Source organism: Caballeronia sp. LZ001, from assembly GCF_031450875.1.
GTDB lineage: Bacteria > Pseudomonadota > Gammaproteobacteria > Burkholderiales > Burkholderiaceae > Caballeronia.
The window spans coordinates 3528000-3583919 of the sequence record NZ_JARTVX010000004.1 but is presented as its reverse complement, the minus strand read 5'-3'; the positions used below and the strand labels follow the sequence as shown (position 1 = coordinate 3583919).

Annotated in this window: 53 protein-coding genes, 6 tRNA genes, 3 rRNA genes and 1 pseudogene (1 of these 63 cut by a window edge); 22 read left to right on the top strand and 41 right to left on the bottom strand. The window is 60.3% G+C overall.

Features of this window, described 5'->3' with window-relative positions; translation table 11 throughout:
* Positions 1-140: 140 nt before the first annotated feature.
* The 17 genes from rplL to P9292_RS27625 form a co-directional block, all read right to left on the bottom strand.
* Positions 141-515: a 50S ribosomal protein L7/L12 gene (gene rplL, locus P9292_RS27705; protein WP_244826440.1), complete on the bottom strand. Its 375-nt coding sequence runs from the start codon at positions 513-515 to the stop codon at positions 141-143.
* Positions 516-598: 83 nt separating this feature from the next.
* Positions 599-1096, bottom strand: coding sequence for a 50S ribosomal protein L10 (gene rplJ / locus P9292_RS27700; RefSeq protein WP_250465884.1), 498 nt, complete (start codon positions 1094-1096; stop codon positions 599-601).
* Positions 1097-1397: 301 nt separating this feature from the next.
* Positions 1398-2096: a 50S ribosomal protein L1 gene (gene rplA, locus P9292_RS27695; protein ID WP_244826442.1), complete on the bottom strand. Its 699-nt coding sequence runs from the start codon at positions 2094-2096 to the stop codon at positions 1398-1400.
* Positions 2097-2528, bottom strand: coding sequence for a 50S ribosomal protein L11 (gene rplK / locus P9292_RS27690; RefSeq protein WP_244826443.1), 432 nt, complete (start codon positions 2526-2528; stop codon positions 2097-2099). It abuts the gene before it with no gap.
* Positions 2529-2676: 148 nt separating this feature from the next.
* Positions 2677-3234 (bottom strand): transcription termination/antitermination protein NusG, encoded by a 558-nt coding sequence (gene nusG / locus P9292_RS27685; RefSeq protein WP_309962262.1) that lies wholly within the window; start codon positions 3232-3234, stop codon positions 2677-2679.
* Between the two features lies 1 nt (position 3235).
* Complete coding sequence (gene secE / locus P9292_RS27680) at positions 3236-3616, bottom strand: preprotein translocase subunit SecE (RefSeq protein WP_244826445.1); 381 nt, start codon at positions 3614-3616, stop codon at positions 3236-3238.
* A gap of 34 nt (positions 3617-3650) precedes the next feature.
* Positions 3651-3726, bottom strand: a tRNA-Trp gene (locus tag P9292_RS27675).
* A 66-nt stretch (positions 3727-3792) separates the two neighbouring features.
* Complete coding sequence (gene tuf / locus P9292_RS27670; protein WP_090541958.1) at positions 3793-4983, bottom strand: elongation factor Tu; 1191 nt, start codon at positions 4981-4983, stop codon at positions 3793-3795.
* Between the two features lie 62 nt (positions 4984-5045).
* Positions 5046-5120 (bottom strand) — tRNA-Thr (locus P9292_RS27665).
* 15 nt (positions 5121-5135) lie between these two features.
* Positions 5136-5209, bottom strand: a tRNA-Gly gene (locus tag P9292_RS27660).
* A gap of 29 nt (positions 5210-5238) precedes the next feature.
* Positions 5239-5324, bottom strand: a tRNA-Tyr gene (locus tag P9292_RS27655).
* Positions 5325-5471: 147 nt separating this feature from the next.
* Positions 5472-5585, bottom strand: a 5S ribosomal RNA gene (gene rrf / locus P9292_RS27650).
* Positions 5586-5702: 117 nt separating this feature from the next.
* Positions 5703-8583 (bottom strand): 23S ribosomal RNA (locus P9292_RS27645).
* Between the two features lie 305 nt (positions 8584-8888).
* Positions 8889-8964 (bottom strand) — tRNA-Ala (locus tag P9292_RS27640).
* A 56-nt stretch (positions 8965-9020) separates the two neighbouring features.
* Positions 9021-9097: transfer RNA gene (locus P9292_RS27635), tRNA-Ile, on the bottom strand.
* 64 nt (positions 9098-9161) lie between these two features.
* A 16S ribosomal RNA gene (locus P9292_RS27630) occupies positions 9162-10694 on the bottom strand.
* The 16S, 23S and 5S rRNA genes sit together here with 5 tRNA genes alongside, the layout of an rRNA operon.
* A 469-nt stretch (positions 10695-11163) precedes the next feature.
* Entirely contained in the window at positions 11164-12459 is a 1296-nt protein-coding gene (locus P9292_RS27625) for an SGNH/GDSL hydrolase family protein (protein ID WP_309962260.1), read from the bottom strand.
* A 179-nt stretch (positions 12460-12638) separates the two neighbouring features.
* On the opposite strand from P9292_RS27625, the gene P9292_RS27620 reads away from it, so the two are divergent.
* The gene (locus P9292_RS27620; RefSeq protein ID WP_309962258.1) at positions 12639-13817 is read left to right on the top strand and encodes a class I SAM-dependent methyltransferase; all 1179 of its coding nucleotides are present in this window, start codon (positions 12639-12641) and stop codon (positions 13815-13817) included.
* A gap of 7 nt (positions 13818-13824) precedes the next feature.
* Here P9292_RS27620 and P9292_RS27615 read toward each other — a convergent pair whose 3' ends face one another.
* Positions 13825-15087 carry a TIGR03862 family flavoprotein gene (locus tag P9292_RS27615; RefSeq protein ID WP_309962256.1) on the bottom strand — a complete coding sequence of 421 codons (1263 nt, stop codon included), beginning with the start codon at positions 15085-15087 and terminating at the stop codon, positions 13825-13827.
* Between the two features lie 181 nt (positions 15088-15268).
* Here P9292_RS27615 and P9292_RS27610 point away from each other — a divergent pair, with 181 nt between their 5' ends.
* The 4 genes from P9292_RS27610 to P9292_RS27595 all read left to right on the top strand — a co-directional run bounded on the left by P9292_RS27610 (position 15269) and on the right by P9292_RS27595 (position 19207).
* A complete protein-coding gene (locus tag P9292_RS27610; protein ID WP_309962254.1) occupies positions 15269-16738 on the top strand; it encodes an MFS transporter in 1470 nt (489 codons plus the stop codon).
* 166 nt (positions 16739-16904) lie between these two features.
* Positions 16905-17705 (top strand): DUF1835 domain-containing protein, encoded by an 801-nt coding sequence (locus P9292_RS27605; RefSeq protein WP_309962251.1) that lies wholly within the window; start codon positions 16905-16907, stop codon positions 17703-17705.
* Between the two features lie 28 nt (positions 17706-17733).
* A complete protein-coding gene (locus P9292_RS27600; RefSeq protein WP_250509599.1) occupies positions 17734-18339 on the top strand; it encodes a TetR/AcrR family transcriptional regulator in 606 nt (201 codons plus the stop codon).
* Positions 18340-18619: 280 nt separating this feature from the next.
* Entirely contained in the window at positions 18620-19207 is a 588-nt protein-coding gene (locus P9292_RS27595) for a GNAT family N-acetyltransferase (RefSeq protein WP_309964212.1), read from the top strand.
* A 57-nt stretch (positions 19208-19264) separates the two neighbouring features.
* Here the strand turns inward: P9292_RS27595 and P9292_RS27590 are convergent, their stop codons facing one another.
* Positions 19265-19768: an Lrp/AsnC family transcriptional regulator gene (locus tag P9292_RS27590; RefSeq protein ID WP_244826453.1), complete on the bottom strand. Its 504-nt coding sequence runs from the start codon at positions 19766-19768 to the stop codon at positions 19265-19267.
* Positions 19769-19903: 135 nt separating this feature from the next.
* Between P9292_RS27590 and hppD the strand changes: the two genes are divergently transcribed.
* Positions 19904-21007 (top strand): 4-hydroxyphenylpyruvate dioxygenase, encoded by a 1104-nt coding sequence (gene hppD, locus P9292_RS27585; protein WP_244826454.1) that lies wholly within the window; start codon positions 19904-19906, stop codon positions 21005-21007.
* A 113-nt stretch (positions 21008-21120) separates the two neighbouring features.
* Here hppD and P9292_RS27580 read toward each other — a convergent pair whose 3' ends face one another.
* A complete protein-coding gene (locus P9292_RS27580) occupies positions 21121-21324 on the bottom strand; it encodes a hypothetical protein (RefSeq protein ID WP_244826455.1) in 204 nt (67 codons plus the stop codon).
* A 347-nt stretch (positions 21325-21671) separates the two neighbouring features.
* Between P9292_RS27580 and P9292_RS27575 the strand changes: the two are divergent.
* Positions 21672-25260, top strand: a pseudogene (locus tag P9292_RS27575) (indolepyruvate ferredoxin oxidoreductase family protein).
* A gap of 113 nt (positions 25261-25373) precedes the next feature.
* Here the strand turns inward: P9292_RS27575 and P9292_RS27570 are convergent.
* Positions 25374-27653 (bottom strand): NADP-dependent malic enzyme, encoded by a 2280-nt coding sequence (locus tag P9292_RS27570; protein ID WP_244826457.1) that lies wholly within the window; start codon positions 27651-27653, stop codon positions 25374-25376.
* Between the two features lie 243 nt (positions 27654-27896).
* Complete coding sequence (locus P9292_RS27565; RefSeq protein ID WP_309962249.1) at positions 27897-29123, bottom strand: MFS transporter; 1227 nt, start codon at positions 29121-29123, stop codon at positions 27897-27899.
* A gap of 255 nt (positions 29124-29378) precedes the next feature.
* Between P9292_RS27565 and P9292_RS27560 the strand changes: the two genes are divergently transcribed.
* Positions 29379-30065 carry an orotate phosphoribosyltransferase gene (locus tag P9292_RS27560; protein ID WP_244826459.1) on the top strand — a complete coding sequence of 229 codons (687 nt, stop codon included), beginning with the start codon at positions 29379-29381 and terminating at the stop codon, positions 30063-30065.
* Between the two features lie 99 nt (positions 30066-30164).
* Here the strand turns inward: P9292_RS27560 and P9292_RS27555 are convergent, their stop codons facing one another.
* Complete coding sequence (locus P9292_RS27555) at positions 30165-30872, bottom strand: response regulator (RefSeq protein ID WP_244826460.1); 708 nt, start codon at positions 30870-30872, stop codon at positions 30165-30167.
* A 369-nt stretch (positions 30873-31241) separates the two neighbouring features.
* Here P9292_RS27555 and P9292_RS27550 point away from each other — a divergent pair, with 369 nt between their 5' ends.
* Positions 31242-31748 carry a YbhB/YbcL family Raf kinase inhibitor-like protein gene (locus P9292_RS27550; protein WP_309962247.1) on the top strand — a complete coding sequence of 169 codons (507 nt, stop codon included), beginning with the start codon at positions 31242-31244 and terminating at the stop codon, positions 31746-31748.
* 61 nt (positions 31749-31809) lie between these two features.
* Here P9292_RS27550 and P9292_RS27545 read toward each other — a convergent pair whose 3' ends face one another.
* Positions 31810-31935 (bottom strand): hypothetical protein, encoded by a 126-nt coding sequence (locus P9292_RS27545; RefSeq protein WP_309962244.1) that lies wholly within the window; start codon positions 31933-31935, stop codon positions 31810-31812.
* Between P9292_RS27545 and P9292_RS27540 the strand changes: the two genes are divergently transcribed.
* Both P9292_RS27540 and argC read left to right on the top strand, forming a co-directional pair.
* Positions 31934-32500 (top strand): flavodoxin family protein, encoded by a 567-nt coding sequence (locus tag P9292_RS27540; protein ID WP_309844694.1) that lies wholly within the window; start codon positions 31934-31936, stop codon positions 32498-32500. The two genes, P9292_RS27545 and P9292_RS27540, sit on opposite strands and share 2 nt — an antisense overlap.
* A gap of 162 nt (positions 32501-32662) precedes the next feature.
* Entirely contained in the window at positions 32663-33616 is a 954-nt protein-coding gene (argC, locus tag P9292_RS27535; protein WP_309962241.1) for an N-acetyl-gamma-glutamyl-phosphate reductase, read from the top strand.
* A 214-nt stretch (positions 33617-33830) separates the two neighbouring features.
* Here argC and P9292_RS27530 read toward each other — a convergent pair whose 3' ends face one another.
* From P9292_RS27530 to P9292_RS27520, 3 genes are all read right to left on the bottom strand, one after another.
* Positions 33831-34196 (bottom strand): response regulator, encoded by a 366-nt coding sequence (locus P9292_RS27530; RefSeq protein ID WP_309844700.1) that lies wholly within the window; start codon positions 34194-34196, stop codon positions 33831-33833.
* 7 nt (positions 34197-34203) lie between these two features.
* Positions 34204-34629, bottom strand: coding sequence for a hypothetical protein (locus P9292_RS27525; protein WP_244826465.1), 426 nt, complete (start codon positions 34627-34629; stop codon positions 34204-34206).
* Positions 34630-34718: 89 nt separating this feature from the next.
* Positions 34719-35591 carry an NAD(P)-dependent oxidoreductase gene (locus tag P9292_RS27520; protein ID WP_309962239.1) on the bottom strand — a complete coding sequence of 291 codons (873 nt, stop codon included), beginning with the start codon at positions 35589-35591 and terminating at the stop codon, positions 34719-34721.
* Positions 35592-35681: 90 nt separating this feature from the next.
* Here P9292_RS27520 and P9292_RS27515 point away from each other — a divergent pair, with 90 nt between their 5' ends.
* Positions 35682-36440, top strand: coding sequence for a Mut7-C RNAse domain-containing protein (locus P9292_RS27515; protein WP_309962237.1), 759 nt, complete (start codon positions 35682-35684; stop codon positions 36438-36440).
* A gap of 54 nt (positions 36441-36494) precedes the next feature.
* Entirely contained in the window at positions 36495-36764 is a 270-nt protein-coding gene (locus P9292_RS27510) for a hypothetical protein (RefSeq protein ID WP_244826468.1), read from the top strand.
* A gap of 24 nt (positions 36765-36788) precedes the next feature.
* Here the strand turns inward: P9292_RS27510 and P9292_RS27505 are convergent, their stop codons facing one another.
* The 4 genes from P9292_RS27505 to P9292_RS27490 all read right to left on the bottom strand — a co-directional run bounded on the left by P9292_RS27505 (position 36789) and on the right by P9292_RS27490 (position 41011).
* Positions 36789-38078, bottom strand: a complete 1290-nt coding sequence (locus tag P9292_RS27505; protein WP_244826469.1) for an MFS transporter — start codon at positions 38076-38078, stop codon at positions 36789-36791.
* 229 nt (positions 38079-38307) lie between these two features.
* Positions 38308-38622 carry a high-potential iron-sulfur protein gene (locus P9292_RS27500; RefSeq protein WP_244826470.1) on the bottom strand — a complete coding sequence of 105 codons (315 nt, stop codon included), beginning with the start codon at positions 38620-38622 and terminating at the stop codon, positions 38308-38310.
* Between the two features lie 125 nt (positions 38623-38747).
* Positions 38748-39848 (bottom strand): NAD(P)/FAD-dependent oxidoreductase, encoded by a 1101-nt coding sequence (locus P9292_RS27495; RefSeq protein ID WP_250465923.1) that lies wholly within the window; start codon positions 39846-39848, stop codon positions 38748-38750.
* Between the two features lie 185 nt (positions 39849-40033).
* On the bottom strand, positions 40034-41011 hold the full coding sequence (locus tag P9292_RS27490) for an AAA family ATPase (protein WP_309962235.1): 978 nt from the start codon (positions 41009-41011) through the stop codon (positions 40034-40036).
* 383 nt (positions 41012-41394) lie between these two features.
* On the opposite strand from P9292_RS27490, the gene P9292_RS27485 reads away from it, so the two are divergent.
* Positions 41395-41934, top strand: a complete 540-nt coding sequence (locus tag P9292_RS27485; protein ID WP_409015201.1) for a hypothetical protein — start codon at positions 41395-41397, stop codon at positions 41932-41934.
* A 50-nt stretch (positions 41935-41984) separates the two neighbouring features.
* Positions 41985-42794, top strand: a complete 810-nt coding sequence (locus P9292_RS27480; RefSeq protein ID WP_250465929.1) for an endonuclease/exonuclease/phosphatase family protein — start codon at positions 41985-41987, stop codon at positions 42792-42794.
* 7 nt (positions 42795-42801) lie between these two features.
* Here P9292_RS27480 and P9292_RS27475 read toward each other — a convergent pair whose 3' ends face one another.
* Complete coding sequence (locus tag P9292_RS27475) at positions 42802-43191, bottom strand: response regulator (protein WP_244826475.1); 390 nt, start codon at positions 43189-43191, stop codon at positions 42802-42804.
* Positions 43192-43322: 131 nt separating this feature from the next.
* On the opposite strand from P9292_RS27475, the gene P9292_RS27470 reads away from it, so the two are divergent.
* Positions 43323-43919: an alpha-ketoglutarate-dependent dioxygenase AlkB gene (locus P9292_RS27470; protein WP_244826476.1), complete on the top strand. Its 597-nt coding sequence runs from the start codon at positions 43323-43325 to the stop codon at positions 43917-43919.
* A gap of 3 nt (positions 43920-43922) precedes the next feature.
* Here P9292_RS27470 and P9292_RS27465 read toward each other — a convergent pair whose 3' ends face one another.
* Positions 43923-44297 (bottom strand): RidA family protein, encoded by a 375-nt coding sequence (locus P9292_RS27465; protein ID WP_284503230.1) that lies wholly within the window; start codon positions 44295-44297, stop codon positions 43923-43925.
* A 131-nt stretch (positions 44298-44428) separates the two neighbouring features.
* Here P9292_RS27465 and P9292_RS27460 point away from each other — a divergent pair, with 131 nt between their 5' ends.
* The gene (locus P9292_RS27460) at positions 44429-44923 is read left to right on the top strand and encodes an MgtC/SapB family protein (RefSeq protein ID WP_409015420.1); all 495 of its coding nucleotides are present in this window, start codon (positions 44429-44431) and stop codon (positions 44921-44923) included.
* Positions 44924-45029: 106 nt separating this feature from the next.
* Here P9292_RS27460 and P9292_RS27455 read toward each other — a convergent pair whose 3' ends face one another.
* The gene (locus tag P9292_RS27455; protein WP_309962231.1) at positions 45030-45302 is read right to left on the bottom strand and encodes a hypothetical protein; all 273 of its coding nucleotides are present in this window, start codon (positions 45300-45302) and stop codon (positions 45030-45032) included.
* Between the two features lie 109 nt (positions 45303-45411).
* The gene (arsC, locus tag P9292_RS27450; RefSeq protein ID WP_250509720.1) at positions 45412-45834 is read right to left on the bottom strand and encodes an arsenate reductase (glutaredoxin); all 423 of its coding nucleotides are present in this window, start codon (positions 45832-45834) and stop codon (positions 45412-45414) included.
* A gap of 418 nt (positions 45835-46252) precedes the next feature.
* Between arsC and P9292_RS27445 the strand changes: the two genes are divergently transcribed.
* From P9292_RS27445 to P9292_RS27435, 3 genes are all read left to right on the top strand, one after another.
* On the top strand, positions 46253-46549 hold the full coding sequence (locus P9292_RS27445) for a hypothetical protein (protein ID WP_309962229.1): 297 nt from the start codon (positions 46253-46255) through the stop codon (positions 46547-46549).
* Between the two features lie 106 nt (positions 46550-46655).
* Positions 46656-46922 (top strand): cupin, encoded by a 267-nt coding sequence (locus P9292_RS27440; RefSeq protein ID WP_309962227.1) that lies wholly within the window; start codon positions 46656-46658, stop codon positions 46920-46922.
* 36 nt (positions 46923-46958) lie between these two features.
* The gene (locus tag P9292_RS27435; RefSeq protein ID WP_309962225.1) at positions 46959-47777 is read left to right on the top strand and encodes a DUF72 domain-containing protein; all 819 of its coding nucleotides are present in this window, start codon (positions 46959-46961) and stop codon (positions 47775-47777) included.
* Positions 47778-48057: 280 nt separating this feature from the next.
* On the opposite strand, the gene gudD is transcribed toward P9292_RS27435, so the two are convergent.
* The 3 genes from gudD to garL form a co-directional block, all read right to left on the bottom strand.
* The gene (gene gudD, locus P9292_RS27430) at positions 48058-49407 is read right to left on the bottom strand and encodes a glucarate dehydratase (RefSeq protein ID WP_309962223.1); all 1350 of its coding nucleotides are present in this window, start codon (positions 49405-49407) and stop codon (positions 48058-48060) included.
* A gap of 487 nt (positions 49408-49894) precedes the next feature.
* Positions 49895-50788: a 2-hydroxy-3-oxopropionate reductase gene (locus tag P9292_RS27425; RefSeq protein ID WP_309962221.1), complete on the bottom strand. Its 894-nt coding sequence runs from the start codon at positions 50786-50788 to the stop codon at positions 49895-49897.
* Between the two features lie 70 nt (positions 50789-50858).
* Positions 50859-51644, bottom strand: coding sequence for a 2-dehydro-3-deoxyglucarate aldolase (garL, locus tag P9292_RS27420; protein WP_309844724.1), 786 nt, complete (start codon positions 51642-51644; stop codon positions 50859-50861).
* Positions 51645-51977: 333 nt separating this feature from the next.
* Here garL and P9292_RS27415 point away from each other — a divergent pair, with 333 nt between their 5' ends.
* On the top strand, positions 51978-52682 hold the full coding sequence (locus P9292_RS27415; protein WP_250509615.1) for a FadR/GntR family transcriptional regulator: 705 nt from the start codon (positions 51978-51980) through the stop codon (positions 52680-52682).
* 360 nt (positions 52683-53042) lie between these two features.
* Here the strand turns inward: P9292_RS27415 and P9292_RS27410 are convergent, their stop codons facing one another.
* Positions 53043-53444 carry a HipA domain-containing protein gene (locus P9292_RS27410; RefSeq protein WP_309962219.1) on the bottom strand — a complete coding sequence of 134 codons (402 nt, stop codon included), beginning with the start codon at positions 53442-53444 and terminating at the stop codon, positions 53043-53045.
* Positions 53445-53592: 148 nt separating this feature from the next.
* On the opposite strand from P9292_RS27410, the gene P9292_RS27405 reads away from it, so the two are divergent.
* Positions 53593-53802: a hypothetical protein gene (locus tag P9292_RS27405; RefSeq protein WP_309844733.1), complete on the top strand. Its 210-nt coding sequence runs from the start codon at positions 53593-53595 to the stop codon at positions 53800-53802.
* A 297-nt stretch (positions 53803-54099) separates the two neighbouring features.
* On the opposite strand, the gene istB is transcribed toward P9292_RS27405, so the two are convergent.
* Both istB and istA read right to left on the bottom strand, forming a co-directional pair.
* Positions 54100-54888: an IS21-like element helper ATPase IstB gene (istB, locus tag P9292_RS27400; protein ID WP_309962218.1), complete on the bottom strand. Its 789-nt coding sequence runs from the start codon at positions 54886-54888 to the stop codon at positions 54100-54102.
* Between the two features lie 2 nt (positions 54889-54890).
* On the bottom strand, positions 54891-55920 hold the 3' portion of the coding sequence (istA, locus tag P9292_RS27395) for an IS21 family transposase (RefSeq protein ID WP_309957873.1). 497 nt of this gene lie beyond the right edge of the window; only the last 1030 of its 1527 coding nucleotides appear in the window; the start codon falls outside the window, past its right edge; the stop codon is at positions 54891-54893.

The following is a 55920-nucleotide window of genomic DNA, read 5'->3' as shown; positions in this document are numbered from 1 at the left end:
AAATTCATGCTGACCCGACTGTTCTCTTTGGCCTCTGCGAGGACATTTATGCTTGATTACACGCATAAAAACTCTGCCCTCACAAAGCACAAAAAGGCCGGCGGTGGAAAACCGCCAGCCTCAACACAGCGCAATGAAACTTACTTGATTTCAGCTTTCGCGCCTGCGTCTTCCAACTTCTTCTTTGCTTCGTCAGCAGCAGCCTTCGGCACCGCTTCCTTGATGGGCTTCGGTGCACCGTCGACCAGGTCCTTCGCTTCCTTCAGGCCAAGACCCGTCAGTTCACGAACGGCCTTAATCACGGAAACCTTGTTCGCACCAACTTCGAGCAGGTTCACGGTGAACTCGGTTTGCTCTTCAACAGCAGCAGCAGCGCCGCCGCCTGCGGGGCCAGCGACTGCAACAGCAGCTGCCGACACGCCAAACTTCTCTTCGAACGCCTTGACCAGCTCGTTCAGTTCGAGAACCGACATCGAGCCAACGGCTTCGAGGATGTCTTCTTTTGCGATTGCCATTTGAAATACTCCTAGATTGAATTCGGATCGAGCTAGCGATCTAGCTAATACCTAACTGAGCGACTGGCGCCCAAGCGTGTGCGTTATGCAGCTTCGCCTTGTTTCTTTTCTGCCAGCGCGGCCAAAGCGCGCGCAAAGCCGGAAACAGGTGCTTGCATGACGAACAACAACTTGGAGAGCAGTTCTTCGCGGCTCGGGATGTTGGCCAGCGCTTGCACGCCTGCCTTGTCCATCACCTTGCCTTCGTAGGAACCAGCCTTGATGATCAACTTGTCATTGCTCTTGCCGAAGTCATTGACGACCTTGGCAGCGGCAATGGCATCTTCCGAGATGCCGTAGATCAGAGGACCGGTCATCTGCTCAGCCAGCGAAGCGAACGGGGTACCTTCGACGGCGCGACGCGCCAACGTGTTCTTCAACACGCGCAGATACACCTGTTGCTCACGCGCTTTCGCGCGCAGCTTGGTCAGATCGCCAACCGTGATCCCACGATACTCAGCGAGCACCATCGTCTGAGCCTTCGCGACTTGCGCGGCGACTTCAGCGACGACTGCCTGCTTACTTTCTTTGTTCAGTGGCACGGTTAAACCTCCAGATTCGATGCACTCGGGTTACCAACCCTCATGCACCACGTTCGACAACGGCGTCCGACTGTTAGGAGTATCTCGATCGATTGGTGTTCGCATCACAGCGCACGACAACCGACTTCAACCACTGCAAAACCGTTTCGGGTTCGCCATCTGCGTTGGCTTGAATTAAGGCAGTGCCCAACCGCGACGCCACCACCAACGGTCTTTGACAACCGGTTGCTCGATTCAGACTGCAACCTCGCAACCGCCCAAAGCCCTTTACAGCGCGGCCTCAAGACCGCGCCCAAATTCTTTACTGCTGCGCGAGCGTGGCTTGATCCACGCGTACGCCGACACCCATCGTGCTCGACAGAGCGATCTTGCGCAGGTACACGCCCTTACTCGTGGCCGGCTTGGCCTTTTGCAGCGCGTCGACCAGTGCCGCCAGGTTTTGACGCAGCGAAGCCGGTTCGAACGATGCGCGACCGATCGTGCCATGAATGATACCGGCCTTGTCGACGCGGAACTGGACTTGACCAGCCTTCGCGTTACGCACAGCTTGCGCGACGTCCGGAGTGACCGTACCGACCTTCGGGTTCGGCATCAGGCCGCGGGGGCCGAGGATCTGGCCCAACGTACCAACGACGCGCATCGTGTCCGGCGAGGCGATCACGACGTCGAAATTCAGGTTACCAGCCTTGACTTGCTCGGCCAGGTCTTCCATACCCACGATGTCTGCGCCCGCTGCACGTGCTTGCTCGGCCTTTTCGCCTTGCGCGAACACAGCAACACGAACCGACTTGCCCGTGCCTGCCGGCAGAACGACCGAACCGCGAACCACTTGGTCCGACTTCTTCGCGTCGATGCCGAGTTGGACTGCGACGTCGATCGACTCGTCGAACTTGGCGCTCGCGCATTCCTTCACGAGAGCCAATGCGTCGTCGATCGGGTACAGCTTCTGGCGATCAACCTTGCTTGCGAATGCCTGAAGGCGCTTAGAAAGCTTAGCCATTTACACGCCCTCCACAGTGATGCCCATCGAACGGGCGCTGCCGGCGATCGTGCGCACGGCGGCGTCAAGATCAGCTGCCGTAAGATCCGGCATCTTGGTCTTCGCGATTTCTTCCGCTTGAGCGCGGGTGATGTTGCCGACCTTATCGGTGTGCGGCTTTGCCGAACCCTTGTCGACTTTGGCTGCCTTCTTGATCAGAACGGTAGCGGGCGGCGTCTTCATGATGAACGTGAAGCTCTTGTCCGCGAATGCCGTGATTACGACCGGCACCGGCAGACCCGGCTCCATGCCCTGAGTCTGCGCGTTAAACGCCTTGCAGAACTCCATGATGTTCAGGCCACGCTGGCCCAGTGCCGGACCGACCGGCGGCGACGGGTTGGCTTTACCTGCAGGAATCTGCAGTTTGATAAAGCCGATGATTTTCTTTGCCATTTTGAAAACCTCTGCTGAACGCCGAAACGTTCGATGAGTGATAGCGCGCGTTCAACAACGATGCCTACTGACGCTCCTCAACAGCCATTACGCGGACTGTAAGCGCAAAATCGCGCGAGAACCCAAAGGCCTCACGCGATAAAACTTTTTAAACCTTTTCGACCTGACCGAACTCGAGTTCGACCGGCGTCGAGCGCCCAAAAATCGTGACAGACACACGGACTCGGGACTTTTCGTAGTTCACTTCTTCGACGTTGCCGTTGAAGTCGGTGAAAGGACCTTCCTTCACTCGAACCATCTCGCCAACTTCGAACAACGTCTTGGGCCGCGGCTTTTCGACGCCTTCCTGCATCTGCGACATGATCTTTTCGACTTCACGCGGCGAGATGGGACTCGGACGATTGCGCGCTCCACCAACAAAGCCGGTGACCTTCGCAGTGTTCTTCACCAGGTGCCAGGTTTCGTCCGTCATCTCCATTTCCACCAGGACATAGCCAGGGAAGAAACGACGCTCAGTAACCGACTTGTGACCGCCCTTGACCTCAACCACCTCTTCGGTCGGAACGAGAATTTGACCGAAATGATCTTGCATGCCTGCTCGGTCGATACGCTCCTGAAGCGCACGTTGCACGCTCTTCTCCATTCCGGAGTAGGCGTGCACCACATACCAACGTTTTCCGCTCGGGGATGCCGGAGTATCGCTCATATCATTTCCAACCCAGAATCGCCGAGAAAATCACCCATTCGATCGACTTATCGCTAAGCCAAAGGAAGATGGCCATGATTAAAACAAACGCGAAGACCACGAGGGTCGTTTGCGTTGCTTCCTTGCGGGTGGGCCAGACAACCTTGCGGACTTCCTTATAGGAGTCTTTCGCGAAGGCGATGAAGCCCTTGCCCGGCGTCGAGAGGAGGCCGACTGCGACACCCGCGATGACACCAACAGCCAGCGCTGCGCCGCGGACGTACCACTCTTGGCCTGACAGCCAGAAGAAACCCACGAACCCGGCCAAGACCAACAATACGCCCGCCACCAACATCAACTTGTCGCCGGAAGTATTTACAGTTTCGACGGAAGGATTCGCCATAGCACCTTAAGCAGCGCCACTTGGCGCAATAATTTGGCAGGGGCAGAGGGAATCGAACCCCCAACCTTCGGTTTTGGAGACCGACGCTCTGCCAGTTGAGCTATACCCCTAAACCATTTGGGGTCGACGGTTTCGCCGACCCCGAAAACTACAGACTACCGAGAGATTTCTGGCTCTTACTCGATAATCTTGGCAACCACACCTGCGCCGACGGTACGACCGCCTTCGCGGATAGCGAAGCGCAGACCTTCTTCCATGGCGATCGGTGCAATCAGCTTCACCGTGATCGACACGTTGTCGCCCGGCATCACCATTTCCTTGTCCTTCGGCAGCTCGATCGAGCCCGTCACGTCCGTCGTACGGAAGTAGAACTGCGGACGGTAGTTGTTGAAGAACGGCGTGTGGCGGCCGCCTTCGTCCTTGCTCAGCACGTACACTTCAGCCGTGAAGTGCGTGTGCGGCGTGATCGAACCCGGCTTGGCCAGAACCTGACCACGCTCCACGTCTTCACGCTTCGTGCCGCGCAGCAGGATACCGACGTTGTCGCCCGCTTGACCTTGGTCCAGCAGCTTGCGGAACATTTCCACGCCCGTGCAAGTCGTCTTCACCGTCGGCTTGATACCGACAATTTCGATTTCCTCACCAACCTTCACCACGCCGCGCTCCACGCGACCCGTCACCACCGTGCCGCGACCCGAGATCGAGAACACGTCTTCCACCGGCATCAGGAAGGCGCCGTCCACTGCGCGCTCCGGCGTCGGGATGTACGTGTCCAGCGCGTCGGCCAGATTCATGATCGCCACTTCGCCCAGCTCGCCCGTGTCGCCTTCCAGCGCCAGCTTGGCCGAACCCTTGATGATCGGCGTGTCGTCGCCCGGGAAGTCGTACTTCGACAGAAGCTCGCGCACTTCCATTTCGACGAGTTCGAGCAGCTCGGCGTCGTCCACCATGTCGCACTTGTTCAGGAACACGATGATGTAAGGCACACCAACCTGACGCGCCAACAGGATGTGCTCACGCGTTTGCGGCATCGGGCCGTCAGCGGCCGAGCACACCAGGATTGCGCCGTCCATCTGCGCTGCGCCCGTGATCATGTTCTTCACATAATCAGCGTGGCCCGGGCAATCGACGTGTGCGTAGTGGCGATTAGCCGTTTCGTACTCGACGTGCGCGGTGTTGATGGTGATACCGCGTGCCTTTTCTTCCGGCGCTGCATCGATCTGGTCGTATGCCTTCGCTTCGCCGCCGAACTTCTTGGTCAGCACCGTCGTGATCGCTGCCGTCAGCGTGGTCTTGCCGTGGTCAACGTGACCGATCGTGCCCACGTTCACGTGCGGCTTGGTCCGCTCGAATTTACCTTTGGCCATTTTCGACTCCTAACAGGATTTTCGCACCTTGCGCCACGCGCAACTTACTAGACTAATACTTCTGGTGCCCATGGGCAGGATCGAACTGCCGACCTCTCCCTTACCAAGGGAGTGCTCTACCACTGAGCCACATGGGCACTACAAACCGACACTGGAGCGGGTGAAGGGAATCGAACCCTCGTCATAAGCTTGGAAGGCTTCTGCTCTACCATTGAGCTACACCCGCTTGGGCTGGATTCCCTACCGCTTGAATTCTGGTGGAGGAGGTTGGATTCGAACCAACGTAGGCGTAAGCCAACAGATTTACAGTCTGCCCCCTTTAGCCACTCGGGCACCCCTCCGCAGAGAACTATCGATTATGGGGAAGAAACACGGTGTTGTCAAGCCTTCCGCGCGACCCGCATTAACTGAGGCTCTCACTTATAGTTGAAAGCAAAACGCAAAAACCCCACCTGTTTGGGGGTGGGGTTTTTGTTGCTGCATGAGGAGCCTGACGATTACCTACTTTCACACGGGAGATCCGCACTATCATCGGCGTGGAGTCGTTTCACGGTCCTGTTCGGGATGGGAAGGGGTGGTACCAACTCGCTGTGGTCATCAGGCATGACTTGTTGTCGTGCGCCGGGTGGGCACACAACCAATCCGGGAAGAAGCAGTAAATGTTGGGTGGCGATTGTCGCACACGCATAACTCGCCAGTGGTTCAAACACACTGGTTATAGGATCAAGCCTTACGGGCAATTAGTATCAGTTAGCTCAATGCATTACTGCACTTACACACCTGACCTATCAACGTCCTGGTCTAGAACGACCCTTCAAGGGGCTCGAAGCCCCGGGGATATCTCATCTTAAGGCGAGTTTCCCGCTTAGATGCTTTCAGCGGTTATCTCTTCCGAACATAGCTACCCGGCGATGCCACTGGCGTGACAACCGGTACACCAGAGGTTCGTCCACTCCGGTCCTCTCGTACTAGGAGCAGCCCCCTTCAAATATCCAACGCCCACGGCAGATAGGGACCAAACTGTCTCACGACGTTTTAAACCCAGCTCACGTACCTCTTTAAATGGCGAACAGCCATACCCTTGGGACCGGCTACAGCCCCAGGATGAGATGAGCCGACATCGAGGTGCCAAACACCGCCGTCGATATGAACTCTTGGGCGGTATCAGCCTGTTATCCCCAGAGTACCTTTTATCCGTTGAGCGATGGCCCTTCCATACAGAACCACCGGATCACTATGACCTGCTTTCGCACCTGCTCGACTTGTCGGTCTCGCAGTTAAGCACGCTTATGCCATTGCACTATCAGCACGATTTCCGACCGTACCTAGCGTACCTTCGTACTCCTCCGTTACACTTTGGGAGGAGACCGCCCCAGTCAAACTGCCTACCATGCACTGTCCCCGATCCAGATCATGGACCAAGGTTAGAACCTCAAACAAACCAGGGTGGTATTTCAAGGACGGCTCCACCGAAACTAGCGTTCCGGTTTCATAGCCTCCCACCTATCCTACACAGATCGGTTCAAAGTCCAATGCAAAGCTACAGTAAAGGTTCATGGGGTCTTTCCGTCTAGCCGCGGGGAGATTGCATCATCACAAACACTTCAACTTCGCTGAGTCTCGGGAGGAGACAGTGTGGCCATCGTTACGCCATTCGTGCAGGTCGGAACTTACCCGACAAGGAATTTCGCTACCTTAGGACCGTTATAGTTACGGCCGCCGTTTACCGGGACTTCAATCAAGAGCTTGCACCCCATCATTTAATCTTCCGGCACCGGGCAGGCGTCACACCCTATACGTCCACTTTCGTGTTTGCAGAGTGCTGTGTTTTTATTAAACAGTCGCAGCCACCAGTTTATTGCAACCTCTTCACCCTTCCAGCGCAGGCTGGTTAAGCTACAGAGGCGTACCTTATCCCGAAGTTACGGTACCAATTTGCCGAGTTCCTTCTCCCGAGTTCTCTCAAGCGCCTTAGAATACTCATCTCGCCCACCTGTGTCGGTTTGCGGTACGGTCACTATTAGACTGAAGCTTAGAGGCTTTTCTTGGAACCACTTCCAATTGCTTCGCTTCCGAGGAAGCTCGCGCCACACCCTTGAATCCTGTGCCCGGATTTGCCTGAGCACCTTCTCCAATGCAGCGACCGGGACGTCCAACACCCGGACAACCTTCCGCGATCCGTCCCCCCATCGCATCTAACAATGGTGCAGGAATATTGACCTGCTTCCCATCAGCTACGCATTTCTGCCTCGCCTTAGGGGCCGACTCACCCTACGCCGATGAACGTTGCGTAGGAAACCTTGGGCTTACGGCGAGGGGGCTTTTCACCCCCTTTATCGCTACTCATGTCAGCATTCGCACTTCCGATACCTCCAGCACGCTTTTCAACGCACCTTCGCAGGCTTACGGAACGCTCTCCTACCATGCATATAAATATGCATCCGCAGCTTCGGTGACTGGCTTGAGCCCCGTTACATCTTCCGCGCAGGACGACTCGATCAGTGAGCTATTACGCTTTCTTTAAAGGGTGGCTGCTTCTAAGCCAACCTCCTGACTGTTTTTGCCTTCCCACTTCGTTTCCCACTTAGCCAATCTTTGGGACCTTAGCTGGCGGTCTGGGTTGTTTCCCTCTTGACACCGGACGTTAGCACCCGATGTCTGTCTCCCGTGATTGCACTCTTCGGTATTCGGAGTTTGCTATGGCGTAGTAATCCGCAATGGACCCCACAACCATGACAGTGCTCTACCCCCGAAGGTGATACACGAGGCACTACCTAAATAGTTTTCGGAGAGAACCAGCTATTTCCAAGTTTGTTTAGCCTTTCACCCCTATCCACAGCTCATCCCCTAACTTTTCAACGTTAGTGGGTTCGGTCCTCCAGTACGTGTTACCGCACCTTCAACCTGGCCATGGATAGATCACTTGGTTTCGGGTCTACGCCCAGCAACTGATCGCCCTATTCGGACTCGCTTTCGCTACGCCTGCCTTAATCAGTTAAGCTCGCTACTGAACGTAAGTCGCTGACCCATTATACAAAAGGTACGCCGTCACCCCTTGCGAGGCTCCGACTGTTTGTATGCATGCGGTTTCAGGATCTATTTCACTCCCCTCCCGGGGTTCTTTTCGCCTTTCCCTCACGGTACTGGTTCACTATCGGTCGATCACGAGTATTTAGCCTTGGAGGATGGTCCCCCCATCTTCAGACAGGATTTCACGTGTCCCGCCCTACTTGTCGTACCCCTAGTTCTTCCACGCTGTTTTCGCTTACAGGGCTATCACCTGCTATGGCCGCACTTTCCAGAGCGTTCAGCTAACAACACAGATAAAGAGTACAGGCTGATCCCATTTCGCTCGCCACTACTCTGGGAATCTCGGTTGATTTCTTTTCCTGCGGTTACTTAGATGTTTCAGTTCACCGCGTTCGCTTCACTAAGCCTATGGATTCAGCTTAGGATGACCCATTCGGGCCGGGTTTCCCCATTCGGATATCGGTGGATCAAAGCTCGTTTGCCAGCTCCCCACCGCTTTTCGCAGGCTACCGCGTCCTTCATCGCCTGTGATCGCCAAGGCATCCACCACATGCACTTGTTCGCTTGACCCTATAACGAGTGTGTCTGCCAGCATTGCTGCCTTTAAGCCCACCGTCATAGGTTGAGTATTCGCGTTGTGCCGTATTCCAAAGCAATCTTTCGATCACCTTTTCATACTTGATACAATCACAACCCTGATTACCCTACTCACACCCATCTCTAAGTGCTTTCGAATAATCTCTTTACTACTTCTTCCAGATTGTTAAAGAACGACAGCCGATAGCGTGATCAAATTCAATCACCTACCCGTGCTGACTGGCTCAATCGCCAATGCGCAACGTTGAACCCCGCGTTCAGCGCTGTGCATTGAGGATTGGTGGAGGATGACGGGATCGAACCGACGACCCCCTGCTTGCAAAGCAGGTGCTCTCCCAGCTGAGCTAATCCCCCCGTGTGTGCCTGACTCAGTCTGCTCGCTTGGTCGTTTTAAGCACCGCTTGCCCGGGTGGTGGGTCTGGTTGGATTCGAACCAACGACCCCCGCCTTATCAAGACGGTGCTCTAACCGACTGAGCTACAGACCCTTAGCCTGTCTTTCTGACAGCCGATAAGCGTGAACACTTGAGTGGGCGAGCGTTTAAGCTCGAGAAAGGAGGTGATCCAGCCGCACCTTCCGATACGGCTACCTTGTTACGACTTCACCCCAGTCATGAATCCTACCGTGGTGACCGTCCTCCTTGCGGTTAGACTAGCCACTTCTGGTAAAACCCACTCCCATGGTGTGACGGGCGGTGTGTACAAGACCCGGGAACGTATTCACCGCGGCATGCTGATCCGCGATTACTAGCGATTCCAGCTTCACGCAGTCGAGTTGCAGACTGCGATCCGGACTACGATCGGTTTTCTGGGATTGGCTCCACCTCGCGGCTTGGCAACCCTCTGTTCCGACCATTGTATGACGTGTGAAGCCCTACCCATAAGGGCCATGAGGACTTGACGTCATCCCCACCTTCCTCCGGTTTGTCACCGGCAGTCTCCCTAGAGTGCTCTTGCGTAGCAACTAAGGACAAGGGTTGCGCTCGTTGCGGGACTTAACCCAACATCTCACGACACGAGCTGACGACAGCCATGCAGCACCTGTGCGACGATTCTCTTTCGAGCACCCCAAGCTCTCACCCGGGTTTCGTCCATGTCAAGGGTAGGTAAGGTTTTTCGCGTTGCATCGAATTAATCCACATCATCCACCGCTTGTGCGGGTCCCCGTCAATTCCTTTGAGTTTTAATCTTGCGACCGTACTCCCCAGGCGGTCAACTTCACGCGTTAGCTACGTTACTAAGGAAATGAATCCCCAACAACTAGTTGACATCGTTTAGGGCGTGGACTACCAGGGTATCTAATCCTGTTTGCTCCCCACGCTTTCGTGCATGAGCGTCAGTATTGGCCCAGGGGGCTGCCTTCGCCATCGGTATTCCTCCACATCTCTACGCATTTCACTGCTACACGTGGAATTCTACCCCCCTCTGCCATACTCTAGCCTGCCAGTCACCAATGCAGTTCCCAGGTTAAGCCCGGGGATTTCACATCGGTCTTAACAGACCGCCTGCGCACGCTTTACGCCCAGTAATTCCGATTAACGCTCGCACCCTACGTATTACCGCGGCTGCTGGCACGTAGTTAGCCGGTGCTTATTCTTCCGGTACCGTCATCCCCACCCGGTATTAACAGGCAGGTTTTCTTTCCGGACAAAAGTGCTTTACAACCCGAAGGCCTTCTTCACACACGCGGCATTGCTGGATCAGGGTTGCCCCCATTGTCCAAAATTCCCCACTGCTGCCTCCCGTAGGAGTCTGGGCCGTGTCTCAGTCCCAGTGTGGCTGGTCGTCCTCTCAGACCAGCTACAGATCGTCGCCTTGGTAGGCCTTTACCCCACCAACTAGCTAATCTGCCATCGGCCGCCCCTATAGCGCGAGGTCCCGAAGGATCCCCCGCTTTCTTCCGTAGATCGTATGCGGTATTAATCCGGCTTTCGCCGGGCTATCCCCCACTACAGGACACGTTCCGATGTATTACTCACCCGTTCGCCACTCGCCACCAGGGTTGCCCCCGTGCTGCCGTTCGACTTGCATGTGTAAGGCATGCCGCCAGCGTTCAATCTGAGCCAGGATCAAACTCTTCAGTTCAATGCCTGTTACTGTTTTCGGTTGTTTTACCAACCGGTCGCTCACTCAACGTACTGACGATGATCAATCCGTCTTTCGACAGATAAACCTTCCTCTAATACTGTGTGAGACTTGATAACTTTCGCTAAACGTCCCAACCCCGAAAGGTCAGAACCGCTCGCGCCATCAAGTGCCCACACTTATCGGCTGTTAGTTTTTAAAGAGCACATTCGCCAAGACTTCCCGCCAAGCGCACCAAGCATTTTGCTCAGCACCGCTTCGTCTTGCGTCGCTGCATCTGCAGCAGAGAAACGAGATTATGAGGAATCTTTTCCTCGTTGTCAACAGCTTATTTCCGCTTTCGCGTCAAAATCTGCCGACTTCGAGGCCGCCTGTTTCGCTGGCGGCTCCCGTCTTGCGACGAGGAGCGAAATATTAGGCGATGCGAACGCCGATGGCAAGACAGCGAGCCAACTTTTTTTGAAGCACCTCAATGCGCCGCTTTTGCCTGCCCAAACACCATGTCGAAGGGAACGGCTGCGGCCATCGCTGCGTAGCCGGCATCGCTTGGATGGATGTGGTCGCCGCTATCGAAACGCCGTTGCAGGACGTTCGGGCGCGCCGGATCGCGAAGCGCTTGATCGAAATCGATCACGCCATCGAACGCATGGCTCGAACGGATCGACGCGTTCACCGCCGTCCGGATGGCCTCGCGTTCCGGCGGCAGCGCTGCGGGCGTGAGCGTCGCGCCGTAGATCTTGATGCCGCGCTGATGCGCCTGCGCGATCAGCCGCTGGTATCCGCGCACCAGCGCGTCGGCGTTGACTTCCGTGTGCGGCGCGTCGCAGTCGAGTCCGGCGTGCGCGGGCATCGCCGCAAAGTTGATGTCGTTGATGCCGATCAACACGATGATCGCCCGCACGCCCGGCTGACGCAGTGCGTCGCGCTCGAAACGGCTGACGAGCGCCTCTCCATAGCACGGCGAATTGCTGAGGAGCCGATTGCCGCTGATGCCCGCGTTCACTATCGCCGCCTGACCGCCACTTTTCTGCGCGACCTGTCTGGCGAGCACATCCGGCCAGCTTCGGTTGGCGTTCAGCGTCGAGCGCATGCCGTCGGTGATTGAATCGCCGATTGCCACCACCGTCTGCGCGGACGGATGCTCGACCGACACATTCGTCAGCCACGCGTATTGGGTGAAGCGCGTGCGAAATGCATCGGCGGAAGCGTCGTTTGCGTGATTGCCGGGCGACGAAACGTAATTAACCTGACTCGAAACCCGATGCCACGCCACGAGTTTCTGGTCCTTACCCATGAATGTGCTCACAGCGAGTGGCTGGAACGCGGTGACATCGAACGCTATGGGATCGCTGGTCGCCTGGCCGCCCGGCGGAACGGTTACCGCGTTGTGTCCACCGAACGCCACTGGCTTTGCGCTACCCGCGCGGATGGCCGGACTGCTGCCGCTGACGGCATTCGAGACGCTCATCGATTCGATGACAAGCGGCTCCGTTCCATACAGATTGCTGACGCGCAGCCGAAGTCGTTTCCCGTCGAGTTGCGGATAGATCAACTGCCGAACCGTCCGCCCGCCCACTTCAGGTGCCCGGTACAGCGGCGGCAGATTGGCTAATTGGGGAATGGACTGCAAAACCGTGCCCCAGGCGCTGAACCAATGTTCATTGGCCGCGGCGTCGGCGGACTCGGCGGCGAGCGTCTGCGGCGCGAAGGCGAATTGCGCAGCAAGCGCGGCCGCGCACAGCGAGGCAATGATTCTGAATTTCATTCGGCGATGGCGTTCCGACGAGCGCTCGATTGTGACAAAACGTGGATTGTGCCTGATCGACCGCGCCCGATTCGCCTTCAAAACTCGAAAGGTGCGACCGGCGCGAGTGAAATGGCATCAAAATGCTGCCAGTTCACTTTGCGGCCGGCAGCCGCTGGCCCGCACATCAAAAGACAACAATGCAATCTAAAAGCACGCCTCACGCCGACACTCCGCCGATCCTGCACTGGGAAGAGGACGGCGAAGAACGCTCCGCCCGCTGGCGTTCGGAAAGTAGCAACCCGGCGCCAAAGCGCATTGTCATTGGCGACGACCAGATGACGGCCGACAACGCGTATCGCCTTGCTTGCGAAGGAACCGGCATTCTTTGGCGCGGAGATTATCAGAACGCGCGGCAGTTGCTTCAGGCGATGGCGCGCCGTATCGACAACAAGCCGCGCAAGCCGAAAAAGGCGGCGGCGGAAAGGGAAAAAGCGGCGGCTGCTTCGCCGGTCGATACCTTCAATCTGCATCGTCTGGCGCAGTCGCAACGTGCGCGAACGCTGGCGATGCTGCTTCTGCCGCTAGACGAGCAGTATGCGATTCCGCTGCGCCGCGCGCCGAATGTACAGGAGGCGTGCGAAGAAGCGTACGGCGCAGCTCGTGACGCGTCGGTGGTTTCGTTGCGGGAAGTGCTCGGGCTAGTCGGCGCGCACGAGTGGCGCAAGAAAGGCGTGGATGTCGCGGCGGTGGGCGGGAAAATTCATCCCTATTACGGCGTTTTCTCGCCTGTGCGCGGCGAATATATCAACCTCGTTGCCAATCAGCCGCTTCCGTCGACTTCGCTGGCCTTCGATATCGGCACCGGTACCGGCGTTTTGGCGGCGGTGCTTGCACGGCGCGGCGTCGAACGAATCGTCGCGACGGACCTTGATCCGCGTGCGTTGGCTTGTGCACGCGAGAACATCGGGCTGCTCGGGCTGAATCGCCAAGTGAATGTGGTCGAAGCGAATCTCTTTCCTGAAGGACGCGCGCCGCTCGTCGTGTGCAATCCGCCGTGGCTGCCCGCGCGGCCGAGTTCGGCGATCGAGCACGCGATCTACGATCCCGAAAGCCGGATGCTGCGCGGTTTTCTCGATGGCCTCGCCGCGCATCTCACGCCCGGCGGCGAAGGCTGGCTGATTCTGTCCGATTTCGCCGAGCATCTCGGGCTGCGCACGCGCGCGCAGCTGCAGGAGTGGATCGACGCGGCGAAATTGAAAGTGGATGGCCGCATCGATATTCGGCCGCAGCATCCGCGTGCATTCGATAAAACCGATCCGCTGTATGCGGCGCGCTCGAAGGAAGTGACTTCGTTGTGGCGCTTGGTGGCCGCCTGAGCGCGCCTCAGCCGCGCGACGCCAGCCACGCGAGCGCGCCTTCCCCAGCCACGAGCCCGCTCGCAAAACACGCCGTCAATAAATAACCGCCTGTCGGCGCTTCCCAGTCGAGCATTTCGCCCGCGCAGAAGACGCCGGGCAGCGCGGTAAGCATCGAGCGCTCGTCGAGCGCTTCGAACGCCACGCCGCCCGCGCTGCTGATCGCCTCGGCGATCGGACGCGGGCGTAAAACGCGCAACGGCAGCGCCTTAATGCGTGCGGCGAGCGTTTCGGGATCGCCGAAATCCGCGTTTGTCAGACATTCCCGCAGCAAGCCCGCTTTCACGCCGGTCAAATGCAGGCGGCTTTGCAAATGACTCGACAGCGAGCGCGCGCCACGTGGATGCAGCACCTCCGCACGCACCCGCTCGGCGGAAAGCTGCGGAACGAGATCGAGCAGAATCGTCGATGCTCCGCCGTCGCATTCGGCGAGCCGATCGCGGATTGACGCCGACAGCGCGTAAATCAGACTTCCTTCGATACCATTGTCTGTAATCAGCGCTTCGCCGGTGCGCCAGTCGAGCCGGCCGTCCGCGCGCGCCACACCGATCGCCACCGCCTTGAGCGGCTCGCCCGCGAAGCGGCTTTGGAAATGCGGCGACCAGTCGGTATCGAAGCCGCAATTGGACGGCACGAAAGGCCGCACCGGCACACCGCGCGCGGCGAGATGCGCAATTGCGCCGCCATCCGAGCCGAGTTGCGGCCAGCTCGCGCCTCCCGCTGCGAGGATCAGCGCGTCGTGACGAATGCACTTTTCCCCGTCGGGCGTCGCGAAGCGCGAGATCGAGGCGCCGTCGTCGGTGAAACCGAGCCATCGATGCCGCATGTGCAGCGTCACGCCGGACGCGCGCAGCCGATGCAGCCAGGCCCGCAGCATCGGCGCGGCCTTCATGTCGCGCGGAAAGACGCGGCCGGAACTGCCGACGAACGTTTCCACGCCAAGGCCGTGCACCCATTGGCGAAGCGCGTCGGCATCGAAGCGAGCAAGGAGCGGCGCGATTTCGGCGCTGCGCGCGCCGTAGCGGCCTAGAAACGCGTCGGCAGCTTCGGAGTGCGTCAGATTCATGCCGCCCTTGCCCGCCATCAGGAATTTGCGGCCGACCGATGGCATCGCGTCGAAGACATCCACGCGCGCGCCGCCCGCCGCGAGCGCCTCGGCGGCCATGAGCCCGGCCGGTCCGCCACCGACGACCGCGACGTTCACCGTTTCGATGTTTTCTGCAGGCGCCATGCTGAATGGAAAAAGAGAAAGAGCCGCGATTGTCGCATCCGCGCCGATGAAACTTGCAGCCTGAAAAGCCCGCCGGCGCGCGTAAGTCATTAAATAACAAAAAAGGATTTGGTCGCGGCAAGCCCTGCCAGTAGCATCGCGCGATTCGCTGCATCAACACTTTTTCACTTTCCGCCCGCTTATGTCCGTCTCACTCGCGTCCGAACGCGCTTCCGCTCCGGCCGCCGCCGATGTGCGCCCCGTCATCCGCAGCGCCGCCGATGTCTCCAGCCTCGTCAATCGTGGCGCCGCCATCGGCAGCGACGCGCGCGTGGTCGTCGCCATCGCGCTCGGCGGCATTTTCCTCGATGCCTACGATCTCGGCGCGCTCGCGTTCGGCATCAAGGACATCGCCCGTGAGTTCTCGCTGAGCCCGACCGGAACCGGTTTCGTCGCATCGGCAATCACGTTCGGCGCGATCATCGGCGCATTTCTCGGCGGCTATCTCACCGACAAGATCGGCCGATACCGCGTCTTCATGGCCGATATGTTCTTCTTCGTGATCGCGGCCATTGCCTGCGCATTCGCGCCCAACGCGTGGGTGCTCGGCGGCGCGCGCTTCGTGATGGGGCTGGGCGTTGGCATCGATCTTCCGGTGGCAATGGCCTTTCTCGCCGAATTTTCGCGTCTGCAAGGCCGTGGCAACAAGGCCGCGCGCGTCGCCATGTGGTGTCCCACCTGGTACGCCGCGATCAGCGTGTCCTATCTGCTGGTGCTCGGTTTGTACGCGGTGCTGCCGGCGCATCACGCAGGCTTGCTGTGGCGGCTGATTCTTGGCTTCGGCGCTGTGCCGGCCATTCTCATCATCGCGATTCGCAGCCGTTACATGAGCGAGTCGCCCGTGTGGGCCGCGAATCAGGGCGATCTCAAGGGCGCCGCCGAGATTCTCAAACGTTCGTATGGCGTCGAGGTTCGCGTCGAAGCGGCTGCATCGACCGTTCCAAAGGCGCGCAAGGCAACGTGGAGCAACTACGGCGCGCTTCTGCGTGGCGTGTATTTACGCAGGACCGTGCTCGCGACCGTCATTGCGATTGCATCGTCCTTCGCCTACAACGCGGTCGCGTTCGGCTTGCCGGTGATCATTTCGAGCTTCCTCGCGCAATCGATGCTCACCACGATTCTCGCCTCGCTCGCGCTCAATCTGCTGTTCGCGTTCACGGGCGGCCTGTTCTCCGTGCGCACCGTGCCGAAGTACGGCGCGTGGAATCTGACCGTGATCGGCTACGCGTTTCAGTTGGTGGCGCTCGTCGGGCTCGCTGTCGTCGGCAAACCGGCAACCGGTGTGCAGGTGGCGATCGCGATCGCGCTGCTCGCTGCGTTCCTGCTCGGCCAGGGCGTCGGACCAGGCTCGCACAGCATGACGTTTGCGTCGCTGAGTTATCCGACGTCATTGCGCGGCGTGGGCGTCGGCTTCAATCAGACGTTGATGCGCGCTAGTTCCACCGTGTCCCTGTTCCTGTTTCCGGTGCTGTCGGCGGCGCTGGGCACGAAGGTGTTCTGGATCATCGCGGTTGCGCCGCTTCTCGGCTTGATCGCGCTGTTCGCGGTGCACTGGGAACCGTCCGGCTACGACGTCGACGCCGAGGATTTCGCCGCCAGCGGCACGCGATAAGGCGTCTTTCGGCTAGAACGGCGTGGCCTCGCGGTCGCGCCGTTCGCGCTTCTGAAATGGTTTGCCGAAGCGCGCCAGCCCACAGCCGGTCGCAAATCGATTCGCGTAGACTGATTGCTGCTCGTCCGAGCGGCAAAACGCGAGTCCTTCTGGCAAATCCACAACAATGACCACGATCCACGTCACCAATGGCGACAGCGCGGCCCTGTCTCTCACCGAAGCGCTTCGACTAGCCGACCGTCCAGACCGTGTCATCCCTCTGCGCGACGATCTCGCGGTCGGCCCGCTCAGAGACGCCGACGACACTTCGCTCACGCGCGCAGCGTTTTGGCGTCAAGTGCTCAACAGCACGAATGATTTCGAGGACGAACTCGAAGCGCAGCAGGCGCTCTTGACACGCCTCGTGCGCGGCGACGCGCAGATTGTCGTGTGGCACGGACAGAGCGCGGCCGACCAGCTCACCTTGCGGCGCGTCGCCTACCATCTGCGCAATGTGCCGCAACGTCTTAACGAGGCGAAGCTCAACTACGACGACCTGTCGATCGAAGCATCCGACGCGCATTCAGATCCGCTCCGGCGTGCCGATCGCGCGACCGCTGTCGGCATGTTTTCACCTGGACAGTTGCTAAAGAAGTTGCCGAGCGCCGCGCCGATTTCGGTGCTGCGCATTAGCCGGCTGGCGCTCGAATGGCAGGAGGCGAAGCATGCGAGCGCGGAGACACGTCGGCTGCGCGACAACATGCTGGTTTCGGGAAGCTGGTTCGACGTCGACGAAGCCCTGCTCGACCTAGCCAGCCCCGAATGGCAGCCCGCGCGGCGGATCGCCGGTGGCGCAATGGCGCGCCGCTTCGATTTCCTTCTCAGCGATTCGATCGCTTTCTGGCGATGCCGCGAACTCGTCACGGCGGGGCGGCTTAAAATACGCGGCACGCCGTCGGATATCGTGCAGGCCGAATTGCGGCGCTAAAACCGACAAGAACGCATCTTCCGACCCAATGGCCCGAACCAAAGCGCCCGATCACGAGACGCAACGCGAACAGATTCTGGAGCTTGCCGCCGCGAAATTCGCGCAGACGAGTTACCCCAGCACGTCGATGGCCGACTTGGCCGCAGCGAGCGGCACGTCGAAAGCGCGCCTCTATCACTATTACGAGAGCAAGGAAGCGATTCTTTTCGATCTGCTCGACCGCTACACCAAGCGGCTGATGCTGATCATCGCGGAAGTGGAAGCCGCGAGCCAGCGACGCGGACTGGGCGAGCGCGAGGCTTTCGCTGAACTGGTGCGGGCGTTCCTTGCCGAATACGAGACCTCTCATAGCCGGCACGTCGCGCTATTGAACGACGTCAAATATCTGGAAGACGTGCAGCGCGAGATCGTTCTGGATCGCCAGCGGGATATCGTCGCTGCGTTCGCGCGACAACTGGCGCGCGCGTACCCGAAGCGCGTAACGAGAGAAAATCAAACCGCGCTGACCATGATGGTTTTCGGCATGATCAATTGGACTTTCACGTGGCTCAAACCGGGCGGCAGGCTCGGGTATCGTGAGTTCGGCGAGCAAGTCGTCGCGATGATTGAAAGCGGCCTGAATACTGAAGCCTGAGCGATATTGCGTCGCAGCATGAAGCTGTTGCACGCTGACACATTCTATAAGACATTGATTTCTATAGATTACAAACGTTTTCCGTAGCTATTTAGAACGTGTCCTCCAGCTTTGATTAAGGGTTTTCCCGTACCCGCTTTCCTCGATTGGGCTAAAATCGTTTTTGCTGTGCAACATGCCCGTATCACCGAGGAGAATCATCGTGGAATTGAACATCGACCGCACTGCCGCGCAGATAGTCGCTAGCGATCCGCTGCCTGCATCCGCGCGTCTGCCGGTTATGGTCCGCGAGTTGTCGTCGGCTGATCGCGAACGGCTGCAGACACACTTCCTCGCGCTCGACGAAGACGACCGACTGCTGCGTTTCGGGCAAATCGTGCCGGATCACGTCATCGAGAATTACGTTCGCAACATCAACTTTGCTAACGACGCCGTTTTTGGCGTGTTCGACAACGCGCTGCAGTTGATCGGCGTCGGCCATCTGGCCTATCTTCCAGTCGATGGTGAAAAGCGCACCGCCGAATTCGGCGTCTCAGTTCTCGAAAGCGCGCGTGGCCGCGGCATCGGCACCAAAATGTTCGAGCGCGCCGCCATGCGCAGCCGCAATTCGAAAGTCTCGCAGCTCTACATGCATTGTTTGTCGCGCAACAAGACCATGATGCACATCGCCCGGAAATCGGGGATGAAGATCGAATACGCGTATGGCGAAGCGGACGCGTATCTCTCGCTCGCGCCCGCCGATCAAGGCAGCATCATGGCCGAGATGCTTCAGGAACAGGCCGCCGTCTTCGATTACGCGATCAAACGGCAGGCACATCGGGCGTCGAAGGTTTTTCAGGCGTTCATGCCTGCGGCAACCGTGGCCTGAATCGCAGTCCACGTATCTCACCAAAGAAAGGGCGGCTCTGACCGCCCTTTTTTCATTTCAACGCAACGGCAGCGCCGTCGTGTCCTTGATTCGTTCGAGCGAGAAACTCGAACGCACGTCGATCACCGAAGGATGGTGCAGCAGTCGTTCCTGCATGAAGCGCGAAAAGTGCTCCATGTCGCGTACCTGAACGCGCAGCAGAAAGTCCATTTCGCCAGTCATCGCGTCGCACGCGACGACTTCGTCCCACGCGCGCACCGCGTCGCGAAACAGATCGGCATGCGTTGGCGGATTCTGCGACCCGGCCGCGAGTGGAACGCCGCCGCGTTTTTCCAGTCGCACGTTGATGTAGGCGAGCAGCCCAAGCCCGAGCTTTTTCGCGTCGAGCAGCGCGACGTAGCCGCGAATCACGCCAAGTTCTTCCAGGCGCCGAATGCGCCGCAAGCACGGACTCGGTGACAAACTGACTCTATCCGCGATTTCCTGATTCGAAAGCCTGCCGTTTTCCTGAAGGATCGCGAGAATCTTCCTGTCGATGGTGTCGAGTTCTATTTCGGGCACGTTCTGGCTCGTTTGAAGCGTGAGACGGCAGGTTGTTGCGCAATCTTAGAAACACGCGATTTGTTTCGCAAGCTTTTGCTTCGCCAGCTTGACTAGACTGTCTCGATATCGAAACGAACATCAGGAGACACGCGCATGACCGCATCGACTTGGGAAAATCCCGTTGGCACCGACGGCTTCGAATTCATCGAATACACCGCGCCCGATCCCGTCGCGCTCGGCAAACTGTTCGAGCAAATGGGTTTCACCGCCATTGCGCGGCACCGTCACAAGGACGTGACGCTTTACCGGCAAGGCGAAATCAATTTCATCGTCAATGCAGAGCCGGATTCGTTCGCGCAGCGCTTTGCGCGTCTGCACGGCCCGTCGATTTGCGCCATCGCATTCCGCGTCGCCGATGCCGCTCAAGCCTATAAACGCGCGCTGGACTTGGGCGCGTGGGGCTTCGACAACAAGAATGGCCCGATGGAATTGAACATTCCGGCGATCAAGGGAATCGGCGATTCGCTGATCTACTTCGTCGATCGCTGGCGCGGTAAGAACGGCGCACAGCCGGGCAGCATCGGCGACATCAGCATTTACGACGTCGATTTCGAGCCGATTCCCGGCGCTTCGCCGAATCCGGTTGGCAACGGCCTCACGTATATCGATCACCTCACGCATAACGTGCATCGCGGCCGGATGGTTGAATGGGCCGAGTTTTACGAGCGGCTTTTCAATTTCCGCGAAGCGCGTTATTTCGACATCGAAGGAAAAGTGACGGCTGTCAAGTCCAAGGCGATGAGCTCGCCCTGCGGCAAGATCCGAATTCCGATCAACGAAGAAGGTTCGGAAAATGCCGGCCAGATTCAGGAATATCTGGACGCGTATCGCGGCGAAGGCATTCAGCACATCGCGCTCGGGACGGACGACATCTACAACACGGTCGACGGCCTTCGCGCGTCGAAAATCGCGCTTCTCGATACCATCGACACTTACTATGAACTCGTGGACCGGCGCGTGCCGGACCACGGCGAATCGGTCGCGGAACTAAAGAAGCGCAAGATTTTGATCGACGGTGTGCACGACGAAATCCTGCTGCAAATCTTCACCGAGAACCAGATCGGGCCGATTTTCTTCGAGATCATTCAGCGCAAGGGCAATCAGGGCTTCGGTGAAGGCAACTTCAAGGCGCTGTTCGAATCGATCGAACTGGATCAGATGCGCCGTGGCGTGCTGAAAGACACGACCGCCAACTAGAAAACGGCGCAAGCGCCAAAAGAAAAGGGACATGACCACTCAGGTTCATGTCCCTTCTTCTTTTCCGCGGTTCGTTCGACAACGCCGAGGAGCGAAGAAGAGAGCGATTAGCTTTATGCGGCCGTGTCGTCGCTGCGTTCGGATTCACGGCGCATGCCGGCGCCGGTTTGTGCCGACGGCACGCGGACTTGCGAAACTCGCGAAACGGGCGATGCCGCATTTTGCGGCGCATTCGCACGCGCACCGCCAATCGGTGCGTTGATAGCGAAAAAGGCCGCCGAGACCATTAAAAAGCTCTGGATGTGACGTTGCTTCATTTTTTATTGACTCCTTCTGACTGCGATTTACGGCACTTGCAACGACCGCCGCATTCCTTCCGGAATGGCGCGCATTCTCCACAAGCGCTCATTTAGACATGCATCCGCGCATGGGTTCCGCGATTCGGTCGAACTTACACGCCGTAACAAAACTGTCCTGAATCGCCCACTTGCGGCAACGTTTTAATGCAAAGCGCGAGTAAGTGCGTATTTTTCAACGGGTTAGTACCACTGTCTGAAATCCGTGAGCATCGGCAAACTGGGAAGTCCCGGCCTGAGCGTTCACAAGACGCTGCGGCCCGGAACATGCTTTGGTGATCCCAAACTCGGGTGGAGGAGTACACAGAATGAACGCCCCGCTAGACGCAGAACAAAGAGCTTCGCTAGAAGCCGCACTCAAATCCGTCACGCTAGACGACAAATACACGCTGGAACGCGGCCGCGCCTATATGAGCGGCATCCAGGCGCTGGTGCGTCTGCCGATGCTGCAGCAAGAGCGCGACAAAGCCGCTGGCCTTAACACCGCTGGATTCATTTCCGGTTATCGCGGGTCGCCGCTCGGCGGACTCGACCAGTCGCTTTGGAAGGCGAAAAAGCATCTCGCCGGACATCAGGTCGTGTTTCAGCCCGGCGTCAACGAAGACCTCGCGGCCACCGCCGTTTGGGGCTCGCAACAGGTCAACCTGTACCCGAGCGCCAAATACGACGGCGTCTTCTCGATGTGGTACGGCAAGGGTCCGGGCGTCGACCGCACCGGCGATGTCTTCAAACACGGTAATTCGGCTGGTTCGGCGACGCACGGCGGCGTGCTCGTGCTCGCTGGTGACGACCACGCCGCGAAGTCATCGACGCTCGCGCATCAATCCGAACACATTTTCAAGGCGTGCGGCCTGCCGGTTCTGTTTCCGTCGAACGTGCAGGAATATCTCGACTTCGGCCTGCACGGCTGGGCGATGAGCCGCTACTCCGGCCTCTGGGTCGCGATGAAATGCGTGACCGACGTGGTGGAATCGTCGGCGTCGGTGGATATCGATCCGCATCGCACGAAGATCGTGATTCCGACCGATTTCGCCATGCCCGACGGCGGCCTGAACATTCGCTGGCCCGATCCGCCGCTCGTGCAGGAAGCGCGTCTGCTCGACTACAAGTGGTACGCCGCGCTCGCCTACGTCCGCGCGAACAAGCTGGACCGCGTGGAAATCGATTCGCCCAACGCACGCTTCGGCATCATGACGGCGGGCAAGGCGTACCTCGACGTGCGTCAGGCGTTGACCGATCTCGGTCTCGACGACGCCACCTGCGCACAGATCGGCATTCGTCTCTATAAGGTCGGCTGCGTGTGGCCGCTCGAAGCGCAAGGCGCGCACGAATTCGCGCGTGGTCTCGACGAGATTCTGGTGGTCGAGGAAAAGCGCCAGATTCTCGAATACGCGATCAAGGAGGAGTTGTACAACTGGCCCGATGCGCAACGTCCGCGCGTCTTCGGCAAGTTCGACGAGAAAGACGGTGCAGGCGGCGAATGGTCCGTGCCGATGGGCAACTGGCTGCTGCCCGCGCACTACGAACTCTCGCCAGCGATCATCGCGAAGGCCATTGCGACGCGTCTCGACAAGTTCGATCTGCCCGCCGATGTGCGCGCGGGCATCGCGGCGCGCATCGCCGTGATCGAGGCGAAAGAGAAAGCGCTTGCGCGTCCGCGTGTGGAAGTGGAGCGCAAGCCGTGGTTCTGCTCGGGCTGTCCGCACAACACGTCGACGAACGTGCCTGAAGGCTCGCGCGCGATGGCGGGAATCGGCTGCCACTACATGACGGTGTGGATGGACCGCAGCACGAGCACGTTCAGTCAGATGGGCGGCGAAGGCGTCGCGTGGGTCGGCCAGGCGCCGTTCACGAACGACAAGCATGTCTTCGCCAATCTCGGCGACGGCACCTACTTCCACTCCGGCCTGCTCGCCATTCGCGCGGCGATAGCGGCGAAGGTGAACATCACCTACAAGATTCTTTATAACGACGCCGTCGCGATGACCGGCGGCCAACCTGTCGACGGCGTGCTGACCGTGCCGCAGATCACGCATCAGCTCGCGGCGGAAGGCGCGGCGCGCATCGTCATCGTCACGGATCAGCCCGAGAAGTACACGCCGAGCACGGGACTCGCGCCGGGCATCGACGTGCATCATCGCGATGAACTCGACGACATTCAGCGGCAACTACGCGAGATTCCCGGCACGTCCATCCTGATCTACGACCAAACCTGCGCGACCGAAAAGCGCCGCCGCAGAAAGCGCGGCGCGTTTCCCGATCCGGCGAAGCGCGTGGTGATCAACGAAGCGGTCTGCGAAGGTTGCGGCGACTGTTCGGTGAAGTCGAACTGCCTTTCGGTCGAACCGCTCGATACCGAGTACGGCACGAAGCGGCAGATCAATCAGTCGAGCTGCAACAAGGACTATTCGTGTCTGAACGGCTTTTGCCCGAGTTTCGTCACGGTCGAAGGCGGTCAGTTGAAGAAGCCGAAGGCGACGACTGTCGAAGCCGGCGGCATGCCTGGCCCTGCCCGCGCCTGACCTGCCGGATATCGGCCGGCCATATGGCGTGCTGGTGACGGGCGTCGGCGGCACGGGCGTCGTGACCATCGGCGCGCTGCTTGGCATGGCGGCGCATCTGGAGCAGAAAGGCGTGACCGTGCTCGATGTCACCGGCCTCGCGCAGAAAGGCGGCGCGGTGATGAGCCACGTGCAGATCGCCAACCGTCCGGGCGATATTCACGCAACGCGCATTGCCATGGGCGAGGCGGATCTCGTCATCGGTTGCGATGCGATCGTCACCGCCAGCGACGAATGCGGCTCGCGCATGCAGCCGGATCACACGCGCGTGGTCGTGAACAGCGCGCAGACGCCGACCGCTGCGTTCATCAAGGACCCGAACTGGCGCTTTCCCGGCGCGAGCGCTGAAGCCGACATCCGTGCGGCGGCGGGCGAACATGTCGCGCTCGTCGATGCCAACCGCTTCGCCGTCGCGCTGATGGGCGACGCCATCTACACGAATCCGTTCGTGCTCGGCTACGCATGGCAAAAAGGCTGGGTGCCGTTGCGGCATGAATCGCTCGTGCGCGCGATCGAATTGAACGCCGTGCAAGTCGAAAAGAATCTGGCCGCGTTCGAATGGGGCCGTCGCGCCGCGCACGATCTCGACTCGCTACGCAAGCTGACCGAAGCGCAACGCGGCAGCGCGCCGGAAGGCGCGGGCAAGATCATTGCGCTGCACACGCCGAAGGCGCTCGACGCGCTCATCGACAAGCGCCTCGACTATCTTGCGAAGTATCAGAACACCGCGTATGCAACGCGTTATGGCCGACTCGTCGCGTCGGTGCGTGCCGCCGAGGCGGAACTCGGCGTCGGCGATGGCCAGTATCAATTGACCGAAACCGTCGCGAAGAATCTGCACAAGCTGATGGCGTACAAGGACGAGTACGAAGTCGCGCGTCTCTATGCGGACCCCGCTTTCCTCGACAAGGTGAAGAACAGTTTCGAAGGCGACTGGAAGATCAAGTTCCATCTCGCGCCGCCGAGCATGTCGAAGAAGGACCAGCACGGCCATCTGGTGAAAAAGCAATATGGCCCGTGGATGATGTCCGCCATGCGCGGGCTCGCGAAGCTCAAGTTTCTGCGCGGCACGGCGCTCGATCCGTTCGGCAGAACCGAGGAGCGGAAGATGGAGCGCGCGCTGATCGTGGAATACGAGGCGCTGGTGAAGGAGCTGATCGACGGATTGACGCCGCAGAAGCTGGCGCTTGCCATCGAACTGGCGAATCTGCCGGATTCGATGCGCGGTTACGGCCACGTGAAGGACAACAACGTGAAGGCGGCGCGGATCAAGTGGAATGCGCTGCTGACGCGGTGGAGAAACAACGAGGGCGGTCAGGCGCGACAGGTAGCGTAAGACCTGGGTTACGCGCTGTTTGAAACAAAAGGGCGATCCGCGAGGACCGCCCTTTTGTCTTTCGTGCGTCCAAAGAGAAGCGGCGACCTCTCCGAGAAGCCGCCGTTTTGCCCTTACTTGTTATTCGCCACCTTCGCGTTCGCCGAAGCCACCGCCGTCATATTGATGATCCGTCGCACGGTCGCGGCCGGCGTCAGGATGTGCACGGGCTTTGCCGCGCCCAGCAGGAACGGTCCGACCGTCACGCCCTCGCCGCTCACCATCTTGAGCAGGTTGTACGTGATGTTCGCGGCTTCCACGTTCGGCATGATGAGCAGGTTCGCTTCGCCGGTGAGCGTCGTGCCGGGGAACGAAGCCTTGCGTACCGCTTCGGACAACGCGGCGTCGCCGTGCATTTCGCCATCGACTTCGAGGTCCGGCGCGCGTTCGGCGATCAGCTTGCGTGCTTCGGCCATCCGCTTGCTCGACGCGCTCGGCACGCTGCCGAAGTTCGAGTTCGACACCAGCGCCACCTTCGGCGAAATGCCGAAGCGCTCGATCTCGCGCGCGGCGAGAATCGTCATGTCGGCAAGCTGCTCGGGCGTCGGCGTTTCGTTGACGTAGGTATCGCTGATGAAGAGATTGCGCCCTTGCAGCATCAGCAGGTTCATCGCCGCGAAGTTGTTTGCGCCTTCGGACTTGCCCAACACCTGATCGATGAACTTGAGGTGATCCTGATACGTGTCGATGAGACCGCAGATCATGCCGTCGGCGTCGCCGGTATGAACCAGGATCGCGCCGATCAGCGTGTTGAACTTGCGCAGCGCGGCCTTCGCGCTTTCGGGCGTCACGCCTTCACGCGCGGCGATTTCGTGATACGCCTGCCAGCTCTTTTGATAACGCGGATCGTCTTCCGGGTTCACGATCTCGAAATCGACGCCAGGCTTGAGCTTCGAGCCCATCTTCTGCAGACGCATTTCGACGACAGCCGGCCGGCCGATGATGATCGGCTTCGCGATCTTCTCCAGCAACACGAACTGCGCGGCGCGCAGCACGCGCTCGTCTTCACCTTCTGCAAACGCGATGCGCGCGGGCGCAGCCTTCGCCGCCACGAACACCGGCCGCATCACCATGCCGGTGCGATATACCGTCGCGCCGAGCGTCTCGCGATACGCGTCCATGTCCTGAATCGGACGCGTCGCCACGCCCGAATCCATCGCGGCCTGCGCCACGGCCGGCGCAATCTTGATGATGAGTCGCGGATCGAACGGTTTCGGGATCAGATATTCCGGGCCGAATTCGAGCGAATGGCCTTCGTAGGCTTTCGCGACTTCATCGCCCTGGTCGGTTTCTTCCGCGAGTTCGGCGATCGCGCGCACGCACGCGAGCTTCATCTCTTCGGTAATGGTCGTGGCGCCCACGTCCAGCGCGCCACGGAAGATGAACGGGAAGCACAGCACGTTGTTGACCTGATTCGGATAGTCCGAACGGCCAGTCGCGATGATGCAGTCCGGCCGCACCTTCTTCGCTTCCTCCGGACGAATTTCCGGCTCGGGATTGGCAAGCGCGAGAATCAGCGGCTTGTCGGCCATCACCTTGACCATTTCGGGCTTGAGCACGCCCGCGCTCGAACAACCGAGGAAAACGTCGGCCTGATCGATGGCATCGGCGAGCGTACGCGCGTCGGTGGTCGCCTGATAGCGCTCCTTCGACACATCGAGGTTGCCGCGCCCTTCGTAGATCACGCCCTTCGAATCGACGACGAGCGTGTTCGACTTCTTCAAGCCCAGATCGACGAGCAAGTCCAGACACGCGATAGCGGCTGCGCCCGCGCCCGAACAGACGAGCTTGATTTCGTCGAGCTTCTTGCCGACCACTTTCAGGCCGTTGAGGATTGCCGCCGACGCGATGATCGCCGTGCCGTGCTGATCGTCATGGAAAACGGGAATCTTCATGCGCTCGCGCAGCTTCTTCTCGATATAGAAGCATTCCGGCGCCTTGATGTCTTCGAGGTTGATGCCACCGAGCGTCGGTTCGAGCATGGCGATTGCATCGACGAGCTTGTCGGGATCGGTCTCGTCGAGCTCGATGTCGAACACGTCGATGCCCGCGAACTTCTTGAACAGACACCCTTTGCCTTCCATCACCGGCTTGGCCGCGAGCGGACCGATGTTGCCGAGGCCGAGCACCGCCGTGCCGTTCGTCACCACGCCGACGAGATTCGCGCGCGAGGTGTATTTCTGCGCGTCGAGCGGTTCGTCGAAGATCGCCATGCATGCGGCGGCTACACCCGGCGAATACGCAAGCGATAAATCCAGCTGATTGGAAAGCGGTTTGGTCGGCGTGACGGAGATCTTGCCCGGACGCGGGTATTGGTGATACGCGAGAGCGCTTTGCTTCAGTTGTTCGTCCATGATTAGCCTGAGACGTTAGAAATATTTTGAACAGGGTTCACACCGCCGACGACCGCTCAACATTGAGTGTGGAGTGTGATTCGATGGACCAATGTCTTCAGTCGCCCGGCGCATCGGATAGATGCGGCGTGCCGCCCGTAAGGATCAAACGGGACGGCCGGAGCTTTAATTTTTGGGACGACCAGTGTACACCTCGCCTTCCAGATGGCGCGCAGCAGCATTTTCCCTAGGCCGAACGGTCAATCAGTCGAGTTCGGCGCCGCGTTTTTCGGGAATGAGAAAGAGCGTGGCAAATATATCGAGTAAATAGATCGATGCCAGCAAGGCGAGCGCAGTCGCGAACGAATACTTCGCGGCAAGCGCGCCAACCACGACCGGACCCGGTCCGCCGACCGCGCGGCCGATATTGAACAGCACGTTTTGCGCGGTGGCGCGCGCCTCGGTCGGATAGATTTCGGAGATGAGCGCGCCGTAACCGCCGATCATTCCGTTGACGAACACGCCCATGACCGCGCCGCCTACCAGCAACGCGCCGGGGCTCGTCAAGTTCGAATAGACGAAGACCACTGCCACCGCGCCGATCTGATAGAAGAGAAACGCGGGCTTGCGGCCGAAGCGGTCGGCCGCGACGCCGAAGAGCCAGATGCCGAGCGCCATGCCGAGCACGGTGACGGCCGTCCAGAGACCCGACTTCGTGAGCGAATAGCCGAAGGTCTTGGATAGATAACTGGGCAGCCAGATCATCAGCCCGTAATAGCCGAAATTCTGCACCGAGCACAGCACGATCACGCCAAGGCTCGCACGCGTCGTGCGCGCGGTGTCGAAGAGACGTCCGAGCGGCAGCTTGCGCGGCGCGTGCTTCGCGCGACGTTCCGTGAAGAGCGCGGGTTCGGCGACCTTGCGCCGCACGAAGAACGACGCGACCGCCGGCAACAAGCCGACGGCGAACATGCCGCGCCAGCCGATCATCGGCAGCAAAAGCGGCGTGAGAAGCGCGGCGGCGAGCACGCCAAGTTGCCAGCCAAGCCCGACATACGAGGACACGCGCGCCCGCAGCCGAGCCGGCCATGCCTCGGCGACGAGCGCCATGCCAATGCCGAACTCCCCGCCCAACCCAATGCCCGCGATGGTGCGATAGACCAGCAAGTCGCCGTATCCTCTTGCAAGCGCGCACAGGCCGGTGAAGACGGCGAACAGGAGAATGGTCCAGGTCAGCATGCGCACACGGCCGAAGTAATCGGAGAGCATGCCGAAAACCACGCCGCCCGCGACCGCGCCGGCCAGCGTCCACGTGACGAGCGAACCTGCCTGCGCGGGCGTGAGGTGCAGATCCACGGCGATCGCGGGCAGCATGAAGCCGAGGATCAGGAGATCGAAGCCATCCATCGCATAGCCGAGAATGGAAGCGATGAGCGCGTGCAGCGCGTGGCGGTGATTCGGGGTATCGACGGAAGGGGAAGCGGGAGTCATGTGGGAGCACGGCGGGCGAAGTTGCGCGAGTTTAAGTGCGACGACCACGCGGCTACAAGACGCTCAAAAAATAGGCGCTGTCCCGAGCGCCGCTCGCCCGAACGTCTCACCTCGGGTAAAATTTCGGCCTACGCGCGCAGGAACCGCACGAACGCCGTCCAAAAGCGGCTCGTTCTGCCTGTTAATGCGCCAGGGCCCCACGCGGCCGCCTCCCGCTTCGACCAAGCGCCACCATCCAAGTCCAAGGATTCGCCCATGACAGGCTTCGATCGCCAGACGATCTCCGACACCACCGCCAAGATTTTGCTCGAAGTACAGGCGGTGCACTTCAACGCGGAAAAACCGTATATCTTCACGTCCGGCTGGGCGAGCCCGGTGTATATCGACTGCCGCAAGCTGATTTCCTATCCGCGCGTGCGTCGCGGTCTGATGGAAATGGCCGAGGCGACCATTCTGCGCGACGTCGGCTACGAACAGATCGACGCGGTTGCAGGCGGCGAGACGGCGGGTATTCCTTTCGCGGCGTGGCTGGCGGATCGCCTGATGGTGCCGATGCAATACGTTCGCAAGAAGCCCAAGGGTTTTGGTCGCAACGCGCAGATCGAAGGTCTTCTGACCGAAGGCCAGCGCGTGCTGCTGGTGGAAGACCTGACCACCGACAGCCGCAGCAAGATCAACTTCATCAATGCGCTGCGCACGGCCGGCGCAACGGTGAACGACTGCTTCGTGCTCTTTCACTACAACATCTTCAAAGAGAGCGTGTCGGTGCTGAAGGATATCGACGTGAATCTGCACGCGCTCGCGACGTGGTGGGACGTGCTGCGCGTCGCCAAGGAACAAGGCTATTTCGAATCGAAGACGCTGGATGAGGTCGAGAAATTCCTGCACGCGCCTGCCGAATGGTCGGCGGCACACGGCGGAGCGACGGCTGCGCCGCAATAAGTCTTTAAAGCAATCGCTGGTTGAGAATCGAAACGAAAAAGCCGCTGACATGACATCAGCGGCTTTTTTCAATTCGTCCAGCGGTTAAATACTGCGAACCTAATTTGAATCTGGAATGGGCACGTCTTCCACGGAACCGTCGCCCGAATATGCCGAGAGATTCATCAAGCCATTACTTTGTGCATACTGAAACAATTCGGAATCTCGCTCGATACCCAGTTTGCGCATAGCGGTGTTCTTTTGCGTGCTGATGGTTTTAATACTGCGCCGCAATTGCCCCGCTATTTCAGTGATCGTCATGCCCGAGACGAAGAGCCGCACCACTTCGAGTTCACGCTTGGAAAGAATCACGCTGCGTTGCTGACCGCTTCCGCTCATTCCCATGCTGTCGAGCGCCGCCTTGACCGATGGCCCGAGATACTCCTGACCGCGCATGACGTGCTGAATTGCCCAGCCGATATGGTTCATGTCGTCGGCTTTGTTGATGATCGACATGACACCGACTTCGCGCAGACGTTTGAGCAAGGCCGGGTTTTCCAGCATGGTCAGGACAACGAGTTTTACCCGGGGAAATTGCCTGCCGATATAGCCGAGCAGCGGCATGCCATCGCCATAAGAGCCGCCCGGCATTGCAAGATCGGTTACGAGAACGTCGCAATGCGATTTTTGCAGCAATTGAATAAGCTCGGTGGATTGCTTGGCCTGACCAATGACGTCGACCTCCGGAAACTTGTTGAGCGCCTGAGTGGCGCCGAACAAGATGACCGGATGATCGTCTGCAATGATGACTTTTATTCGCTGGCTCATTTACTGCCCCAGAATATTAGTTCGTCTGATGCCGCGCGAATCACTGTCGGGATATTCATTTTCTCTTTGATAGCTGCCGAAGTCGCCGCCGTCAAGGCGTCATCTCGTTTTTAATTTCAGACACATTTGAACTGCGCCATAGGTTTAGTCTCAAGGTGCAAGCTTTTAATGCTTTGTTGCAATGTTAAACTGCAACTTGGCATGAAGCGCATCACTGAGACAAAAAACATCGTTGCAGCCATCGAAACGCTGATATAAGGCGCAACGGCACTGACAGGAGTCAGCTACATGCGCCTCGCATGTCGAACCGAGAGTCCGGCCGGTCTTACGTTATTCGCACTCTCGACGTGGATACTGGCGATTATTTTCATGCCACAAGACGCCGTGGCTGAACCGGCATTCACCGTTTCAAGCGTCGATCTAGTTCCGGGAAAGCCGGTTTCGCGCGATCTTCTTTTCAATGAATCCGACTGCAAGGGCGGCAATCGCTCACCGCAGCTTTCATGGCGCGGCGCGCCCACCGATACGCGCAGTTTTGCGATCACCGTATTCGATCCCGACGCCCCCGGCCACGGCTGGTGGCATTGGGCCGTTGCCGGCATTCCGGCGGGTGTGACGCATATACCGGCCAATGCGAGCGCCGCCGGCGCGCTGCGCAAAATGAGCGCGGTGGAAGCCCGCAACGACTGGGATACCGACGGTTACGGCGGTCCGTGCCCTCCGCCTGGCAAGGCGCACCGCTATATCGTGACGGTGTATGCGCTGCGCAGCGACGACCTGCGACTGCGGCAAGGTACGCCCGCGCTGATGTTCGAACACGAAATCCGCACGGTAAGCATCGCTTCGGCGCAGTTGACGTTCACTTACGGCCGGTAATGAACGGGCCGGCAAGCGTAACCCTGCCGCATCCGTGTCCGCAGAACGAAATTTGTCTTTGCTAGACTGGTTCCGCTCGCCCGCCGCCTTCGTCGAGTGATGGCTTCCATGCCGTCGTCGCGAAGAGCAAACCCACACGCGTGCAGTCGAGACGCACCGCGAATTCATCGCGGCTAAAGGAAACCATGTCGAACATCATCATCGTTTATCACAGCGGCTACGGCCACACGAAGAAAGCCGCCGAAGCCGTGCTGGCCGGCGCCACGGACGCAGGCGCCAACGCCAAACTGATCGCAGTCGGCGATCTCGACGACGCCGCCTGGGCCGAACTGGATGCCGCCGACGCCATCATCTTCGGCTCGCCGACGTACATGGGCGGCCCGTCCGCCGACTTCAAGAAATTCGCCGACGCCAGTTCCAAACCCTGGTTCGCGCAAAAATGGAAAGACAAGATCGCGGCGGGCTTCACCAATTCCGCGACCATGAACGGCGACAAGTTTCTGACGATTTCCTACTTCGTCACGCTCGCCATGCAGCACGGCATGATCTGGGCGGGCACCGGCATGATGCCGTCGAACACGAAGGCCGCTACCCGCAACGACCTGAACTTCGTCGGCGGCTCGACCGGGTTGCTGACGCAATCGCCGGCGGATGCATCGCCGGACGAAGCACCGCCGCCCGGCGATCTCGAAAGCGCCCGCGTGTTTGGCGCGCGAATCGCTGCCGTGACTGCTCGCTGGACCGGCAAGTAAGGCGCGCGCGCCGCTTGGGCGGCGCGTTTGACAGCCTGCACGCGCTCGTTGCGGAGGACGGACATCAACGCGTCTCGGAAACGCCTTAAAATGTCCGTTTTTGCGGCGAGCGCGTAGGCGTTGCAACCATTTGCGTCGTCGCGCCGAACCAGTGAGATCGAGATGACCACGAAAGTATTTGTCGACGGACAGGAAGGCACCACCGGCCTTAAGATTTTCGAATATCTGTCGGGGCGCCGTGACATCGAAGTGCTGCGTATCGACGACACGAAGCGCAAGGACGTCGAGGAACGCCGCCGCCTCATCAACGCATCCGACGTGACCTTTCTGTGCCTGCCGGATGTCGCCTCGCGAGAATCGGTTTCGCTCGTCGACAAGGACAACGCTCGCACCGTCATGATCGACGCCAGCACTGCGTTTCGCACGCAGGACGACTGGGCGTACGGTCTGCCCGAACTGTCGCGCGCGCAGCGGGAACGTCTGCGTACTGCGAAGCGCATCGCCGTACCGGGCTGCCATGCATCGGCGTTCGTACTGTCGGTGCAACCGCTCGTCGCGGGCGGTCTCGTATCCGCCGATTTCGACGCGCACGCCTATTCGATCACCGGCTACAGCGGTGGCGGCAAGAAGATGATCGCCGAATACGAAGCCGGCGGCGACGCGCGTCTGGCGAGTCCGCGTCCGTACGCGCTCGGCCTCGCGCACAAGCATCTGCCGGAAATGTCGGTGCGCACGGGTTTGAAGGGCGCGCCGATTTTTACGCCAATAGTCGGCCCGTTCCTGAAGGGTCTGGCGGTGACGACATATTTCTCGCCCGACCAGCTCGCGCGCAAGGCGAAACCGCAAGACGTGCGCGATATGCTCGCCGAGTACTACAACAACGAGCCGTTCGTGCGCGTGCTTCCGTTCGATGCCGAAAGCAATCTCGACAACGGTTTCTTCGACGTGCAAGCGTGCAACGACACGAACCGTGTCGAGATTTTCGTGTTCGGCAACGAAGAGCGTTTCGTGACCGTGGCGCGGCTCGACAATCTTGGCAAGGGCGCATCCGGCGCGGCGATTCAATGCATGAATCTGGCCATCGGTGCCGACGAGGAAGCCGGGCTCACGCGCTGATCGTTATCCCTCGGAAAGCAGAAAAGCCGGTTCGCTTTGTCAGCGGATCGGCTTTTTTTATTGGCTGCATCGTTTGCTGCGGACGAAAAAAAAGCCCGCCTAGTTTGGCGGGCTGAATCCATATCAGTGGAGACATGGAGGAGACAGGAGTAACTATATCGTTAAATTTGATGCGATGCAACATCTCCGTTGCATGCGATCAACACGGAATATTTCACGGCTGCGTCATCGAGAGAATGAACTGCAGTTGATCCGATGAAATTGGCTTTACGAGATGTACGTCGAAGCCCGCATCCATCGTTAGTTCGCGGTGTTGCGGCTGACCCCAGCCCGTGAGCGCAACGAGCATCATCGCGTGACCTGTGGGCGTGCGGCGCAAATCACGCGCGGCGACGAGCCCATCCAAAAGCGGCGCGCCGATATCCAGAATCACGACATCCGGCGAAAACTGCGCGGCCACGTGCACGGCTTGCGCGCCATTGGCGGCGAGCGCCACTTCATGCCCCATTCCATTCAGGAGATTGGCGAGACCGCTCAGGGCGTCGTCGTCGGCGTCGGCTATGAGGATGCGCTTCGTCACGATAGCCTCACCGGTTGCCGTAGATTTCGAGCTTCAGCTTGTTCTCGCCCGCCTGCGATGCCGCGATCTCCGTGCGCGCGCCGCGTGCGCCAAGATAAAAGTGCTGGCGCGCGGGTGAATTCTGATCGTGGGTGGCGTCTGGCAGACAGGAAGCGATGTCCGCCGCGACGCTTTGCAGCGCATCGGCGCTTGCTCCGCCGTGCGGCGTCCAGGTGCATCGATAGTTGCTTTGCGACGCCGCGCAGCTAGCGCCGTCGCCGTATGCCAACGCGACGGGCCGTCCATCGATTGCGGAGAGTGACGAGAAATTCGGCGCCGCCGCCACGATGCGCTTCAGCGCATCGCACGGGCTCGGGGTGTCATCGGCGTGAGCGGGCGCGCTCGACAAGGCGCCCCAGCAAAGCGCGGCGAAGGCGATGCGGTTCGATGGCATGACGTCTCCCAGCTATTTTTAATTACGTTCGATGCATAGCCATCCCAGCAAATCACGAACCCGTTAGAACAGACGTTTCTTTTCAACGATCATCGTCCCGCGCGGCGCGCCGCCACTTGCCCGAGCACCGCGAAGTCCTTTTCGCCGTCGCCGTGGGCAAGCGCGTCGACGAGGTTGTCGCGCACCACGCTCGCGACTGGCAGCGGCACGTTGACCGCGTCGCCCGCGGCTATCGCGAGGCGCACGTCCTTCAGACCGAGCCGCGCCTTGAAGAGCGCGGGCTCGTAACGACGCTCCGCGATCATCTTGCCGTAGCCCTGATAGACCGGCCCCGGAAACAGCGAATTCGTGATGACGTCGAGCAACGTCTGCGCCTCGATGCCGTGTCCGCTCACGAGCGCGACCGCTTCGCCGAAACTTTCTATCGCCGACGCCAGCATGAAATTCGCCGCCAGCTTGAGCACGTTGGCGTGCTGCGGTTCGTGGCCCACGCGCCAGGTTTTTTGACCGAGCGCGTCGAAGACGGGTTGCACGCGCGCGATGTCGGCATCGGCGCCGGCCGCGAGAATGTTGAGCTTGCCCGCCGCCGCGACATCCGGCCGGCCAAGCACGGGCGCGGCCACGTAAGCGACGCCATGCTGCGCGTGCAATTGCGCGAGTTCGACGGCGAGCGCCGCCGAAATGGTCGCCATGTTCACGTGCACGAGGCCTTTCGGCGCGTGCTTGAGCAAGCCGCCATCGATCAGCACGGAGCGCAGCGCTTGATCGTCCGCGAGCATCGAAAAGGCGGCGTCGCCGGCAAATGCCTGCTCGGGGGTATCGACCACGGATGCGCCCTGGTCCGCGAGCAAACGCGTCTTGTCGCGCGAGCGGTTCCAGACGCGCACCGTGTGGCCCGCTTTCAGCGCGTTGACGGCCATGGCCGCGCCCATTTCACCCAGACCGATGAATCCGATATCCATGCTTACGCTCCATTCGTTGATTGCCGACCGAGCGCCAGTAGAGCACATCGACTGGCAGCACGCCGAATCCGCCGATGCGATACTCCCTGCATGGTCACGGCGCGCTTTCACTTCCATCGCGAACTGAACGACTTTCTGGCGCGGCCCCAACGCGGGCAGGCATTCGCTTGCGCCTGTCCGCCGTCTTCGTCGGCCAAACACATGATCGAAGCGCTGGGCGTGCCGCACACGGAAGTGGCGCTGATCGTGCGCAACGGGCATCCGGCCGGCTTCGACGCGCCGATCGAAGAAAACGATGTCATCGAGATCTATCCCGCGCGGCGCGTGCCGCCCGGCATGGCCGAAGGCGCGCGGCTCTTGCGGCCGGCACTCGTCGCGGAAAATTTGCGCTTTATCGCCGATGCGCATCTCGGCGGCCTCGCGCAACTGTTGCGGCTCGCGGGTTTCGACACGCGTTACGACAACAACTTCGCCGACGATGAAATCGAGCGCCTTGCGCACGATGAAGCACGCATCGTCCTTACGCGCGACCGCGAATTGCTCAAGCGAAAAAATTTGCTGCACGGCTGCTACGTGCGCGCACTGCATGCCGACGAGCAATGGCGTGAAGTGGCGGAACGTCTCGATCTCGCGCCGCATGTGCGCGCGTTTCGCCTCTGCCTCATGTGCAACGCGCCGCTGCGTCGCGCGGCAGCGAGCGAGATCGACGACCGCGTGCCCGACGGCGTGCGCGAACGGCACACGCGTTTCGTGACTTGCGATGTCTGCCGCCGCGTCTTCTGGGAAGGCTCGCACTGGAAGCGCATGCGCGAGCGCATCGACGGTCTCGCGGATGCAAGCCGCGTGTGAACCTCCACGTACAATACGGCCCCTGCCTATCAAAACGCCGCAACGGAGCATCGCGTGAACAAATTTCAACTGGAACAAACCAAGGCGTTCAAGCTCGCCAACGACCTGAAGCAAGGCGGCAAGCCGCGCGTGGGCGCAGCGGAAGCGCCGAAACTGGATCGCCGCGAGCAGCGCAAGCTGGATCAGGCCAAGGGTCTCGTGCCGTTTGCCTGCAAGCTGGACGAGAAGCTCGTGACGCAATTGAAGGAACGCGCCGCGAACCACGAAGGCGGTCTCTCCGAAGTCCTCGCGGAATTGCTCGTCGCAGCGGGCCTGGAGCGTTGAAGCGTCGCGCAGGCGCTCGACCGCCTAGCGGATGCCGTCACGCGCCTCGTCGACATCGACGTGACGCGTCGCCGGAATGCAGGCCACGGCGATGATCGAAAGCACGAGTCCCGCCATCACGTAGAAGGTCGGCGCGAGTTGCGAGCCCGTCGTCTTGATGAGCCACGTCACGATGAACTGCCCGAAGCCGCCAAACAGCATCACCGCGATGTTGTACGCGAGCGCAAGCCCGGTCGAGCGGATATGAGCGGGAAACAGCTCCGCGATCAGCGCGCCGAACGGCCCGTAGTAACCGGACAGCGTGATCGACAAGAGCGCCTGCACGACCACGAGCCGCGCCACGCTCGGTTCGGCGGCGAGCCACGCGAAGAGCGGATAGATGATCACGAGCGTGATGAGAAGCGACCACAAGGTCAGGCCCTTGCGTCCGATTCGATCCGACCAAGCGCCCGCCACCGGCGAAAGCACGGTCAAGATGAGATTGCCGACGATCAGCGCCGTGAACGACTGCCCGAGCGGCAGCTTGAGTTGCTTGACCGCGAAGGTCGGCAGATAGGCGATCAGCACATAGACCGTCACCGTCAGCGCGATCACCGAACCGAGCCCGCACAGCACTTCGCGGCTGTGATTGCGGAAGACTTCACCAAGCGTCGCGCGGCGCGCGGTCTTCTTCGCGTGCAGGAACGCTTCGGTATCGGCCATGTTGCGCCGAATGTACAGGCCGATCGGCCCGATGATCAAACCGAGAACGAACGGCACGCGCCAGCCCCATGAATCAAGCGCTTCAGGCGACAGTCCACGCGTGATCGCCGCGCCGACGAGCGCGCCGAGCAAGAGCGCCGCCGCCTGACTCGCCATCTGGAAACTGCCGTAGAAACCGCGTCGGGAAAACGGCGCTGCTTCGATCAAGAGCGCGGTCGCCGTTCCGAACTCGCCGCCGGCGGAGAAGCCCTGCAACAGCCGCGCGAACACGATCACGAGCGGCGCGCCAATCCCGATTGCCGAGTATGGCGGCGCTATCGCGAGCAGCAGAATGCCGATGGTCATCATCGCGATAACCAACGTGAGCGCCGCCTTGCGTCCCGCGCGATCCGCATAAAGACCCAGCACGATGCCGCCGACCGGCCGCATCACGAACGCGACGCCAAAGGTCGCGGTGGTCAGCAAAATGGATGAGTAGTCGCTATAGCTCGGAAAGAACAAGCGGGCGATGACGACAGTCATGAAACCGAACACGGTGAAGTCGTACCACTCCAGCGCATTGCCGATAACCGCGGCCGCGACGGCGCGCGCATTCAATGGTCTGCCTGCCATGCGAATCCCTTTGGTTTGTCGATCATTGGGTTTCGTGCCATCGGACGGACCCCCGTTGGCCGCGTCGTGCGCGTATCGCCCGGTGCATCGAATGCATTTGCTCAGGCGAGGCGTAAGGCTGAATTTGCCTTGGCGAGTGTAAAGACCATGCGTTTGCTTATCAAGCGGCTACAACGCAAAACGCGCCGGGCAATGCCGCCAGGCGCGTTCGTCGTAGAACGAAGAAAGCTCAGGCCTTCTTTACATACGCGCCGCACCAGCCCTTCGAGGCGACCTGCTTGTTCGCGAACATCGGACACGGGGCGTAGGCATCGGCGGCCTTGCCTTGATAGAACTGGCAGTTGCCGCAGTCTTCGCCGGCGGCGTACTTGGCGAACTTGGCCTTATCGACCTTGGTCGCGTCTTCCTTGTAGCCGAGCGCCTTGGCGGTGGGATCGTTTTCGTCGACCTTCGGTGCGTCGGCGAAAGCGGCTTTCGAGCCGAGCGCGAACGTCGATGCAACGCCCACGCTGGTGATGAGAAACGTACGACGAGATGCCTTCATGGTGACTCGCTCCATGTTGTATTGGGGGAAAACGCCGTTCTGACGACGGCGATGCCCGAGCATAACAATCCGGAAGCGAATCGATGAAGCCAAATGTTATAGATAAGAACCCGGGGGAATCGCGGCTAACGCATCATGTCCGCCACGCGCTCGGCGATGGCGAGTGAAGCCGTCAGTCCGGGCGATTCGATGCCGAACAGATTCACGAGCCCCGGCACGCCATGCGCGGACTTGCCTTGAATCATGAAGTCGGCGGCTGCCTGCCCCGGACCCGAGAGCTTCGGCCTGATGCCCGCGTAGGCCGGCTGCAGCGCGTCGTCGGGCAGACCCGGCCAATACGCACGAATCGCGGCGTAGAAGGAATCGGCGCGGCGCGGATCGACATCGTAATTGAGCGACTGCACCCATTCGACATCAGGACCGAACTTGGCTTGGCCGCCCATGTCGACGGTCAGATGCACGCCGAGTCCCGCTTCATTGGGCATCGGATAGATGAGCCGTTCGAACGGCGCGCGCCCGCTCACGCTGAAGTAGTTGCCCTTCGCGAAGTAGAGCGGCGGCACGTGACGATCGTCGAGACCGCGAATCTTGCTGGCGATCCTGTTCGCGTGAAGCCCCGCGCTGTTGATCAGAAACGACGCCCGGAAGCGCGCCGGGGCATCGCCGCCGGTCTCGACGATAAAGCAGCCTTCGCGCGCGTCGATGGCGGCCACCGGCGTATGAAACACGATGTTCGCGCCGTGATTCTCGGCATCTCCTTGTAGCGCCAGCATGTACTGGTGACTGTCGACGATTCCCGTACTCGGCGACCACACCGCCTCGACGCACGTCAGTTGCGGCTCCATCTCCGCCGCCTGTGCGCCGCTGATCCGCACGAGACCTTCCACGCGATTTTCCAGGCCCTTCTGTTCGATGCCCGCAAGCTGCGGAATCTGATTGCGCGCCGTGGCAACGAGCAGCTTGCCGCATTGCCGATGCGGCACGCCATGCTCGCGGCAGTATTCGTACAGCATTTCGCGCCCGCGCACGCACAGTTCGGCTTTCTGCGATCCACGCGGATAGTAGATGCCCGCGTGAATCACTTCGCTGTTGCGCGAACTGGTGCCAATGCCGATCGCCTCGCCCGCTTCCAGCACGATCACTTCGCGCCCGCGCATCGCCAATTGTCGAGCAATCGCAAGCCCAACCACGCCCGCGCCGATTACCACGCACTCGATCCGATCCATGTCCGTTCCGTTGCAAGATAGCTCGCAACCATTCTACGTTCTTGACTATTGCGAGTTGCACAACAAACGCATGGCAATTGAACCGAATTACGGAGCAATGCAGAAAAAGGCATGAAACTGGCCGTCCGATGACAAAAAAGCCATGTTTCCATGGCTTTTTCGGCAATTCCAAAAATTCGTGCGCTTTAAAAACCGATCGCTTTCTTGCGCGAATTACGGTCGAGCTGGATATCGCGCGCCTCGACCTGATGCCGTCCGTCGATACGCGCGTTGCCAAACGCGTTGAGCATCGCGCGCCGCATGCCGCGTGGCGAGGCTTGCGTGAGCGCATCGAGCGGGGCATCGCCGAGCGTTTCGGGAAAGCGCCGGCCCCACGCGTGCGTCGAGCGGATGTCGTCGTAAATCGCCTGCGCGATACGACGCGCGCCGTCGCGATCCGGCGCGGGAATCTCGTAGACGTTCATGCGGTTCATGATCGGCTCGGGAATGGCGCGCGCGTCGTTGGCCGTTGCAATCCACACGACGTTGCCCGCGTTGATCGGCACTTCCGCGAATTCGTCGATGAAAGTCTGCGCCGTGTCGTGTTCGAGCAACGCGTAAAGCGCGCCGAGCGGATCGTATTGCGCGTCGCCGGTGGCCTTGTCGATTTCATCGACGGTAATGACGGGGTTCGCGTAGCTGCCGTTCACGAGGGCGTCGAACACCTTGCCTGGCTTGGCGTTCCGCCATTGCGACGACGCGCCCGAGAGAATCCATCCGGCGGTGAGCGAACTCATCGCCACGTAATGCGACGTGGTCCCGAGCATTCGCGCAAGCTGCTTCGCAAAATGCGTCTTGCCGATGCCGGGTTCGCCGAGCAACAGCATTGGCATGAGTTCGAGGCGGTCCTCGGTTTCGAGGCACAGCGCGATCTGCTTGCGAATGTCGTCGAGCGGCTCCTCGAAGTTCGGCAGGGAAGCCGCAAGGTCGTCGATGCACGGCATGCGATTCGGCTTCACGCAGAAGCGCAGATTGCCGACCTTGAGCATCTTCTCGTAAGTGGCGCGCAGGGCGTCGCTTGCGCCTTCGGACAAGTCGTTGAGCGCGGTTTCCACGTCGTCGAGACTGTAGACCTTGCTGAACGATGCCACCGCCAGTTCCTGTTTCACCACGGCTGTCGTCATGTCACACCCCGTCATTGTTTTGGTCGACAAAGCCAGTGTAGCGACGACAAAACACCACGCAAGCGAGCAGTCTCGCGGGTCTGCTGCCAATTCCGCCGCGTAGCGCAGGCGCGAGTATCATCGTTCGTCCCACGTGTGAGCGTGCCGCGAGCGGGTTCGAAACGTGCTGTTTTTCTGCGGCGTTTTTCCAACTTGGCTGCGAAGTGTTTTGTGCGGCCTCATATGTCGGGTTTTGGTAAGGATTCTGGCTGAACCGTAGCCGTGCAGCCCGGTCAGAATCAAGTCGCCGAGGAAACGCCGATCCAGCGGCTTTCGCCCAAGCAGATCACGCGGAAAAGCGAAACGCCGCCATCCGAACCGCCCGTGCGCCGGAGAAGCCTTCAATGCAAAGAACAACACGAACCGTCTTGCCGCTCCCCTTTCGATTTGCGCTTGCTGCGAGCGCGTGCCTCGTGGTGGTATCGGCGGGACCTGCCTGGGCGCAGTCAAGCACGCCGCAGCCTGTCGACTGGGAGTTGCAGGTCGTGCGCGACGGTCAGCAAATCGATTCGTTTTCCGCCACGACGAATGTCGGCCAGGCGCGCACCGATACGCATCACAACATCACGCAGAATCAGGTCGGCTGTGCGAATCAGCCAGCGGGCGACATCGATCTCACGCGCACCATCACCGTTTCGCCGACGCACGCGGGCGCCGACGACATCACGCTCGCCATCGACGCTCAGGAAACGCTTCAGGATGATTCCTCGCGGACCACGGCGGCCGGCTGCAAGTTGCCGCCGGTGCCGCGTCAGGTGAGCGGATCGCATCCGGGGCTCGTGTTGAAGCCCGGCGAATGGGGCGAATGGAAGATCGTCGACAGCAATCCGACGCTGCTGTATCGAGTGCGCGCGAGCATGGCTTCGGCACCAGCAACGCAATGACGGCCTTCGTGACATAAAGTAGAGAGGCCGCGCCACCACACAACGAACGCATGCGAAATCCAGAACATCTTCCGCCAGGTCCATCCACGCACAACGGCACGCCGGATTTCACCGCCGTAAGCTGGAACCTCCACAAGGGCCGCTCACCGCTCGGACTGCGCGCCTGGAACGCCATGCAGCGGTGGGTTCAGACCACCAACGCCGACGTCTATTTTCTCCAGGAAGCGATGGCGCGGCGCATGCCGCAGCCCGTGCTCGCAAGCGGTTTCGGCAACCCGCTTGCAGCGCCGCTCGACGATGTCTGGCATTGCCAGGCCACCGAAATCGCCACCGCGCTCGAATTGCAGATCGCCCTCGGGCCGAACGTGTTCAAGCCGTCGTGGCGGCACGGCAACGCCATCTTGTCGCCGCATCCGCTGGATCTGTCCGGGCGCTGGGACATCTCGGCGCATCGCTTCGAAAAGCGTGGCTTGCTGGTCGCGCGCGCCACTTTCGCCGGCAAGGCCATCACGCTCTTGTGCGCGCATCTGGCGCTCACGCGTTCCGCGCGTCTGCGTCAGATGAACTGGATCGCGCACTGGATTGCGAAGGAAGCGCCGGAAGGCCCGCTCGTGCTGGCAGGCGATTTCAACGACTGGCGCAACGATTCCGTGCCGCTATTTCGCGAACTCGGCATGAGCGAGGTCGCGACGATGCTCGGCGAATCCGGCCGCACCTTTCCGGCGTTCTCGCCCGCGCTCGCGCTCGACAAGATGTTCGTGCGCGGTCTTAAGCCTGTCGAATGGCTCGTGCCGACGCAGGACACCGCATGGCTGTCCGATCACTTGCCGTATATGGCGAGACTGCGCGTCGAGGAATGAGGCGGCGTTAGCCGAGCAGCGCTTCCAGAGCGTCGATGGAAACCGGCTTGGTGAGGTGATGATCGAAGCCGGCATCGATCGAATTCTGGCGATCCGCGTCGCTGCCGTAACCGGTCAGCGCGAGCAGCAAGGCGTCGCGCGTGACGGGGCGCTTGCGCATCTCGCGCGCCACGTCGAAGCCGTTCATGCCCGGCAGACCGATATCGAGCAGCACCACGTCGGGTTTGAAATCGTCGATGGACTGCAGCGCGCGCGGACCGTCGTGCTCCGTGCGCACTTCGTGGCCCAGTGCTTCGAGCAGCATCGACATGGCAAGCGCGGCGTCCTCGCTGTCGTCGACAATCAGAATGCGCCGGCTCGACGCCGCGCCGCCGGTCGCTTCGGCGGTGGTGTTCATGCGTGTCCTCGTACATTTTCAAGATGGCGAGGCGACTGTAGCACAACGCCCGAGCCTGATGAAATGAGGGCGCAAGGCAGCATGCGACAGCTCTGCTATCGTGGACTTTTTCCGCGCACGCCGGCGTTCCCATGTTCGATCTCTTCGACGACATTCCCAAACCCGATATCGTGTGGCACCCGGACTGGATCGACTCCGACGCCGGTTCCGATCTCATGGGCGAGCTGATCGCGGAAGTAAGCTGGCAGCAGGACACGATGAACACGCCCCGCGGCCGTTTGCCGCTGCCGCGCCTGACCGCGTGGCAAGGCGAGCCGGATGCCGTCTATGTCTACTCGGGCATCCGCAACGTGCCGCAGCCGTGGACGCCCGCCGTCGCCCGGTTGCGCGATGCCGCTCAGGACGTGTGCGCCGCGCGTTTCAACAGCGTGCTCCTCAACCGTTATCGCACGGGGCTCGACAGCATGGGCTGGCACGCCGACAAGGAACGCGAGCTCGGGCCCGAGCCGGTGATCGCGTCGGTGAGTCTTGGCGCCACGCGTGCATTCGAATTCCGCCACGCGCGCACGCATGCCACGCACGCGCTCGCGCTGACGCACGGCAGCCTGCTCGTGATGCGCGGACGCACGCAGCTGGAATGGGTGCATCGCGTGCCGAAGGAGCCGGGCGCGCGCGGCGAACGCATCAACTTGACGTTTCGCTGGGTCGACGCATCGAAGCGGCGTTGAACTTCAGGGCCGCCGCGCGACGAAATCGATCTCGACGAGCGCATCGCGCGCAAGGCCCGTCACGCCGATGCACGTGCGCGCCGGCAGCGGCTTCGGCAGAAAGTAAGAGCGGTACACGGCGTTCATCGCGTCGTAGTCGCGCTTGAACTCGGTGAGGAAGATGCGCGCGCTCACCACGCTGTCGAGCGTGAGGCCGAGTCCCGTCAGCACGAGGATCAGGTTATCCATCACGCGGCGCGTCTGCGCGGCGACGCCCTCGGGCAGCGGGGCGTTGTCGTCGTTGGGGTCGGTCGGCATTTGGCCGGTGAGGAAAACCCAGCCGTCGGCTTCTGCCGCGTGGGAGAACGGGCCGACAGGCGTCGGCGCGGCATCGATCATCGAGAATTTGGGACGGTGGTTCACGTTGTCTCCTTGCAAGGAACCGGCACGTTAGCCCGCCAAAATATCCCGCGCGCGTCCGGACCTTTGATGCGAAGATGCAGCGTCCCTTTCAGTCCTGTTTCTTCGCGATGCTTCCTCAACCCATTCTCATCGATGCCGTCGTCCGCATGCTCGTCGCGGTGGCGATCGGCTGCATCATCGGCGTCGATCGCGATCTGCACGGCAAACCGACCGGCATGAAGACGCTCGGGCTCGTGTCGCTAGGTGCATGCATCGCGACCATGTGTGCGCTCGGATTTTCCACCGAGCCGCTCGCGCACAACACCGAAGTCTCGCGGGTGGTGCAAGGCATCGTGACGGGCATCGGCTTTCTGGTCGCGGGCGTGATCATTCAGAATCCGCGCGAGAACCGCATTCGCGGGCTGACCACGGCGGCTTCCATCTGGGTGACGGCGGCCGTGGGCATTCTGTGTGGGCTCGGCGTATGGAGTCTCGCGCTGATCGCCACGGTGATTCTCATCGTGCTGCTGACGGTTGGGCGGATCATCGAGAAAGGCTTGCTGAAGCGCTGGATGCGCAAGCCGCCGAGTCAACGTCCGGCGGGTATTGGCGAGGAAGAGTGACTGGCGGAGTTGCCTGTGCGCGTCGGCGCACTCTCGCATCATTGAAAAAGCAACGCGGCGCAACCTTGCGGCCCGCCGCGTTTCCAGGCGCAGAAAGTCGATGCGCTTACCAGCCGTGATGTTCGCGCCAGCGTTGTTCGCGATGCATCTCATGCCGCCAATGACGCTCGCGCTCGTGGCGTCGCCATTCGTGTTCGCGCCAGCGTTCATCGCCGTAGCCGTATCCGTATGCGGGCTGCACGTAGACCGGCTGGGCCTGCGCATAAACCGGCACGCCGACGCCTACCGCGACATCGACATGCGCCGATGCTGTCGTCGATACCGCCAAACCCCCGAGTCCTGCCAACGCGATTGCCACAGTTGCAAGCTGCTTCTTCATGTCGCCTTCTCCTTGCCCCGATTGCGTGATGTCGAGTGCAGTCTAGAAGGCGATTCCTGACACAGGTGCAACAGACCCGCGAGAAAGGTAACGTCAGGTAACGGTCAAATCAGAGCAAGCGTTTGCCTGCTTCGTCGATAACCACTTCGCCGTCTTCCTTTGCAAATGGTCCTTTTTGCGGCTCCGGCAGAAGATCGATCACGCGTTCGGATGGACGGCACAGTCGCGCGCCTTTCGGGGTATCGACGAACGGACGATTGATGAGGATTGGATGCGCGAGCATGGCGTCGATGAGTTGCTCGTCGGTGAGACTCGTGTCGCCCAAGCCGAGCTCGGCGTAGGGCGTGCCCTTTTCGCGCAGCGCTTCGCGCACGGAAAGCCCGGCGCGCGCGATGAGCGAAGTGAGCGTCGCGCGATCCGGCGGCGCGGTAAGATACTCGACGACTTTCGGCTCGATGCCCGCATTGCGGATCAGCGCGAGTGTGTTGCGCGAGGTGCCGCACTTCGGGTTGTGATAGATGATGACAGTCATGTCGGCGATGTCCTTGATGATCACATTCGGCATTCTAGGCCGACCTCACGATGACGCGCACGCCCGGCTTGCGTCAGGCCACCGACCGGATTGCCAGCGATGCAGCAAATACCCTGTTCAATGGCGGCTGCGCGGCCTATAACGAAGTGTGCAATGCGGCATGTCCTGGGTGCATCATCCGCCAGCGGTCTTACTGGCGTTCGGCCCTGACTGCTTCGCAGTCGCCTTCGAATTGCATATCTACAAGTCCGGCAAGTGGTCGCATGGCAGAAGCCGACCGGAACCGGCCCTGACGCTTCTTCGCGCACTGCCATCGAGTAGAACGCACCGTGGCACGTCGTGTGCGAACGACGGTTCGCTACAACGAAAAGCGCGACCCGGCCATTGTCGGTTCGTGCCTCTCATTTAAGGAGTCGATATGAAAACACGTCTCGTCGCGACGGCGCTTGCCGCCTCGCTACTGGTGGCTCTTGGCAGCGCCTCGGCGCAGGAAACGTATTACCGCACGGCGCAGGTGCCGGGACAAACCACGGCGGATAGCTCGTCGCAACCGGCGATGCAAGGCGGCACGCAAGGCCAAACGGGCGATATGTCGTATGGCGGCGCGCCCGCCTCTCGTGGCGCCACTGGCGCAATCGGCACGACCGGAACCAACGCGGGCATCTCCAAGCCGTGCGTGCGCGGGCCGCCCTGCGACATATTCTTCGGCAACTGAAGCAGCAAGCGCGGCCTGAAAGTTGCGCTAGCATCCGGTGCATGATCCCGTGCGCTCGCATTCTCGTATGCGGGCGCGCTTTCCTTTTCCCTTTGGAACGATCGCCATGCACCGAGACGAATTCCTCGCCCTTCTTCCCGAGGAGGGCTTTCAAGAAGTCATGACCGTCACGCGCGAGCCGAACGGCGTAATGGATATTCACGCGCATCCCTTCGAAGCCAAGGCGCTAATTGTCGAAGGCGAGATCGCCATCCGCGTTGGCGATGACGAGCGGCTGTATCGCGTCGGCGAGATCTTCCAGCTGTCCGCGAATCTCGAGCATGAAGAACGCTACGGACCGCAAGGCGTGACCTATCTGGTTGGGCGCAAGTAAGCCGCATCGGCGAACACACGACATCGAGGACGACATATGGCCACGCGAAAGACGGCGCGGATTCGCGTCGGTATCGGCGGATGGACGTTCGAGCCCTGGCGCGGCACGTTCTATCCGAAGGGCCTCGCGCAGAAGCAGGAGCTCGAATACGCGAGCCGCGCGCTCACGACCATCGAGGTGAACGGCACGTTCTATGGCTCGCAAAAGCCCGAGACCTTCGCCAAATGGCGCGATGAAGCCCCGGACGACTTCGTGTTCTCACTGAAGGCGCCGCGTTACGCGACCAATCGCCGGGTACTCGCCGATGCGGGCGAAACCATCGAGCGTTTCTTCAAGAGCGGCGTGCTGGAACTACAGAACAAGCTCGGCCCGATCAACTGGCAATTCGCAGCGACCAAGAAGTTCGATGCCGATGACTTCGGCGCTTTTCTCAAGCTGCTGCCCGCGAAAGTGGAAGGCCGCGGAATTCGTCATGCCGTCGAAGTGAGACACGAGAGTTTCAGCGATCCGGCATTCGTGGCTCTGGCGCGAAAACATCGCGTGGCGATTGTCGTCGCGGGAGACTCGAAGTATCCGCAAATCGCGGATACGACCGCACCATTCGTCTATGCACGCATCATGGGAACGACAGAGAAGCAGAAGCAAGGTTACTCGAAGGCGGCGCTCGATGGCTGGGCGAGCCGCGCGAAAGAATGGGCGGCGGGTGGCGTGCCTGAGGATATGGCGAGGGCATCGACAAGCGCGGGTGCGAAGGTCGGTTCGCGGGATGTGTTTCTTTACGTCATCAGTGGATATAAGGAGCGCAATCCCGCTGCGGCAATTGCACTGACCGAACGAATCAATGGGACGACGTAATTCGACTGAGGCGAACGTTCCGCAGGTAGCGACCGGTGACGGTGTCTTTGCCGCTTCGTAGGTAAAGAGCCGTCACCGGATTTATGTCAGTTCACTTTCACAGGCGGTAGCAGGGTGTTGTAACCAAATGCCGTTCGGCCGATAAGGATCAGTGCAATTCCCAATGTCGCAGCGACGGCGAAGATTACGCCGAAGATTCCAGACGCTTCTTCCCTCGCGACAAAAATGCCCCGCCCCCAAACGAAGCATTTTCGCCGCAGTCCCTTAGATCACTGCCCGCTCATCGCACCATGCAAGGTCTCTTGTTATCGAACTTCCAGTTCGGAATAAGATACTGCATGGCGACGCCATCATCGCGCGCGCCGAGTCCGTGTTGCAGATACAGCGCGTGCGCCTTCTCCACTTCATCCATATCGAGTTCGACGCCTAAACCCGGCTGCTCCGGCACCTTCACCTTGCCGCCCACTATTTGCAGCGGATCTCGCGTCAGACGCTGGCCATCCTGCCAGATCCAGTGCGTATCGATTGCGGTGATCTTGCCCGGCGCGGCGGCGGCCACATGCGTGAACATCGCGAGCGATACATCGAAGTGGTTGTTCGAATGCGATCCCCACGTAAGACCCCAGTCGTTGCACATCTGCGCGACGCGCACCGAGCCTTGCATGGTCCAGAAGTGCGGATCGGCAAGCGGAATATCAACGGATTGCAACTGGATTGCGTGACCCATCTGCCGCCAGTCGGTCGCGATCATGTTGGTGGCCGTCGGCAGGCCAGTCGCGCGGCGGAATTCGGCCATCACTTCGCGGCCCGAGTAACCGTTTTCCGCGCCGCACGGATCTTCGGCGTAGGCCAGAACGTCGTGCTTGTCGCGACACAGGCGGATGGCTTCGGCAAGCGACCACGCGCCGTTCGGATCGAGCGTCACGCGCGCTTCCGGGAAGCGTTCCGCGAGCGCGGTCGTCGCCTGCATCTCTTCGTCGCCGGATAGCACGCCGCCCTTCAACTTGAAATCGTTGAAGCCGTAACGCGCCTTCGCGGCCTCGGCCAGACGGACGACCGCTTCCGGTGTCATCGCTTCTTCGGTGCGCAGGCGTTCCCAGTCGTCGCGGCCATCCGCGCCGCTCGCGTACGGCAGGTCCGTCTTGTTGCGATCGCCGACATAGAACAGATTGCCGAGCATCTCCACTTCGTCGCGCTGCTGCCCTTCGCCGAGCAACGCCGCGACCGGCACGCCCAGATGCTGACCGAGCAAATCGAGCAGCGCCGCTTCGAGCGCGGTGACGGCGTGGATGGTCGTACGCAAGTCGAACGTCTGCAGGCCGCGGCCGCCCGCGTCGCGATCCGCGAATTGCGTGCGCACGCGGTTCAGCACCGCCTGCATGTTGCCGATAGATTGCCCGACGACGAGCGCGCGCGCATCGTCGATCGTCTTGCGGATGCTCTCGCCGCCCGGGACTTCGCCGACGCCCTGATTGCCCGCGCTATCGGTGAGGATCACGATGTTGCGCGTGAAGAACGGCCCGTGCGCGCCACTCAGGTTCATGAGCATGCTGTCACGGCCCGCGACCTGTACGACGCGCAGGTCGGTGACTTTGGGTGTGGCGTTCGCTTGAGGTGCTTGAGTGGACATGGTCGGAGCTTCGTTGAGTTGGTTTGCGCTGCGCTTGTTTTCGCGCGAGAGCACATTGAGTCGCGGCACCGATGGCACGCGGAGAACCAAGACGATGTCTCGCGCGTCGCGACGCCGGTATCCATGAAAGTGATGTAGCGCGTCTTCGCCGTCTTTCCGCGCAATATACGATCAGCGGTTCGCGCGCGTTATGTGACATGCAGAAGCACGCCGTCATCGTTATACGTTGTCAGATGACATGGTATCGCGAGTCGGCTTGAGCACCAATTCGGCGTTTACCCTGTCGCGCCCGAGTCCTTTCGTACAAGCCCTCTACGGAGCTCGATCCTTCTAGCGGTTCGAATGGGCAAAGGCCAATTAAGACGTCCGACAACTCATAGCGAGTGCGCCCGCGTCGAGCCTCACGGTATGGGCCAAGCTCCAATGAGCCAGCCAAAAACAAAAAGCCGGCGAACGCCGGCTTGTCGACGACAGTTGAACCAGCGTCTTACTTCTTTTCCTGCCCAATCTCATGATTCGCCATGATCTCCAGCGCGCGAACCATTCCCGAGTGATCCCACGCCTTGCCGCCATGCGCGCTGCACGAGTTGAACAACTGCTGACACGTCGCCGTGTTCGGCAGCGACACGCCAAGCGACTGCGCGGTCGTCAGTGCCAGATTCAAGTCCTTCTGATGCAATTCGATCCGGAAGCCCGGATTGAACGTGCGCTTGGTCATGCGCTCGCCGTGCACTTCGAGAATGCGTGACGACGCGAAGCCGCCCATTAGCGCGGTGCGAACCTTCTCGGCATCGACGCCGGCCTTCGACGCCAGCAGCAGCGCTTCGCCGACTGCTTCGATGGTTGCCGCGACGATCACCTGATTCGCCACCTTGCAGACCTGCCCGGCGCCCACTTCGCCGATCAGCGAGATGTTCTTGCCCATCATGTCGAAGTACGGCTTGACCTTGTCGAAGGTCGCCTGCGCGCCGCCGACCATGATGGTGAGCGATGCCGCCTTCGCGCCGACTTCACCGCCGGAAACGGGCGCATCGAGGTAATCCGCGCCGCGCTCGCGCACCTTCGCCGCGAACTCGCGCGTGGCGATGGGCGAAATCGAGCTCATATCGACGACGATCTGACCCGCGCGCAAGTTCTGCGCGACGCCGTTCTCGCCGAACAGCACGCGCTCTACATCGGGCGTGTCCGGCACCATCAGGAAAATGATGTCGGCCTGGGCGGCGACATCCGCCGGGCTATCGCACGCCTTGGCGCCCGCGCCGGTCAGATCGGCGGGCACGCCGCTGCGCGTGAATGCCGCGAGTTCGACGCCGTTCTTGAGGAGATTGGCGGCCATGGGATTGCCCATGATGCCCAGTCCGATAAAGCCTGCCTTTTGCATTGTGTCGCTCCTTGGTCGGTTTTCAGATTCGATTCTCGAAGTCAGCTGCGGGTCTTGCCACCCGCGCAGCTTACTCCTGGATGAAGTGCTTCTTCACGCCCTGCGCGGCGTTCCTGAGCAGCCCCAGGTCGGCGCAGACCGCGACCATCGTGCAGTCCAACGAGAGATAGCGCTCGGCTTCCTGCTGCACGGGCGCGAGAATGCCGCTCGACTTGCCAGCCGCGTGCACGCGTTCGAAGACATGTTTGATGGCGGCTTGTACGTCCGGATGATTCGCATTGCCGAGATGTCCGTACGATGCCGCGAGATCCGAAGGCCCGACGAAGAGCGCATCGACGCCGTCGACGGCCGCGATTTCGTCGATGGCTTCGACGGCCGCGCGGCTTTCGATCTGCACCGCGACGGCGATGTTGTCGTTGGCCAGGGCGAAGTAATTGGGCACCGTGCCATACCGGTTGCCCCGATGCCCGACCGACACGCCGCGAATGCCCTGCGGCGGATAGCGTGTGGATGCCACGGCGCGGCGAGCGTCGTCGGCGCTATCGACGAACGGAACGAGAAAGTTGACGAAGCCCGCGTCGAGCAAGCGCTTGATGGCGACGGCGTCGTTGGCCGGTGGCCGCACCACGGGCGCACTGACGCTGTCTTTTAGCGCCATATGCTGCGGAATCAGCGTGATGGAATCGTTGGGCGCATGCTCGGCGTCGAGCAAAATCCAGTCGAAGCCGACAACGCCGAGCAATTCCGCGACGATAGGACTGGCAAGCGACGTCCAGCATCCAATCACTTTCTTGCGTGCGAGAAGCGCCGCCCGGAAGGTATTGGGCAAAGCTTGATAAGGTGCCGTTGATGACATGGTGTCTCCTTGAGCGACTGTCTTTCGATGAGAAGCCGGTGTCTGAGATTGCAAATGTCATCAGACGTCTTAACACAGGGTACTGTGTTTTCATCCACATTAGACAGCGGAGTTAACCCTTAATCCTTTTTGCGGCCACGTTTGAAGCGGTACCGTTGAACGCGGCTAGTTATATGACATCCTATTTGCTAAGCGCTGCGAGCGCTGGAATCGCCGAGTTGACGAACGAACGGCGTGACGACAAGATGCGTTGTCTGACATCCAAGTTACAGGCGCTGCCCACGGCGCGGACAAGATGTCCGACCACACCATTCTTCCCAACATCAAGAGAACATGGCGAGTTTGACCGATAAAGTTGTCACCACGTTGTTCGAGGAAATCGAGCGCGGCGTTCTGCGACCTGGCGACCGGATTCCGACCGAAGCCGCGTTGATGAAGCAACTGTCGGTGAGCCGGTCGGTGGTGCGCGAAGCGGTGTCGCGGTTGCAGGCTGCGAATGTCGTCGAGACGCGGCATGGCGTCGGCACTTTCATTCTGGCGCCGTCCGGGCGCGAGACCGTTCGCTTACCGGGCGTCGAGTTGTCGAACCTGCTGGACATCATGGCGATCATCGAGTTTCGCATCGATCTGGAAGGCGCTGCCGCCGCGCTCGCTGCGGGACGCCGTACGGAGCAGCATCTGAAGCAGATTGCCGCGACGCTCAGAAACTTCGAGGATCAACTGACGAGCGGCAGCACCGATGTTCTCGAACATGACGTCGAGTTTCATCTGCAAATTGCTCGGGCAAGCGGCAACCGATATTTCTACGACGTCCTGAGCCAGATGGGCCGAGGCGTGAGTCCTCGCACGCGGCTTGGCCGGGCGGAGTTGGCGGAGCTGGATCAGATCGAACGCCTGCGCAATGTGCTGAGTGAACACAAGGCGATTTATCGGGCGATCGTGCGTCAGGACAGCGACGACGCACGCGCAGCAATGCGCCTGCATCTGAGCAACAGCCGTGAGCGGTTGAAAGACGTGCATGCGTCGGCTGCGGTCTGAAACATCGCACGGGTTTTGAGCAGCGCGCCTCGTCTGTCTAAGTTAACAAAAGGATTCGTATATATACGTAGTAATAGTTAACAAGCACGAGGCGTTTCAGTGGATAAGTACCGTCGTGCTTTTCCGATCAACGAGTTGGCGATTTAACAAGTCCGGTATGGCGAGCGCGTTTGCGGACGGAAGCTGGGACAACTTTCGGTGTTTGCGGGTTAACGCGAAGTTATCCAGAAACCGCCAACAGATGAACAGTCGAGCTGTTGACAGGGTTGTTCACAGGCGTCTGGCCACGCGCACCTGGTTGGTCGAGATCGTCTTAGTCATGGCGTCGAGGGTTTCGACGGTTATCGGCAGGTTGTCGGCTTAGCGTTTGAGGTCCGATGCGATGGCCGCGATTCGATCGATGGAGCGCGCAGCGACACGTGGAGCGATGCCGGTCTTGCTGGCGAGCTTCATGAGATGCTCGCGCGTCACGGCCCTTGCCTCTCCGCAGACATCCATTTGATGCTCGCCGCCCGGACCTGAATTAAACGTGAGGTCGTACGCGGGTGGAAACTGCCAGCGGCCATCCGCGTCCACCACGAAGAATAAGTTCTTGGCGTGATCGTCGCGATTGTCGAAGACGACGTTGAACACGCATCGCTCGGAGGCCTGAAGTACTTCGCGTACATCGCGCGTCATGAACTGCATGAGTCGCAAGAGCGTGACGTAGTGCATCTGAGGGACGCGAAAGTCGGCGTGCGCCACGCCGGCTGCCGTACGCATGGGGACCCGCATGCAGCTCGCGATCGAATCGTTCGATACCAAAGGCGGCCATGGAATCGCCGAGACTGAAATAAGCCGCGACGGGCATTCGTAGCTCGCACGCAGTTGCAATGGCGCCGTACATGGCCTCGACCGCGCAGACTTCCTTGTGATCGGAGCGCGGCTTGAGTTCGAAAGGGAGATCCAGATTGTCGGCAAGGCCCAACATGCCATTGCGACGCGGATAAAAGAATCGAGCGACCCTTGTCCGCCGCGTTCGATATTGCGCAGTGCGCGCGTCGTTATGCCGGCGCGGCTTGCCACGTCTTTCCTGTTGGAGATTTTGCGCAAGGCGGTGAGCGCGCAGGCGCTGGCCTGATTCCTCCGAAATCTCAGCTGAGCTTGCTAAGTTAAAGCGCGTTTTTTTGCCGGTTAAATGCAAAGATTGACGCTTACCGGCGTTGTTTTACCGCTTAGAAAAGGGTGCCACTTGTTTCAGGATATGCCCATCCAACAAAAACGCCCCCGAAGGGGCGCTTTACAAAACTCGTGTCCTTCCCAAATAGAAAGCTTTCGTGAAAGGCGCAACGTGTGTTGCTTTTCGCCGTAAAGGGGCCGGGTGTTTTCGGCGCAATGGCGCCAGCGAAAGGCGCCTGATTCGGGGCTCGAACGGGGATCAAGAATCCTTGTTTTTACCTCCTTTCGCAAGTGCTGATTTGTTGCTCTCGGGCATCGGGCGTGGAACACGGTAGCTCTCGCCGTCGAGCACGACGCGGTATGCCGCGTGTCGCAAGCGATCAAGCGTTGCAGCGCCGAGCATTTTGTTGGTCGCGAACGCGTCGCCCCATTCCGTAAAATCCAAATTACTTGTTAAGACAGTCGATGTACGCTCGTACCTCTCGGCAATCAGATGGTGGAAGTCTTCGTCTTCGGGCGTGCGCATGGGTTTCAGTCCAAAGTCGTCAATGATGAGCAACGGCACCTTGGCAAGCGCCTGGAATCGCCGTTCGTAGGAGCCCACGGCTTGCGCGTTGCGTAGCGTGCTGAGAAGCCGAGTCTGAGTCATGAACAGGACATCGTGACCTTGCCGGGCGGCGGAGTGGCCCAGTGCCTGCGCCAGATGGCTTTTGCCTGTTCCGCAAGGACCGGCGATCAGCACGCTGACCTTCTCATCGATGAAGCGACAGGTCGCGAGATCATGGACGACGGCGCGATTAAGATTGGGTAGCCGGTCGAAGTCGAAACCTTCCAGTGTCTTCTGTCCACGGAAGTTCGCGCGGCGCATGCGGGCGTCGAGCTTTCGATGATCGCGCCGTGCGATCTCGTCCTGGATAAGCAACGTCAGGAAATCGGTATAGGCGAGCTTACGGTCGATGGCTTCACGGTTGCGTGCTTCGAGCGTGTCGAGGATGCCGGACAGTCGCAATTGCTTAAGAGAAGACGTGAGTTCGGGAATTGGATTCATGTTCAATGGATCAGGAGAGTCTGGGTATCGCGGCAGAAGCGGCCGCCGTGGGTGTAGGTGGTCGAGCCTGACTCAACAGGTTCAATCGACAGCCAGGTCTGATCGAGGCCTTTCTGCAAGATCAGCTTGACGGCTTTGTAGCTCGGCGTGCCGAAGTGATTCGCGCGACGGCAGGCCGCCTCCAGGCGCGATGCGCCGAACTGCTGAGCGAAGCGCAGCACGCCCTGGACGGCGCGCAGCTTGATGAGAACCTGATCGCCGAAGAGCGTGTGAACAAGCGCGTAGCATGACGGCCCGATACGTTGTGCTTCTCTCAGACACCATTGGGTGTCGTGCATTTGCCAGGCCTGTGCTGCTGGCGGCATGTGATCGGCCACAGTGATACGCGTTCCTGGCGTAGTCTGGCGGACATGCGATGCCGACAGTTCGTGCTCGTAGTAGAGCTGCACCATGGTGGCGGTCGCCTTGAGCCACAGATCTTTACCGGCAAGCCGGAACGGCACAGAATAGTAGGCGCGCTCGAATTGCACATGGGCGTCGCGATGAACCTTCACGCGCGCCCAGGTTGCCAGCTCGGGCGGCACATCGGGAAGCGGCTGCAACAGCGCCTGTTCGACATCCTCGAAACGCTTGAGCGGCACTTCGCGCGTCGTGCCATGCGTCCGGGTGCTGGCCTCGTGCATCACCCAGGCTCGCGCTTGCCGGTTGGCGTCGTCAAGGTCACGGAATTCGCGAAGAGGAAGGAAACTCGACTTCACGTATTTGACGCCCGACTCGACAATTCCTTTTTTAGCCGGGTCCCTCGGCGGACACGGATCGACCTTGAACGAATACCCTTCGGCGCATTGCGCGTAAGCGCGCTGGACTTCGGGTTCGTAGATGCAGGCCTTGACGATGGCACACTTGGGGTTATCGATGATGACGCGGCCCACTACGCCATTGAACCACTCGAAGGCGTGACGGTGACATAGCAACCATGTGTCGACGCTCTGATCGCGGACAAACTCAACGTATTGATGCCGCGACCAGCAC

Bases quoted from the DNA above. Each gene is read 5' to 3' on its own strand.
- rplL (WP_244826440.1), bottom strand. From the start codon at position 515: ATGGCAATCGCAAAAGAAGACATCCTCGAAGCCGTTGGCTCGATGTCG.
- rplA (WP_244826442.1), bottom strand. From the start codon at position 2,096: ATGGCTAAGCTTTCTAAGCGCCTTCAGGCATTCGCAAGCAAGGTTGAT.
- rplK (WP_244826443.1), bottom strand. From the start codon at position 2,528: ATGGCAAAGAAAATCATCGGCTTTATCAAACTGCAGATTCCTGCAGGT.
- nusG (WP_309962262.1), bottom strand. From the start codon at position 3,234: ATGAGCGATACTCCGGCATCCCCGAGCGGAAAACGTTGGTATGTGGTG.
- secE (WP_244826445.1), bottom strand. From the start codon at position 3,616: ATGGCGAATCCTTCCGTCGAAACTGTAAATACTTCCGGCGACAAGTTG.
- tuf (WP_090541958.1), bottom strand. From the start codon at position 4,983: ATGGCCAAAGGTAAATTCGAGCGGACCAAGCCGCACGTGAACGTGGGC.
- P9292_RS27625 (WP_309962260.1), bottom strand. From the start codon at position 12,459: ATGAAATTCAGAATCATTGCCTCGCTGTGCGCGGCCGCGCTTGCTGCG.
- P9292_RS27620 (WP_309962258.1), top strand. From the start codon at position 12,639: ATGCAATCTAAAAGCACGCCTCACGCCGACACTCCGCCGATCCTGCAC.
- P9292_RS27615 (WP_309962256.1), bottom strand. From the start codon at position 15,087: ATGGCGCCTGCAGAAAACATCGAAACGGTGAACGTCGCGGTCGTCGGT.
- P9292_RS27610 (WP_309962254.1), top strand. From the start codon at position 15,269: ATGTCCGTCTCACTCGCGTCCGAACGCGCTTCCGCTCCGGCCGCCGCC.
- P9292_RS27605 (WP_309962251.1), top strand. From the start codon at position 16,905: ATGACCACGATCCACGTCACCAATGGCGACAGCGCGGCCCTGTCTCTC.
- P9292_RS27600 (WP_250509599.1), top strand. From the start codon at position 17,734: ATGGCCCGAACCAAAGCGCCCGATCACGAGACGCAACGCGAACAGATT.
- P9292_RS27595 (WP_309964212.1), top strand. From the start codon at position 18,620: ATGGTCCGCGAGTTGTCGTCGGCTGATCGCGAACGGCTGCAGACACAC.
- hppD (WP_244826454.1), top strand. From the start codon at position 19,904: ATGACCGCATCGACTTGGGAAAATCCCGTTGGCACCGACGGCTTCGAA.
- P9292_RS27580 (WP_244826455.1), bottom strand. From the start codon at position 21,324: ATGAAGCAACGTCACATCCAGAGCTTTTTAATGGTCTCGGCGGCCTTT.
- P9292_RS27570 (WP_244826457.1), bottom strand. From the start codon at position 27,653: ATGGACGAACAACTGAAGCAAAGCGCTCTCGCGTATCACCAATACCCG.
- P9292_RS27565 (WP_309962249.1), bottom strand. From the start codon at position 29,123: ATGACTCCCGCTTCCCCTTCCGTCGATACCCCGAATCACCGCCACGCG.
- P9292_RS27560 (WP_244826459.1), top strand. From the start codon at position 29,379: ATGACAGGCTTCGATCGCCAGACGATCTCCGACACCACCGCCAAGATT.
- P9292_RS27555 (WP_244826460.1), bottom strand. From the start codon at position 30,872: ATGAGCCAGCGAATAAAAGTCATCATTGCAGACGATCATCCGGTCATC.
- P9292_RS27550 (WP_309962247.1), top strand. From the start codon at position 31,242: ATGCCACAAGACGCCGTGGCTGAACCGGCATTCACCGTTTCAAGCGTC.
- P9292_RS27540 (WP_309844694.1), top strand. From the start codon at position 31,934: ATGTCGAACATCATCATCGTTTATCACAGCGGCTACGGCCACACGAAG.
- P9292_RS27545 (WP_309962244.1), bottom strand. From the start codon at position 31,935: ATGGTTTCCTTTAGCCGCGATGAATTCGCGGTGCGTCTCGACTGCACG.
- argC (WP_309962241.1), top strand. From the start codon at position 32,663: ATGACCACGAAAGTATTTGTCGACGGACAGGAAGGCACCACCGGCCTT.
- P9292_RS27525 (WP_244826465.1), bottom strand. From the start codon at position 34,629: ATGCCATCGAACCGCATCGCCTTCGCCGCGCTTTGCTGGGGCGCCTTG.
- P9292_RS27520 (WP_309962239.1), bottom strand. From the start codon at position 35,591: ATGGATATCGGATTCATCGGTCTGGGTGAAATGGGCGCGGCCATGGCC.
- P9292_RS27515 (WP_309962237.1), top strand. From the start codon at position 35,682: ATGGTCACGGCGCGCTTTCACTTCCATCGCGAACTGAACGACTTTCTG.
- P9292_RS27505 (WP_244826469.1), bottom strand. From the start codon at position 38,078: ATGGCAGGCAGACCATTGAATGCGCGCGCCGTCGCGGCCGCGGTTATC.
- P9292_RS27500 (WP_244826470.1), bottom strand. From the start codon at position 38,622: ATGAAGGCATCTCGTCGTACGTTTCTCATCACCAGCGTGGGCGTTGCA.
- P9292_RS27495 (WP_250465923.1), bottom strand. From the start codon at position 39,848: ATGGATCGGATCGAGTGCGTGGTAATCGGCGCGGGCGTGGTTGGGCTT.
- P9292_RS27490 (WP_309962235.1), bottom strand. From the start codon at position 41,011: ATGACGACAGCCGTGGTGAAACAGGAACTGGCGGTGGCATCGTTCAGC.
- P9292_RS27485 (WP_409015201.1), top strand. From the start codon at position 41,395: ATGCAAAGAACAACACGAACCGTCTTGCCGCTCCCCTTTCGATTTGCG.
- P9292_RS27480 (WP_250465929.1), top strand. From the start codon at position 41,985: ATGCGAAATCCAGAACATCTTCCGCCAGGTCCATCCACGCACAACGGC.
- P9292_RS27475 (WP_244826475.1), bottom strand. From the start codon at position 43,191: ATGAACACCACCGCCGAAGCGACCGGCGGCGCGGCGTCGAGCCGGCGC.
- P9292_RS27470 (WP_244826476.1), top strand. From the start codon at position 43,323: ATGTTCGATCTCTTCGACGACATTCCCAAACCCGATATCGTGTGGCAC.
- P9292_RS27465 (WP_284503230.1), bottom strand. From the start codon at position 44,297: ATGATCGATGCCGCGCCGACGCCTGTCGGCCCGTTCTCCCACGCGGCA.
- P9292_RS27460 (WP_409015420.1), top strand. From the start codon at position 44,429: ATGCTTCCTCAACCCATTCTCATCGATGCCGTCGTCCGCATGCTCGTC.
- P9292_RS27455 (WP_309962231.1), bottom strand. From the start codon at position 45,302: ATGAAGAAGCAGCTTGCAACTGTGGCAATCGCGTTGGCAGGACTCGGG.
- arsC (WP_250509720.1), bottom strand. From the start codon at position 45,834: ATGACTGTCATCATCTATCACAACCCGAAGTGCGGCACCTCGCGCAAC.
- P9292_RS27445 (WP_309962229.1), top strand. From the start codon at position 46,253: ATGAAAACACGTCTCGTCGCGACGGCGCTTGCCGCCTCGCTACTGGTG.
- P9292_RS27440 (WP_309962227.1), top strand. From the start codon at position 46,656: ATGCACCGAGACGAATTCCTCGCCCTTCTTCCCGAGGAGGGCTTTCAA.
- P9292_RS27435 (WP_309962225.1), top strand. From the start codon at position 46,959: ATGGCCACGCGAAAGACGGCGCGGATTCGCGTCGGTATCGGCGGATGG.
- gudD (WP_309962223.1), bottom strand. From the start codon at position 49,407: ATGTCCACTCAAGCACCTCAAGCGAACGCCACACCCAAAGTCACCGAC.
- P9292_RS27425 (WP_309962221.1), bottom strand. From the start codon at position 50,788: ATGCAAAAGGCAGGCTTTATCGGACTGGGCATCATGGGCAATCCCATG.
- garL (WP_309844724.1), bottom strand. From the start codon at position 51,644: ATGTCATCAACGGCACCTTATCAAGCTTTGCCCAATACCTTCCGGGCG.
- P9292_RS27415 (WP_250509615.1), top strand. From the start codon at position 51,978: ATGGCGAGTTTGACCGATAAAGTTGTCACCACGTTGTTCGAGGAAATC.
- P9292_RS27410 (WP_309962219.1), bottom strand. From the start codon at position 53,444: ATGCGTACGGCAGCCGGCGTGGCGCACGCCGACTTTCGCGTCCCTCAG.
- istB (WP_309962218.1), bottom strand. From the start codon at position 54,888: ATGAATCCAATTCCCGAACTCACGTCTTCTCTTAAGCAATTGCGACTG.